The 56,478-nt window shown below is 64.9% G+C and carries 50 protein-coding genes and 7 tRNA genes (3 of these 57 only partly in view); 31 read left to right on the forward strand and 26 right to left on the reverse strand.

The window, feature by feature from the left end:
- A protein-coding gene (locus H0193_RS03280) for an ATP adenylyltransferase (RefSeq protein WP_236883403.1) crosses the window boundary here: on the reverse strand, nucleotides 1-16 show its start. Its footprint begins 593 nt before the window's first position; 16 of the gene's 609 nt are visible here — the first part of the coding sequence; its start codon is at nucleotides 14-16; its stop codon lies beyond the left edge, outside the window.
- Nucleotides 1-2,054, reverse strand: partial view of a threonine--tRNA ligase gene (gene thrS / locus H0193_RS03285; RefSeq protein WP_181888541.1) — the 5' portion only. The gene continues 1 nt to the left of window position 1, outside the view; only the first 2,054 of its 2,055 coding nucleotides appear in the window; it begins with the start codon at nucleotides 2,052-2,054; its stop codon straddles the left edge of the window (only 2 of its three bases are visible, at nucleotides 1-2). The genes H0193_RS03280 and thrS overlap by 17 nt, the downstream gene beginning before the upstream one ends.
- Before the next feature lie 109 nt (nucleotides 2,055-2,163).
- Nucleotides 2,164-3,381: a Dyp-type peroxidase gene (locus tag H0193_RS03290; RefSeq protein ID WP_181888542.1), complete on the reverse strand. Its 1,218-nt coding sequence runs from the start codon at nucleotides 3,379-3,381 to the stop codon at nucleotides 2,164-2,166.
- 13 nt (nucleotides 3,382-3,394) lie between these two features.
- Entirely contained in the window at nucleotides 3,395-3,979 is a 585-nt protein-coding gene (locus H0193_RS03295) for a copper chaperone PCu(A)C (protein ID WP_269509625.1), read from the reverse strand.
- Between the two features lie 9 nt (nucleotides 3,980-3,988).
- The gene (locus H0193_RS03300) at nucleotides 3,989-4,561 is read right to left on the reverse strand and encodes a copper resistance CopC family protein (RefSeq protein WP_181888544.1); all 573 of its coding nucleotides are present in this window, start codon (nucleotides 4,559-4,561) and stop codon (nucleotides 3,989-3,991) included.
- Between the two features lie 258 nt (nucleotides 4,562-4,819).
- Nucleotides 4,820-4,891 (reverse strand) — tRNA-Val (locus H0193_RS03305).
- A 236-nt stretch (nucleotides 4,892-5,127) separates the two neighbouring features.
- Here H0193_RS03305 and H0193_RS03310 point away from each other — a divergent pair.
- The 6 genes from H0193_RS03310 (at nucleotide 5,128) to H0193_RS03335 (ending at nucleotide 5,721) form a co-directional block, all read left to right on the forward strand.
- Nucleotides 5,128-5,203: transfer RNA gene (locus H0193_RS03310), tRNA-Gly, on the forward strand.
- Nucleotides 5,204-5,222: 19 nt separating this feature from the next.
- Nucleotides 5,223-5,294: transfer RNA gene (locus H0193_RS03315), tRNA-Val, on the forward strand.
- Between the two features lie 35 nt (nucleotides 5,295-5,329).
- Nucleotides 5,330-5,405, forward strand: a tRNA-Gly gene (locus H0193_RS03320).
- Between the two features lie 44 nt (nucleotides 5,406-5,449).
- Nucleotides 5,450-5,523 (forward strand) — tRNA-Cys (locus H0193_RS03325).
- Nucleotides 5,524-5,538: 15 nt separating this feature from the next.
- A tRNA-Val gene (locus H0193_RS03330) sits at nucleotides 5,539-5,610 on the forward strand.
- 35 nt (nucleotides 5,611-5,645) lie between these two features.
- Nucleotides 5,646-5,721: transfer RNA gene (locus H0193_RS03335), tRNA-Gly, on the forward strand.
- A gap of 43 nt (nucleotides 5,722-5,764) precedes the next feature.
- On the opposite strand, the gene H0193_RS03340 is transcribed toward H0193_RS03335, so the two are convergent.
- A complete protein-coding gene (locus H0193_RS03340) occupies nucleotides 5,765-6,739 on the reverse strand; it encodes an asparagine synthase C-terminal domain-containing protein (RefSeq protein ID WP_181888545.1) in 975 nt (324 codons plus the stop codon).
- 2 nt (nucleotides 6,740-6,741) lie between these two features.
- Nucleotides 6,742-8,202 (reverse strand): hypothetical protein, encoded by a 1,461-nt coding sequence (locus H0193_RS03345; RefSeq protein WP_181888546.1) that lies wholly within the window; start codon nucleotides 8,200-8,202, stop codon nucleotides 6,742-6,744.
- A gap of 33 nt (nucleotides 8,203-8,235) precedes the next feature.
- Between H0193_RS03345 and H0193_RS03350 the strand changes: the two genes are divergently transcribed.
- The 3 genes from H0193_RS03350 to msrB are packed head-to-tail and all read left to right on the forward strand — an operon-like array spanning nucleotide 8,236 to nucleotide 10,653.
- Nucleotides 8,236-8,979, forward strand: coding sequence for a pyrimidine reductase family protein (locus tag H0193_RS03350; RefSeq protein WP_181888547.1), 744 nt, complete (start codon nucleotides 8,236-8,238; stop codon nucleotides 8,977-8,979).
- A 28-nt stretch (nucleotides 8,980-9,007) separates the two neighbouring features.
- Nucleotides 9,008-10,255, forward strand: a complete 1,248-nt coding sequence (locus H0193_RS03355; protein ID WP_338026581.1) for a glycosyltransferase family 87 protein — start codon at nucleotides 9,008-9,010, stop codon at nucleotides 10,253-10,255.
- Entirely contained in the window at nucleotides 10,252-10,653 is a 402-nt protein-coding gene (gene msrB / locus H0193_RS03360) for a peptide-methionine (R)-S-oxide reductase MsrB (protein ID WP_181888548.1), read from the forward strand. The genes H0193_RS03355 and msrB overlap by 4 nt, the downstream gene beginning before the upstream one ends.
- Before the next feature lie 54 nt (nucleotides 10,654-10,707).
- On the opposite strand, the gene hemQ is transcribed toward msrB, so the two are convergent.
- On the reverse strand, nucleotides 10,708-11,409 hold the full coding sequence (gene hemQ, locus H0193_RS03365; RefSeq protein WP_181888549.1) for a hydrogen peroxide-dependent heme synthase: 702 nt from the start codon (nucleotides 11,407-11,409) through the stop codon (nucleotides 10,708-10,710).
- Between the two features lie 150 nt (nucleotides 11,410-11,559).
- Here hemQ and H0193_RS03370 point away from each other — a divergent pair, with 150 nt between their 5' ends.
- Complete coding sequence (locus H0193_RS03370; protein ID WP_236883496.1) at nucleotides 11,560-12,174, forward strand: DUF3000 domain-containing protein; 615 nt, start codon at nucleotides 11,560-11,562, stop codon at nucleotides 12,172-12,174.
- A 12-nt stretch (nucleotides 12,175-12,186) separates the two neighbouring features.
- Nucleotides 12,187-13,392: an HRDC domain-containing protein gene (locus tag H0193_RS03375; protein ID WP_181888550.1), complete on the forward strand. Its 1,206-nt coding sequence runs from the start codon at nucleotides 12,187-12,189 to the stop codon at nucleotides 13,390-13,392.
- Between the two features lie 7 nt (nucleotides 13,393-13,399).
- Here H0193_RS03375 and dxs read toward each other — a convergent pair whose 3' ends face one another.
- The 4 genes from dxs to dut all read right to left on the reverse strand — a co-directional run bounded on the left by dxs (nucleotide 13,400) and on the right by dut (nucleotide 18,254).
- Nucleotides 13,400-15,325, reverse strand: a complete 1,926-nt coding sequence (gene dxs, locus H0193_RS03380) for a 1-deoxy-D-xylulose-5-phosphate synthase (RefSeq protein ID WP_181888551.1) — start codon at nucleotides 15,323-15,325, stop codon at nucleotides 13,400-13,402.
- Nucleotides 15,326-15,431: 106 nt separating this feature from the next.
- Nucleotides 15,432-16,694 carry a class I SAM-dependent RNA methyltransferase gene (locus H0193_RS03385; protein WP_338026582.1) on the reverse strand — a complete coding sequence of 421 codons (1,263 nt, stop codon included), beginning with the start codon at nucleotides 16,692-16,694 and terminating at the stop codon, nucleotides 15,432-15,434.
- Nucleotides 16,695-17,696, reverse strand: a complete 1,002-nt coding sequence (locus H0193_RS03390; RefSeq protein WP_181888552.1) for a DUF3710 domain-containing protein — start codon at nucleotides 17,694-17,696, stop codon at nucleotides 16,695-16,697.
- 75 nt (nucleotides 17,697-17,771) lie between these two features.
- Nucleotides 17,772-18,254, reverse strand: a complete 483-nt coding sequence (gene dut, locus H0193_RS03395; protein WP_338026583.1) for a dUTP diphosphatase — start codon at nucleotides 18,252-18,254, stop codon at nucleotides 17,772-17,774.
- Between the two features lie 120 nt (nucleotides 18,255-18,374).
- Here dut and H0193_RS12290 point away from each other — a divergent pair, with 120 nt between their 5' ends.
- Entirely contained in the window at nucleotides 18,375-18,917 is a 543-nt protein-coding gene (locus H0193_RS12290; protein WP_239306938.1) for a DUF3093 domain-containing protein, read from the forward strand.
- Between the two features lie 81 nt (nucleotides 18,918-18,998).
- Here the strand turns inward: H0193_RS12290 and H0193_RS03405 are convergent, their stop codons facing one another.
- Nucleotides 18,999-19,292 (reverse strand): DUF4193 domain-containing protein, encoded by a 294-nt coding sequence (locus tag H0193_RS03405; protein ID WP_181888555.1) that lies wholly within the window; start codon nucleotides 19,290-19,292, stop codon nucleotides 18,999-19,001.
- A 177-nt stretch (nucleotides 19,293-19,469) separates the two neighbouring features.
- Here H0193_RS03405 and ppgK point away from each other — a divergent pair, with 177 nt between their 5' ends.
- Nucleotides 19,470-20,228 carry a polyphosphate--glucose phosphotransferase gene (gene ppgK / locus H0193_RS03410; RefSeq protein ID WP_181888556.1) on the forward strand — a complete coding sequence of 253 codons (759 nt, stop codon included), beginning with the start codon at nucleotides 19,470-19,472 and terminating at the stop codon, nucleotides 20,226-20,228.
- A 165-nt stretch (nucleotides 20,229-20,393) separates the two neighbouring features.
- Nucleotides 20,394-21,905, forward strand: a complete 1,512-nt coding sequence (locus tag H0193_RS12295) for an RNA polymerase sigma factor (RefSeq protein WP_181888557.1) — start codon at nucleotides 20,394-20,396, stop codon at nucleotides 21,903-21,905.
- A 78-nt stretch (nucleotides 21,906-21,983) separates the two neighbouring features.
- Here H0193_RS12295 and H0193_RS03420 read toward each other — a convergent pair whose 3' ends face one another.
- From H0193_RS03420 to H0193_RS03430, 3 genes are read right to left on the reverse strand one after another with little or no spacing between them, the layout of a single operon-like run.
- Nucleotides 21,984-22,613 carry a DUF4190 domain-containing protein gene (locus H0193_RS03420; RefSeq protein ID WP_181888558.1) on the reverse strand — a complete coding sequence of 210 codons (630 nt, stop codon included), beginning with the start codon at nucleotides 22,611-22,613 and terminating at the stop codon, nucleotides 21,984-21,986.
- Nucleotides 22,614-22,661: 48 nt separating this feature from the next.
- Nucleotides 22,662-24,428, reverse strand: coding sequence for a DEAD/DEAH box helicase family protein (locus H0193_RS03425; RefSeq protein WP_181888559.1), 1,767 nt, complete (start codon nucleotides 24,426-24,428; stop codon nucleotides 22,662-22,664).
- Complete coding sequence (locus tag H0193_RS03430; protein WP_063936916.1) at nucleotides 24,425-24,679, reverse strand: DUF3039 domain-containing protein; 255 nt, start codon at nucleotides 24,677-24,679, stop codon at nucleotides 24,425-24,427. The genes H0193_RS03425 and H0193_RS03430 overlap by 4 nt, the downstream gene beginning before the upstream one ends.
- 51 nt (nucleotides 24,680-24,730) lie before the next feature.
- Here H0193_RS03430 and H0193_RS03435 point away from each other — a divergent pair, with 51 nt between their 5' ends.
- The 6 genes from H0193_RS03435 (at nucleotide 24,731) to galE (ending at nucleotide 30,133) form a co-directional block, all read left to right on the forward strand.
- On the forward strand, nucleotides 24,731-25,156 hold the full coding sequence (locus tag H0193_RS03435; RefSeq protein WP_181888560.1) for a DUF3099 domain-containing protein: 426 nt from the start codon (nucleotides 24,731-24,733) through the stop codon (nucleotides 25,154-25,156).
- Between the two features lie 26 nt (nucleotides 25,157-25,182).
- Entirely contained in the window at nucleotides 25,183-26,742 is a 1,560-nt protein-coding gene (locus H0193_RS03440; protein WP_181888561.1) for a DUF7782 domain-containing protein, read from the forward strand.
- A gap of 16 nt (nucleotides 26,743-26,758) precedes the next feature.
- Nucleotides 26,759-27,193: a D-aminoacyl-tRNA deacylase gene (gene dtd, locus H0193_RS03445; protein WP_181888562.1), complete on the forward strand. Its 435-nt coding sequence runs from the start codon at nucleotides 26,759-26,761 to the stop codon at nucleotides 27,191-27,193.
- A gap of 113 nt (nucleotides 27,194-27,306) precedes the next feature.
- Nucleotides 27,307-28,308: a sigma-70 family RNA polymerase sigma factor gene (locus tag H0193_RS03450; protein ID WP_181888563.1), complete on the forward strand. Its 1,002-nt coding sequence runs from the start codon at nucleotides 27,307-27,309 to the stop codon at nucleotides 28,306-28,308.
- Nucleotides 28,309-28,445: 137 nt separating this feature from the next.
- A complete protein-coding gene (locus H0193_RS03455; RefSeq protein WP_181888564.1) occupies nucleotides 28,446-29,123 on the forward strand; it encodes an iron dependent repressor, metal binding and dimerization domain protein in 678 nt (225 codons plus the stop codon).
- A gap of 20 nt (nucleotides 29,124-29,143) precedes the next feature.
- Complete coding sequence (gene galE / locus H0193_RS03460; RefSeq protein ID WP_181888565.1) at nucleotides 29,144-30,133, forward strand: UDP-glucose 4-epimerase GalE; 990 nt, start codon at nucleotides 29,144-29,146, stop codon at nucleotides 30,131-30,133.
- Between the two features lie 7 nt (nucleotides 30,134-30,140).
- Here galE and H0193_RS03465 read toward each other — a convergent pair whose 3' ends face one another.
- Nucleotides 30,141-31,292, reverse strand: a complete 1,152-nt coding sequence (locus H0193_RS03465) for a DUF4192 domain-containing protein (RefSeq protein WP_181888566.1) — start codon at nucleotides 31,290-31,292, stop codon at nucleotides 30,141-30,143.
- Nucleotides 31,293-31,511: 219 nt separating this feature from the next.
- Here H0193_RS03465 and H0193_RS03470 point away from each other — a divergent pair, with 219 nt between their 5' ends.
- From H0193_RS03470 to H0193_RS03485, 4 genes are all read left to right on the forward strand, one after another.
- Entirely contained in the window at nucleotides 31,512-32,567 is a 1,056-nt protein-coding gene (locus H0193_RS03470; RefSeq protein ID WP_236883405.1) for a PAC2 family protein, read from the forward strand.
- Nucleotides 32,568-32,600: 33 nt separating this feature from the next.
- Entirely contained in the window at nucleotides 32,601-35,141 is a 2,541-nt protein-coding gene (locus H0193_RS03475) for a DEAD/DEAH box helicase (RefSeq protein ID WP_181889597.1), read from the forward strand.
- Nucleotides 35,142-35,239: 98 nt separating this feature from the next.
- Entirely contained in the window at nucleotides 35,240-36,487 is a 1,248-nt protein-coding gene (locus tag H0193_RS03480; protein WP_181888568.1) for an NAD(P)/FAD-dependent oxidoreductase, read from the forward strand.
- Between the two features lie 147 nt (nucleotides 36,488-36,634).
- The gene (locus H0193_RS03485; RefSeq protein WP_181888569.1) at nucleotides 36,635-40,066 is read left to right on the forward strand and encodes a bifunctional proline dehydrogenase/L-glutamate gamma-semialdehyde dehydrogenase; all 3,432 of its coding nucleotides are present in this window, start codon (nucleotides 36,635-36,637) and stop codon (nucleotides 40,064-40,066) included.
- 210 nt (nucleotides 40,067-40,276) lie between these two features.
- Here H0193_RS03485 and H0193_RS03495 read toward each other — a convergent pair whose 3' ends face one another.
- From H0193_RS03495 to H0193_RS03510, 4 genes are all read right to left on the reverse strand, one after another.
- Nucleotides 40,277-42,019, reverse strand: coding sequence for an FtsX-like permease family protein (locus H0193_RS03495; RefSeq protein ID WP_181888570.1), 1,743 nt, complete (start codon nucleotides 42,017-42,019; stop codon nucleotides 40,277-40,279).
- Between the two features lie 3 nt (nucleotides 42,020-42,022).
- Entirely contained in the window at nucleotides 42,023-42,691 is a 669-nt protein-coding gene (locus H0193_RS03500; protein WP_181888571.1) for an ATP-binding cassette domain-containing protein, read from the reverse strand.
- 231 nt (nucleotides 42,692-42,922) lie between these two features.
- Nucleotides 42,923-43,447, reverse strand: coding sequence for an alkylhydroperoxidase, AhpD family (ahpD, locus tag H0193_RS03505; RefSeq protein ID WP_181888572.1), 525 nt, complete (start codon nucleotides 43,445-43,447; stop codon nucleotides 42,923-42,925).
- A 40-nt stretch (nucleotides 43,448-43,487) separates the two neighbouring features.
- Nucleotides 43,488-44,084: a peroxiredoxin gene (locus H0193_RS03510; protein ID WP_181888573.1), complete on the reverse strand. Its 597-nt coding sequence runs from the start codon at nucleotides 44,082-44,084 to the stop codon at nucleotides 43,488-43,490.
- A 117-nt stretch (nucleotides 44,085-44,201) separates the two neighbouring features.
- Between H0193_RS03510 and H0193_RS03515 the strand changes: the two genes are divergently transcribed.
- Together H0193_RS03515 and hrpA are read left to right on the forward strand one after the other, a co-directional pair.
- Nucleotides 44,202-45,158 (forward strand): hydrogen peroxide-inducible genes activator, encoded by a 957-nt coding sequence (locus H0193_RS03515; protein WP_181888574.1) that lies wholly within the window; start codon nucleotides 44,202-44,204, stop codon nucleotides 45,156-45,158.
- Nucleotides 45,159-45,173: 15 nt separating this feature from the next.
- Entirely contained in the window at nucleotides 45,174-49,139 is a 3,966-nt protein-coding gene (gene hrpA / locus H0193_RS03520; protein WP_181888575.1) for an ATP-dependent RNA helicase HrpA, read from the forward strand.
- A gap of 15 nt (nucleotides 49,140-49,154) precedes the next feature.
- Here the strand turns inward: hrpA and nrdR are convergent, their stop codons facing one another.
- Both nrdR and H0193_RS03530 read right to left on the reverse strand, forming a co-directional pair.
- The gene (nrdR, locus tag H0193_RS03525; RefSeq protein ID WP_034998765.1) at nucleotides 49,155-49,613 is read right to left on the reverse strand and encodes a transcriptional regulator NrdR; all 459 of its coding nucleotides are present in this window, start codon (nucleotides 49,611-49,613) and stop codon (nucleotides 49,155-49,157) included.
- A 56-nt stretch (nucleotides 49,614-49,669) separates the two neighbouring features.
- The gene (locus tag H0193_RS03530) at nucleotides 49,670-50,050 is read right to left on the reverse strand and encodes a hypothetical protein (RefSeq protein ID WP_181888576.1); all 381 of its coding nucleotides are present in this window, start codon (nucleotides 50,048-50,050) and stop codon (nucleotides 49,670-49,672) included.
- A 210-nt stretch (nucleotides 50,051-50,260) separates the two neighbouring features.
- Between H0193_RS03530 and lexA the strand changes: the two genes are divergently transcribed.
- The 3 genes from lexA (at nucleotide 50,261) to H0193_RS03545 (ending at nucleotide 52,204) form a co-directional block, all read left to right on the forward strand.
- Nucleotides 50,261-50,941, forward strand: a complete 681-nt coding sequence (lexA, locus tag H0193_RS03535; RefSeq protein WP_181888577.1) for a transcriptional repressor LexA — start codon at nucleotides 50,261-50,263, stop codon at nucleotides 50,939-50,941.
- Nucleotides 50,942-51,012: 71 nt separating this feature from the next.
- Nucleotides 51,013-51,801, forward strand: a complete 789-nt coding sequence (locus H0193_RS03540; RefSeq protein WP_181888578.1) for a DeoR/GlpR family DNA-binding transcription regulator — start codon at nucleotides 51,013-51,015, stop codon at nucleotides 51,799-51,801.
- A gap of 133 nt (nucleotides 51,802-51,934) precedes the next feature.
- On the forward strand, nucleotides 51,935-52,204 hold the full coding sequence (locus H0193_RS03545; protein ID WP_181888579.1) for an HPr family phosphocarrier protein: 270 nt from the start codon (nucleotides 51,935-51,937) through the stop codon (nucleotides 52,202-52,204).
- A 77-nt stretch (nucleotides 52,205-52,281) separates the two neighbouring features.
- On the opposite strand, the gene H0193_RS03550 is transcribed toward H0193_RS03545, so the two are convergent.
- On the reverse strand, nucleotides 52,282-53,592 hold the full coding sequence (locus H0193_RS03550) for a solute carrier family 23 protein (RefSeq protein ID WP_181888580.1): 1,311 nt from the start codon (nucleotides 53,590-53,592) through the stop codon (nucleotides 52,282-52,284).
- A gap of 99 nt (nucleotides 53,593-53,691) precedes the next feature.
- Here H0193_RS03550 and nagB point away from each other — a divergent pair, with 99 nt between their 5' ends.
- Nucleotides 53,692-54,417 carry a glucosamine-6-phosphate deaminase gene (gene nagB / locus H0193_RS03555; protein WP_181888581.1) on the forward strand — a complete coding sequence of 242 codons (726 nt, stop codon included), beginning with the start codon at nucleotides 53,692-53,694 and terminating at the stop codon, nucleotides 54,415-54,417.
- Here nagB and hflX read toward each other — a convergent pair whose 3' ends face one another.
- The gene (gene hflX / locus H0193_RS03560) at nucleotides 54,418-55,953 is read right to left on the reverse strand and encodes a GTPase HflX (protein WP_181888582.1); all 1,536 of its coding nucleotides are present in this window, start codon (nucleotides 55,951-55,953) and stop codon (nucleotides 54,418-54,420) included. It lies immediately after the preceding gene.
- Between the two features lie 70 nt (nucleotides 55,954-56,023).
- On the opposite strand from hflX, the gene H0193_RS03565 reads away from it, so the two are divergent.
- Nucleotides 56,024-56,478, forward strand: partial view of a hypothetical protein gene (locus H0193_RS03565; RefSeq protein WP_181888583.1) — the 5' portion only. 298 nt of this gene lie beyond the right edge of the window; the window shows 455 of its 753 coding nt (coding positions 1-455); its start codon is at nucleotides 56,024-56,026; its stop codon lies beyond the right edge, outside the window.

A 56,478-nucleotide genomic window follows, 5' to 3' on the forward strand; every position in this document is an offset into this window, starting at 1 on the left:
TAGTTGCCGGCTGCAACGGTGTCCTCGCTCGGTTGGTCGTTGCGCTTGGCGGTGATCCAGTCCGTGATCAGCTCGACCGCGCGATCGACCGGCACGCCGTTGATCTGGCTGCCGTCGAGGAAGCGGAAGCTCACCGCGTTCGCCTCCACGTCGCGCTCGCCGGCGAGGAGCATGAACGGCACCTTGGAGGTGGTGTGGGTGCGGATCTTCTTCTGCATGCGGTCGTCCGAGTGGTCCACCTCGGCGCGGATGCCGCGCTCGCGCAGAGCACCGATGACACCGTCGAGGTGGTCCGCAAACGCGTCGGCCACCGGAATGCCCACCACCTGGTGCGGCGCCAGCCAGGCCGGGAAAGCGCCGGCGTAGTGCTCGAGCAGCACGCCGAAGAATCGCTCGATGGAGCCGAAGAGTGCGCGGTGGATCATCACCGGGCGCTTCTTCGAGCCGTCCGAGGCGGTGTACGTCAGGTCGAAGCGCTCGGGCAGGTTGAAGTCCAGCTGCACCGTGGACATCTGCCAGGTGCGGCCGATGGCGTCGCGCGCCTGCACGGAAATCTTCGGGCCGTAGAACGCGGCGCCCGCCGGGTCCGGAACGAGCTCCAGGCCGGACTTCTTCGCCACGGATTCCAGGATGCTGGTGGAGCGCTCCCAGATCTCGTCGTCGCCGATGTACTTGTTCGGGTCCTTGGTGGAAAGCTCCAGGTAGAAGTCGTCCAGTCCGTAGTCCTGCAGCAGGGAGATGATGAACTCCAGCACGCTGGTCAGCTCTTCTTCGAGCTGCTCCTCGGTGCAGTAAATGTGGGCGTCGTCCTGCGTGAAGCCGCGGGCGCGGGTCAGGCCGTGGACCACACCGGACTTCTCGTAGCGGTAGACGGTGCCGAACTCGAACAGGCGCAGCGGCAGCTCGCGGTAAGAACGCCCGCGCGAGTCGAAGATGAGGTTGTGCATCGGGCAGTTCATCGGCTTGGTGTAGTAGTCCACCGGCTGCTTGGTCACGTTGCCGTCTTCGTCGACCTCGCCATCGAGCTTCATCGGCGGGAACATGCCGTCGGCGTACCAGTCCAGGTGGCCCGACTTCTTAAACAGGTCGCCCTTGGTCACGTGGGGGGTGTTGACAAAGGAGTAGCCGGCGGCGACGTGGCGCTCGCGCGAGTGCTGCTCCATGGTCATGCGCACGATGCCGCCGTCCGGGTGGAACACCGGCAGGCCGGAACCGACCTCGTCCGGGAAGGAGAACAGGTCCAGCTCGTTGCCCAGGCGGCGGTGGTCGCGCTTTTCCGCCTCCTCGAGCATGGTCATGTACTCTTCGAGCTTTTCCTTGGACTCCCAAGCGGTGCCGTAGACGCGCTGCAGGCCGGCGTTGTTCTGGTCGCCGCGCCAATAGGCGGCGGACGAGCGGGTCAGCGCGAACGCCGGGATGTACTTCGTGGTGGGCACGTGCGGGCCGCGGCACAGGTCGTGCCACTCCACCTCGTTCGTACGCGGGTTGACGTTGTCGTAGTGCGTCAGCTCTCCGGCGCCGACCTCGGTGGCCTCGTCGGAGTCAGGGTCGACGTTGCCCTTGTCGTTGATCAGCTCGAGCTTGTACGGCTCGTCCTTGAGGTCTTCCGCGGCCTCCTCCGCGGAGGCGTAGACGCCGCGGACGAACTTCTGGCCCTGCTTGATGATCTTCTTCATGCGCTTTTCCAGCGTCTTCAGATCGTCGGGCGTGAACGGCTCCGCAACGTCGAAGTCGTAGTAGAAGCCGTCGTTGATGGCCGGACCGATGCCCAGCTTGGTGCCGGGAAACTCGGCCTGCACGGCCTGGGCGAGCACGTGGGCGCAGGAGTGGCGGATCACGGAGCGGCCGAGCTCAGTGTTTGCCGGCACCGGTGTGAACGTCGCGGTGGCCTCGGGGACGTGCGAGAGGTCTTTCAGCTCGCCCGCTTCGTCCTGGACGCACACGACGGCGTCCTCCCCTTTGTTCGGCAGGTTCAGCTCCCGCATGGCGGCGCCGACGGCGGTGCCGGCGGGAACCTCGAACGGTGCGAACTCGACTGCTGCTTCGGTAGACATATCTGTCGTGCGCTCCTTTGCGCGTCACTGGGCTGCGTCATACCTGGACGCCGCCCATCTTCTACGTTCTCTCCCGACGGCGCAGGTGGCGCGCCGGACGCCAGGGATTCTACCCCCGGGTGCCCGAAAGTACTGTTTCGCCCCAGTACGCGTCGCCGCGTGCCTCCCCACCGGGCTCCCGTGTGCCCGGCGGGATCCAGTACACAGCGGACCCGATGTGCGTGGTCCACTCGTTGAGCCGGTCCACCTCCAACAGTCGTTGCAGCACAGGCGTGAACTGCACGTCCGGGTCCTGTTGGTAGGCCAAGAAGATCAGGCCTGCGTCAGACAGCTCGCCGGGCGCCGGCGGCAGCGAGTAGTTGTACGGTCTGCGCAAGAACTTCTGCTCCGGGTGGTCCGCAGGCGGCATGGCGCGCGCCATGTGGGAGTTCTTGTCGATGACGGGCAGCCCGTATTCGTCCAACGCCTCCATGTCCGGCGCATCGAACTCGTCTTCGCCGGTCAGCGGAGCGCCGTCGGAAAGCTTTCGCCCCACTGCAACCTCGCGGGAGGTGCGGTCCAGCCGCTCCCAGTCGTCGAGGTCCATCGCGATGCGGCGCACCACGAGCGACGACGAGCCGTCGTCCGCGAAGACCTGCTCGGCGTACTCCTCGTCCGTGCGCGGGTTGACCGTGCCGTCCACCTGGCCGAAGAGGTTGCGCGGCGTCTGGCCTTTGGGGATGGAGCCGAACGCGTGCATGAACCCCTGCTGCAGCCAGGCGGTTTCCACGTAGTCCATGCCGGCGCGTGACATGTGGCGCAGCGCCCAGGCGCACATCACCGGGTCGTCGGAGCAGATCTGCAGCACCAGATCGGTCTGGCCCCATTCCGGCCGCAGCTCTTCGCGCGGCATCGCGGGGATGTCGTGCAGCCACTTCGGCTTGGCTTCCGGCGCCGCAAGATCAAAGATGCGCTCGCCGAACCCGCAGGTGATGGTGAGGTTGGCGGGCCACTGCACCATCTCCGGCTCCAAGCTGGACAGAGGGTTGCGGCCGACGGTCAGCTCGCGGGCGTCCTCCGTCCACAGGCGCATCAGCCTGACGACGCCCGCAGCGTCCACCCCATCCCTGAGGTTGAACCCGACCAGGTTGAGCGACGCCTGCGTCGGCGTCTGGATGCCAGCCTGGTGCGCGCCGTCGAAGGCGACGGATGCCTCCGTCAGCGGTTCGGTGTTCGGATCGGAGTTGCTCGGCTCGTTGTCGCACCCTGCAAGCAGCATGCCTGTCGACGCCACCCCGGCCACACCAGCCGTCCCCGCCAAAAACCCCCGCCGGCTCACACCCGGCATGACGCATCCTCCTCTAGTGCTTGTGTTCAGCGTGGTCGGCATGCTCGGCGTGGTCGGCGTGCTCGCCGAGGTCGCCGTAGCTTTCGTCGCCAGACAGCATGGTGCGCACGGCAACATCGGACACGGTCGCGGTCGCGCCGCCTTCCAGCAGCAGGGTCACATCGATGGTGTCGCCTGCCTCGATGGCCGGCGCGTAGCCCATCACCATGAAGTGGTCGCCGCCCGGTGCCAGCTCGTGGGTGCCGCCCGCGGGGATGTCGAAACCGCCGTCCTTTTGACGCATCATCCCGTCGACAACCTCGTGGATCTGGTAGTCCGCCTCGCCGAGCGAGGTGGTGAATCCCACCACAGTGATGTCTTTGTCAGTGTTGTTGTGCAGGGTGCCGAAGATAGAGGTCATGTCGCTGCCATCTGCGGCATCCTTCGCGGCTTTAGCCCGGACAGCTCCGCTTTCCAACGTGACCGCGTTACCCGTCAGGTCCGCGGCCGGGGCAGTGCTCGCGGAATTGCCGGTGGGATCCTCCGAGGCAGCTTCGTCGCTGCAGCCGGCAAGCACCAGAGCGGCCGCCGCGGTGAGGGCGGCAATTCGCTTGTTCACGGGCATCGCCTACTTCTGCGTATCCGGGTCGGCTTCGGAGATTCGGCGGCTCTTGGCCAGCGCACCGAAGCCGGCACCGGCGACGACCAGCACGCCCGCCAGCGCGAGCAGCACCTTCATGGTGGTGCTCATGCCGTCTGCCGCGTCAACGACCGGATCCTTGCTCGCGTCCGCGGTCGCCTCGCCAGACGGGTTGAAGCTGAACGAGGTCATCCCCTTCGTCGAGTGACCGTCGGAGGACACGATCTGGTAGCCGACCTTGTAGTCGCCCGCCTGCGCATCCAGGTCTGCCGGAAGGTCGAGGGTGACAAACCGGCCGTCGATCTCTGGCTCGCCCGAGTAGACAACCTCGGACTGCCCGTTGACCTCGCGGGAAAGCGCCACAGTGTTGAAGCCGTCCTGGATCTCCCCGGAAAACTCGAGCGTCACAGCATCGGGGAACTCGCTGACCACACTTTTGTCCTCAGGGTCCGAGCCAATCACGGAATCGTGTGCGAAAGCCGGAGCTGCCGCAACCAACGTCGCAGTGGCCGCTGCGGCAGCGACCGCGCCACCTCGTGTGAATGCTGCCGGGATGAGCATGGTGCCTCCTCAAATAGAACCAACGCGCCGACTGGCGCTAAGAGCACTAGTCGTATCCAGATCCACGTTAGTTCCCGTCACACCCGCCCCAAAACTATGAACCGGGCAACCCAACCCAAACGACGATATCGGCGATTACCGTCGAGGCCGAGACGCGACCTGGGCTTTTCCACGGGCCGGACCCGCAAATGCCGATATCGTCGTTTAGTGGGCAAACGCAAAGCGCCCCAGGCTGTTTCCAACCTGGGGCTTTCTCTGTGGTCCTAGCTGGGATCGAACCAGCGACCTTTCCGGTGTGAACGGAACGCTCTTCCACTGAGCCATAGGACCGAACGAGGAATGAGATTACACGCCGCACCCGAAAGTACCGAATCGGCTGGTCATTGGCGGTAACAGGGATTGCCGACAGCGGGGGCGTCGACAAGCGAATGCACCGCGGGCCAAATTGCACCAACGTAATTCACGCTTATCCCCCTCAAAATGGCCGTGACATGGCGATTTGTAACAGCGGGCGGTATGCGGATAAGGTTTGTTCTCGCGTTCAACGCGGACAGCGCGGAACGCATGCGGATGTAGCGCAGTTGGTAGCGCATCACCTTGCCAAGGTGAGGGTCGCGAGTTCGAGTCTCGTCATCCGCTCCAGTTCCCCAGAGGAACATGGGCGCGATTAGCTCAGCGGTAGAGCACTACCTCGACACGGTAGGGGTCACTGGTTCGATCCCAGTATCGCGCACAGAGGGTTTACGCCCTCGTCAACTGAATAGCAATGCGGATGTAGCGCAGTTGGTAGCGCATCACCTTGCCAAGGTGAGGGTCGCGAGTTCGAGTCTCGTCATCCGCTCCAAGTACTTCGGGGTTTAAAGCCGAATACTTCGGAGGTAACTCCACGGTGGATTGGTCGAGTGGTTAGGCAACGGTCTGCAAAACCGTGTACACGGGTTCGATTCCCGTATCCACCTCCAAGCTGCAATAGCCTTGCGCGATTAGCTCAGCGGTAGAGCACTACCTCGACACGGTAGGGGTCACTGGTTCGATCCCAGTATCGCGCACAGAGGGTTTACGCCCTCGTCAACTGAATAGCAATGCGGATGTAGCGCAGTTGGTAGCGCATCACCTTGCCAAGGTGAGGGTCGCGAGTTCGAGTCTCGTCATCCGCTCCATTTCAACAAAAAGGGGTCCACCCTCTCGGTGGGCCCCTTTTTGCTATTCGCGCTCCCCTGCCTCCAAGCGTTGCAGATACAGCCGGGCAACGGTGAAACCCAGCGGCTCGTCCAGCGGCGACGAGTACGTGCGCTGCCCGAAGTCGCGCGCAAGCTGGCGGCGGGCGGCATCCACAATGGCGCCAACGAGCCCGGAGGACACCTGCATCGGGTTCTTCGGCGCGAACGCCACTTCTTCCGGCACTCCCCGATCCACCGCGAGCTTGCGGAAGATGTACTTGTCGTGGCCACTATCATCGGGCTGCACCAGCGACGGGTGGATGCGCTGTGCGAGCTCAACCGCCGCGTGGGTCTGCCAGATCTGGACGTGCCGCTCGGGATCCTCCAAGAGCCGCTCGTAGAAGTCCGGCACAAAACGTTCGCGCTTGAAGCTCTTAGCGACGTTTGCCCGCAGCGCCGCATCCCACGCGTCCACGAGGCTCTCCCCCGCCGCGGGAGCCACCGTGTGCCCGCCCATGAACAGCGCGTCGGCCCCGGCTCCGGAAAGCAGTACGCCTTCGGCGCCGTGGTCGTGCGAAGCGCCGTCGATAGCCTTCAGCACGGCACCCGCCGAGATCTCCCACGGCTCCGGGAACTCGAGAGCCCGCACGACCCGCGCGAGAAGCCGCTCAAACTCTTCGTCGGTGGGGCGAACAATCACGTGCTCGAGGCCGCATTGCTTTGCGACGGCTGCCGCCCTCCCCACTTCCTGGTCCTCCGTGTGCTGGCTGTAGGTCACGGCCAACGTGCCCGGCGCGACCTCGGCCACGTAGGTGGCCAGCAGGATGGAATCGATGCCGCCGGAGAGTTGGAGCACGGGCCGCCCCGCGTTGCGGGCGACGGCGGCGGTGACGCGTGCGCGGAGGTAGTGGTCAATCGCGGCGGACGCTTCGCCGGCGTCCGAGATGTCGTAGGGCCCCTTCTTGAGCTGCTGTTCGTCTGCAACGTATTCGAGCGCTGCCCCAGTGATGTCGTGCATAGCTACGGTGTCCTTTCGCGGTAGCCGTCGGAAAGCTGCGTACCGGTGCGTCGTTGCTCGCCGGAGGCGCTATCTAGGAACGGTGCCAGCTGATAGTTGGTGTTTCTCATCCGCTCGATGTCGCGCTCAAGCTCGCTGATCCGCTGCTGGAGCTCGGCTGTCTTTCGTGGGCGCCGTAGCGAGAATTTCTGGGGCTTCGTGCGGACCTCTTTGGGTCCCTCGCGGCCTTCGCGCACCCGGAATACGGTGTTGCGCACCAAGAGGAAGAAACCGACCATGATGAACGCCATCATGCCGATCAATCCGATGCGTTCGAAAGTGGAGATGCTGTCGATGCCCAGCACGCTGATGTTGGTGATCAATAACCCCATCAGTGCAGCGAACAAGGACAGCACTTCCACGGATTTCCACACCAGCTGGTTCGACTCTGACTCGAGCTGGCGAGACAGTGCCTGTACTTTCTCGTCCACGGAAGCTACCTGCCGCTCGACGGCACTGCGGATGGCCGTTTGCACCTGCCACTCGGTGGAGACCAGCAGCCGGTAGTTCTTGTACTCCTCGTGCCGGGCAAGCTGTTGCGGGTCCAGTACCCGGATTGCCATGTCGAGGGATTCCACGGCGCGCCGGTAGCAGTAGTTCTGGTCTTCCAACAGCGTCGGGTCGGCTCTGAGTGTCTGCTCCAGTTCGAGCGCTTGGGTCGCGGTCGGCCCAGTTTCGAAATCCCACTGCGTTGCCGCGGCGATTCTGCGGTAGGCCTCCCCCATCCGGTAGTACGCGTTGCCGTCCTTGGGGTCCGACTTGACCAGGGATTCAGCCAGAATCAGCATCTCCACCCCGTAGAAGCGGAACGGAAACAGCCACAGGCCGTGCAGCAGGAGGTGGCGAAGCTTGACCGGCACACGGTCCAGGTGCCGCGAGAGGTTCGTCGGACTTTCCGGGTCTAGGCCGATGGAGGAAAAGAGCTCGGACGGGACAATCCGCTTGCCGGCGCTAAGTTGCGCAAACGTGAGGTAGATGCCGTTGAGGTCGTACGGACCGACCTGCAGTGGAGCGTCGTCTGCGCGGCTGAGCACTTCAAAAATGCCGTCGTAGTTGAAGTCGAACCTGTACAGCTGCAGCTCAATCAGCGCAGTTGCCAAATACAGCAGGCGCGGTTGCTCCACACTGCGGTGTCGACGTACGCGCTGCGGCTCGTGCGCCCCAAGTCCCCGCTCCCGGGCTTGCCAACAAACGTCGGTGACCATATTCAAGAACGGCTCGAACCAGACCATCTCAGTTGCTCTGTCCGCAGTCGACGCGAACGCGGCCTGCGCGGATGCCGCGAGGTTGTCTTTCCAGTGGCTTGTATCCGAGCGGTCGAACAGGAGCGAATAGAACTCGGATGCTTCCGAGTCCGCAATCCAGCCATTCCGTGCAGCGACGGCTGCCGCGTCGAGGTCAAAATGGTTTCCGGTAGGTTGCACAACATCCCCTTCAACAGACTGGAAGCAAGTGTAATGAACGAGCGACCTCAATCCCTTGATCCGGAACTTCTCATCGGTCCGGTTAAGCCGCCCGGAACGCGAGAGACTCGCCTTATGGGAATCGCGGCGCTGACCGGAGCTGCCGCAAGCAAGGGAACTTCTTCCGGCTTGGGCAACGACACCGATTTCGCGCTGCTGAACGCACTGCGCATCTGGTCAGATGCGGTGCTCGTCGGTGCCGAGACCGCGCGCAAAGAGAACTACTTCGGCGTGCGTACCACCGCACAGCAGCGCGAGGCTCGGCGCGGACGGGGACAAGCGGAAGTTCCGCCGATTGTCGTGGTGACCAAGAGCCTGAAGTTCGACACTGCAACGCAGCTGTTTACGGACACACGTACGCCGCCGTTGTTCGCTGTACCCGCAAGCGTTCTGGGCGATACGGAGGTGTCTGAACGCGCGCGGGAGATCGAGCAGGCGGGTGGCGTGATTGTGCCCGTGGAGGGCGAAGACGTCTCCGCAGTCGTGGCCGCACTGCACGCTCGGGGGTTCGCCCGCATCGTCTGCGAGGGCGGCCCCAGCTTAAACACCCAACTCATCGGTGCCAGCGAAGTAGATGTATTCCACTACACCGTCAGCCCGCGCGCGGTGCAGCCGTCTGAACTACGCCTGTTCGGTGAAGCAGACACACCTTCAGACCACGCTTTCATCCTCGAGGCGGCGCACGCCACAAGCGACTCCGTGCTCTTCCTGCGCTACCGGAGCGTGCGCGAAGGGTAGCCGCACCGTGGCAGGTACGGTTAGGCGCGTGATTGCTACCCCACCGCCTCGAAGCGCCCCCGAAGAGCCTGCACCGGGTTCGACTGCAGTGCAGGCCCAGCCCGCCGACGAGCGCGCGGGCCTCGCGCCCGCGATCGCCGCTGCCGCCTGGCCTGTCGCGGTGCTTCTGGTGCTCCACCGGCTGTTCATCCTCGCGCGCGCGGGCTCGGTGACGGACGACTTCACCACCGTGTGGTCCGCAGCGCGCCGTTTTGTGGAACGCGTCCCCGTGTACAACGAGGTCTACAGCCACGTCAATCCGCACTACCTGTACAACCCGGGCGCGACCCTGCTGCTGTCGCCGCTGGGGCTGATTTCCGACATAAACCTGGCCCGTCCGCTGTTCATCGCCGTCAACGCCGCGTGCATCATCGCCGCTTTAGCGTGGCTGACCAAGCTTGCAGGCCGCCCGCTTTCCGGGCCGACGTTTCCCGTCGCCGTTGCGCTGGCGTTTTGCACCGAAGCCGTGACCAACACGCTGGTGTTTTCCAACATCAACGGCATACTCCTGCTCGCGCTGGTGGCCTTTATCGCGCTCTTGCTTGCCCGCCGCGACATCGCCGCCGGTGTGGTACTGGGGTTGGCTATCTTGGTCAAGCCGATGTTCGCTCCGCTGCTGGTGCTGCCGCTGCTGCAGCTGCGCTGGCGCCCCGCGCTCGGCGCTATCGGCGTCCCGGTGGTGATGAACCTCATCGCGTGGCCGTTCACGCCCGGCGCCCGCGACTACCTCGACGTGGTGGTGCCGTATCTGAAGGTCACGCGCGACTATGCCAACTCTTCCCTGTCCGGTTTCGCCGTCTATTTCGGCATGCCCCGCTGGGCCCATGCGCTGCTGTTCCTCCTCCTCGCCGCTGCGGTCGCCGGAGCGGTGCTCGGTCTTGTGCGTGTGCGCCACAGCCAGGAGCTGCTGTATCTGGCCGTTGGCTCCGGGGTGCTGCTCGCGGGAGTGTGCCTGTTGTCCTCCCTGGGCCAGGCGTACTACTCCATGATGCTGTTTCCCGCCCTGTTTACGGTCTTCCACCCGGACAGCCCGCTGCGCAGCTGGCCCGCTTGGCTCGGCGCCGCGCTGTGCCTGTCCCCCTTGAATTGGTCCAGCCCACTGCACCCGTTGACCGGCAGCTGGCTCAACACCTTCTTGCCCACTGCCGGGTGGGCCGTGTTTATTGTCGCGTGTGCGGCGTGGGTATTGTTGAGGCCAACCTTGCGGCGCACTCCGACGGAAAGGATTCGGCGATGACGGATTTCAAGGACTTTACCGACGCGCAGTGGCGCGAGAAGCTCACGGCCGAGGAGTACCACGTCCTGCGGGAGGCTGGCACCGAGCGTCCGGGCATCGGCGAGTACACGGACACCACCACCGAGGGTGTGTACCGCTGCCGCGCGTGCGGCGCTGAGCTGTTCCGCTCCACTGAGAAGTTTGACGCCCACTGCGGCTGGCCCGCGTTCTTCTCCCCGCTGGCGGGCGACGCCATCATCGAGCGCGAGGACACCTCCCTCGGCATGGTGCGCACTGAGGTGCTGTGCGCGAACTGTCACTCCCACCTGGGCCACGTGTTCGCCGGCGAGGGTTTCGACACCCCCACCGACCTGCGCTACTGCATCAACTCGATCTCGCTGACGCTCGACGAAGCATAGAAAAGGCGCCGTCAAAGCAATTGCTTTACGACGCCACCTTCGGTCTACCCACGCCTAGGGCAGCACCGAAATAATTTCGCCGATGTCGCCGACACGGCGGCCCGTCTGGAACGGGATCTCCTCGCGGACGTGCAGGCGGGCCTCGGTGTAGCGCATGGTCTTCATCAACGCCTCGATGCGCTCGAGCGTCGGCGCCTCGAAGGCGAGCATCCACTCGTAATCGCCGAGCGTGAAGGCCTCGACGGTGTTGGCGCGCACATCCGCGAAATCGCGGGCCGCCATGCCGTGCTCCGCGAGGATGCGGCGGCGCTCCTGCGGGTCCATCACGTACCAGTCGTATGAGCGCACGAACGGGTAGACCGTGATCCAGTCCCCCGGCTCCTCGCCCATGATGAAGCTGGGGAGGTGGGACTTGTTGAACTCCGCAGGGCGGTGCAGACCGTTGCCGATCCAGCTCAGCTCCACCTTCTGCCCGAACGCGGTTTCGCGGCGGAAGTCCGCGAGCGCCTTCTGCAGGTGCTCGAACTCCTCGGCGTGCCACCAAATCATGAAGTCGGCGTCGGCGCGGATCCCGGTGTTGTCGTAGATGCCGCGGACAGTGACCACGCCTTCCTGCTCAAGGTTGGTGAAAAAGGCGCGAGCTTCGTCGATAAGCTCGCTGCGCTCGGCGCCAAGAGCACCAGGAACTGCGCGGAACACCGCAAACTGCAAAAACCGCTGCGTGGCGTTGAGTTTGTCAAAGTCGAGCTTGGCCATGTCTTGCCCCTTTCCTGCCGCAAGGCAGATCAAACAAAAGTCGGAGAACATTCTACGCCGTAGGTTCTGCCGCTCACGGCGCGCCTCCCCCAACGGCGCCGGTTGCTGGATACGTTTGACCCTGTGATGAAACCGGACACCACCTCCCCCATGTCCGCCGGCGGCGCGGGCAGCAACAGGGACGACCACGGCAACAGCGATTCCTGGCCCGCAGAGTTCAGCGCGGCCGTCGAATCCATGCACGCGGCGCGCCTGCGCCCAGAGATCACCCTGGGCACCATCCGCCCGCCACAGCGCCCCGCGCCGTTCAGCCACGCCGTTGGCCTCGAAGTCGCGCACGCTGACGAGGAAAACGTCCCGGTGGACTCTGAAGGCGACGCGTTCGGACGCCTAATCCTGCTGCACTCCCCCGCCGCTGAAGAGGCGTGGGAAGGCACCATGCGTCTGGTGGCCTACATTCAGGCCGACATGGACGACGCCGTGGCCTCCGACCCGCTTCTGCCTGACGTGGCCTGGCAGTGGCTCAACGAGTCGCTCGCAGAAACCGGTGCACGCCACACCAACCTCGGTGGCACGGTGACCTCGACCGCTTCGGTGCGGTTCGGCGAGATCGGCGGGCCGCCGCGCGCCTACCAGCTGGAGATGCGCGCCTCCTGGACCGCGGAGGGCACCGACCTCCAGCACCACGTGGAAGCTTTTTCCAAGGTGCTCGCCCACGTGGCAGGTTTACCGCCGGAAGGTGTGGCCCAGCTCAGCTCGCGCTAATATCTTTTCTTGATGAGTGCCCGGCTGGACTACCGCCTTGTAGACACGCCCGCCGCCTTCCATGAGGCGGCGGGCGCACTCGCGCACGGTCGCGGCCCGTTCGCCGTGGATACCGAACGCGCCTCCTCATTCCGCTACGGCGACCGCGCATTTCTCGTGCAAGTAGCGCGCCGAGGCGCGGGAACGTTCCTCATCGCCCCCGAAGGCCACCGAGACGAGGTCCGCGAGATCTTCGCCCCTGTGCTCGGCGGCCAGGAGTGGATCATCCACGCCGCGAGCGAAGACCTGCGCAGCCTGGCGCTGCTCGGGCTCCACCCCGGCGTGCTTTTCGATACTGAGCTCGCGTCGCGCCTAGTCGGCTACGACCGGCCGAACCTCGCCGCGATGGTCGAGCGTTTCGTCGGAGTTGAACTGGAGAAAGGCCACGGGCACGAGGATTGGTCCCGCACGCCGCTTCCCAAATCGTGGCAGGACTACGCCGCGCTGGATGTGGAGTACCTCAACGAGCTCGCTGAGGCCCTCACCGAGGTGCTGGACGCCGAAGGCAAACTCCGCTGGGCCTTCGAGGAGTTCGCGCACCTCATCTCCGTCTACTCGCTTACCCCGCGCCCTGTGAAGTCATGGCGCGACATGAAGGGCATCTCCTCCCTGCGCGACCAATCCGGCCTCCAAGTGGCGCGCGAACTATGGCACGCACGCGAGGAAATCAGCGAACAGCGGGACATCGCTCCAGGGCGCCTGCTGCCCAACCGGGCGCTGCTCGATATCGCCCTCGCTGAGCCGGATTCACCCCGCGGCCTGGCACGGGCCGTCGGAGGGAAGGGAATGCCCTCCCGGGAGGTTCGGCGCTGGCTCGGCGTGGTGGAACGCGCACTGGCGGCTGACCCCGCCACGTGGCCGCGTCGCAAAGACCCGCGCGCAAACGGCACGCCATCGAAGTCCGGGTGGGAGCGCCACTACCCAGAATCGTGGCAAATGCTGCAGCTGTGCCGCGAAGACATCGCCGCCAGCGCAGAAGACTTGGACATTCGCCCCGACATTTTGCTCACACCGGCAATTTTGCGCGAGACGGTGTGGAACGCACCTGACAACGGGCCGGCTTGGGACACCCACCAAGCAGCCTCGGCCCTAAAGAAGGCGGGGGCACGGCCGTGGCAGGTGGAACTTACGGCGCCAATTTTGGCCGCAGCCCACGCAGAGATGCTCGAACTGGTCTAGCGCTGACCTAATTTTCGGGATCCGCCAGGCTGGCCGCCCACTCGCGCACCTGCGCTGCAGCGGAGGCGGGATCAAGGCCGTACTCCTGCAGGATCTCGCCACGCGAAGCGTGCAACGGGAAGATGTCCGGGAATGCGAGCTGCCGCACCGGGGTATCCACTTCCGCAGCCGCGAGCGCCTCGGCAACAGCGGATCCCACGCCGCCGCGGACCACGCCGTCTTCGTACACCACCACCAGGTCAGCTTCCGCAGCCAATTCCAGCACGTCCGAGGAGACGGGGATGACCCAGCGCGGGTCAACCACGGTTGCCCGGATGCCGTCGGCAAGCACCGCTTCTGCGACCTCGAGGCCGTACTTCGCAAACGCACCGACAGCGACGATGAGCACGTCGATGTCGTCCTCGGTGCCCTCTCCGTCGAGGCGCGACAGCACGTCCGTGCCGCCGGAAAGTCGCTCCAACGCGTCAATATCTGCGCCGACAGCGCCCTTTGGGAAGCGGACGACCGTCGGGCCGTCATCGACAGCGATTGCCTCGGAGAACTCCTCCCGCAATCGGGCGGCGTCGCGCGGCGCCGCGATGCGGATGCCCGGCACAATGGAGGCGATTGCCATATCCCAGACACCGTTGTGGCTGGCGCCGTCAGACCCGGTCACACCCGCGCGGTCGAGCACCAGCGTCACAGGCTGGTTAATCAGCCCCACATCCATCAGCAGCTGGTCGAACGCCCGGTTCAAAAACGTCGAGTACACCGCAACGACTGGGTGCAGGCCGCCGAGGGCCATGCCGGAGGCGGATGCGACGGCGTGCTGCTCCGCGATACCGACGTCGAAGAAGCGGTCCGGGAACTGCTCCGCAAAAGGCTGCAGGCCGGTCGGGCCCGCCATCGCCGCGGTAATGGCCACAATGTCGTCTCGCTCATGGCCGGCGCGCAGCAACTCCTTGGTGAACACGGAGGTCCAGCCCGGCTCAGAGGAGGCGAGAGACCGTCCAGTCACCGGGTCAATCACACCCGTGGAGTGCATCTGGTCCGCCACGTTGTTCACGGCCGGCGCGAACCCGTGGCCCTTCTCAGTGACAACGTGCACGATCAGCGGGCCCTCGTAGCGCTTGGCGTACTTGAACGCGTTGAGCAGGCTCTTAATGTCGTGCCCTTCCACCGGGCCGACGTACTTCATGCCCAGCTCCGGGAACATTTCGGTGGGCAGCACCTGGTACTTCACGCCCTCTTTGAGCGCGTGCAGCGCGTCAAAGGTGCGCTCGCCCACCCAGCCCATGGACTTCAGCGTCTTCTTGCCGGACTCCATCACTTCGTCGTACGCCGGCTGCATGCGAAGCGCCGCAAGCTGGTCGCGCAGCTTGGTCAGGTTGTTGGCGAACCCGCCGATGGTCGGCGAGTAGGACCGGCCGTTGTCGTTGACCACGATGACGACATTGCGGTTGGCCGCCGCGATGTTGTTCAGCGCCTCCCAGCACATGCCGCCGGTCAGCGCGCCGTCACCCACAACGGCGACAACGTTGTCGCCGTCCCGTCCCATCAACGCCTTCGCCTTTGCAAGGCCGTCCGCGTAGGACAGCGACGCGCTGGCGTGCGAAGACTCGGTCCAATCGTGCTCCGACTCCGCGCGCGCGGTGTAGCCGGAAAGCCCGCCCTTCTTGCGCAGCGTGTCGAACTGCCCGCCGCGCCCAGTGAGGATCTTGTGCACGTACGACTGGTGGGACGTGTCCCAAATAATCGGGTCGTTCGGTGAATCGAAGATGTAGTGCAGCGCAATGGTCATCTCCACAACACCCAGGTTTGGGCCGAGGTGCCCGCCGGTGGCGGAGACCTTCTGGATCAGCATCTGACGGATCTCATCCGCAAGATCATCGAGCTGCGCAGGAGAAAGCTTGCGGACATCCGCTGGCGTCGCAATATGCTCGAGCAGTGCCACAGTCCTGTCGTACTCCTTCGCCGTATCGGGCGCGCCCCGAATGGGCGCAGCTGCCGTTTCGTTCACGCTAGTTTACACGCTGGCTTTTAGACGAATTCTCGTCCCGCTACACCGCTTCAAGCACCGCGATCACTTCGAAGTGGTGGGTGTTCGGGAATGCGTCGATAAGCTTCATCTGCTTCACCGCGTAGCCGTGTTCGCCAAAACCCGCCAGGTCGCGAGCGAATGTGGCCGGGTCGCAGCCGACGTGGATGATGCGCTCGGGTGCCGCCAGCGCAATTGCACGGACCACCTCCGCGCCCGCGCCTGCGCGCGGCGGGTCCAGCACAACCAAACCCGGCGGTCGCTCCAGCTCGCCCACGACCGCCGCCGCCTCGCCGTGGTGGACGCGCACATCGCAGGCGTCCGCGACCTGCTGGCGGCGGGAGGTTGCTGCGCTGGAGTAGTCCACCGACTCGATTCGGCCGCCGCCGAGCGCCTCGCTCATCGACGGCACGAACGCGCCGACACCGCCATAGAGGTCCCAGCCCACGCGGTTGGTGTACTCCCCCGCACCCCACTGCGCGATCACGTCCGAGTACGCCTCAGGGGCGCGCAGGTGCGCCTGCCAAAACGCAGTTGGTGGAAAGACGAAGTCGAACCCGCGCACGCGCTCCACCAGCTCACCTGGACCTTCAAGCACGCGCTCGACGCGCTCCACGCGGCGGCCGCGTTGCGCAGCCTGGGTCTCCACTACGTGGCGGGTGCCGTCGGCATCAACCGCAACGACAAGCTCGGCGCCGGGGGTGAACTTCTCGGCCTGTTCGCCCACGATGCCGTCAAGCAAGCCCGGCACCGGCTGGGTGCACGTCACTCCTGCGACAACGTCGGTGGAACGCGCCCGCCGCATGCCGGCGTTGCCCTGGCTGTCCACGCCAAGCCGGACGCGGGTGCGCCACCCGGTGACCGGCTGGAGCTGGACCGCCTCCACTGCACCAAGGTCGAGCGCGTCAAGCACCCCGAAGCGGGAAGAAAGCGCTCCAAGTTGTCCAAGCAGCACCTCGCGCTTGAACTCCAGCTGCGCATCTGCCTCGATATGGGAAAAGTCGCAGCACCCCGCGCCTGCGGCCGCCGCGGGGCAGGTGGGATCGACTCGGTGCGGCGACGGCTCAAGTACAGCGGTGGTCTCCGCGCGGGCCCAACGCTTCTTCACCTTCGTCAGCGTCGCCTCCACCGTGTCGTCGGGGATTGCGCCGCGGACGAACACCACGCGGCCGTCGGGCGCGTCGGCAATGCCTTCACCGCCGTGAGCCATGGCCCGGACATGCAAGCGCACCGGCTCCCCGACCGCGAGAGCGGGCGAGCCGGTGCCGTGCTGAAGCTCCGCCACTTACTCGGCAGCAGACGGGGTGTCGCCGCCTGCCTTCGTGCTGCCGCCGGCTGCGCGGCGCTCGCGCAGCTCCTGCAGCTGCTTCTGGTTCTCCGCGTTTTGGGCGATGATTTGCTTCAGCGCGTCGCTCAGGGCGTTCGGGTTACCCTCCGCCGGAGCCTGCGCGGACGCCTGACCCTGACGCGCCTTGGCCTCAGCCGCTGCCTGCACCTGCTGCGCCAGCTGCGCAGGAAGGACTACCTGCAGGGAGTTGCCGGCCAAAATCGGGTCCTCGCCGCGGTAGACGAAGGAGCGCGCGATGGTCTCGCGGCCGATCTCAGCGAGCTGGTCTTCAGACCCGGTCGGTGCTGCCAAGGTCACGCGGTAGAGCCAGCGCGGGCCCTCCACACCGATAATGCGGATGACGCCGTTTGTGCCGGTGCCCACGATCTCCTGGCCCCACGGGCCCTGCTGGATCTCCACCGGCATGCCTTCGGCGCGCATGCCCGCGATGATCTCCTCCGAGGATTCCTCCCACAGGCCGCCGGTGCGCGGCGCGGCGAATGCCACCGGGGTGATGCGGCCGTAGCGGGTGACTACGTGGACCATCTTGGGGCCCTGTTCGCCCATCTCCACCTGCACCTGGGATTCCTTCGGCAGCGGGACGCGGATGGAACCGAGGTTCAGGGTGACGTTGGAAAAGTCCGAGAAGTCGAAGTCCTCGATGTCCACGTTGTCGCCGTCGAACGGGCCGGTGGAGCCGCCGACCGGGTCGTAGTCCGTCAGCGCCTCCACACCAGCTGCGGCGGAAGCGACAGGTGCGGACGCGGGGGCAGCTTCCGGCTTTTCAACGGGCTTGTCGACGGGCTGTTCAGCGGGCGCAGCTTCCTCAGCCGCCTCGATCTTCGGCGCCGCCTCAGGCTCGGCCGCGGGCTGGTCCTGCTTCGGCTCGAGCGGCGAGGACGCTACAGGATTCTCCTGCTTCTGCTTCTTCTTTTTCTTGCCAAACGGCCAAAATGCCATCGGTGGTCACTCCCTAAATTGGTGGTCGCAGTTGAGTGTAATTCTTGTGTTTGCGGTTACTGACTGTAGCCCGTGCTAGTGCGTGCCGGTCGAGCCGTACCCGCCCGCGCCGCGCTGTGTTTCGTCCAGCGCCTCAACCTCGGTGAAATCCACCAATTCCACGCGCTGAATCACCAGCTGCGCGATCCGCATGCCGCGGGTGATCTCGATCGGCTGGGATCGGTCGGTGTTGAGCAGGCAGACCTTCAACTCTCCGCGGTAGCCCGCGTCGATCGTGCCGGGCGTGTTGACGATGCTCAACCCGTGCTTGGCGGCCATGCCGGAGCGCGGGTGGATCAGGCCGACCGTTCCCACCGGCAGCGCGATTGCCACACCGGTGGCCACCAGCGCCCGCTCCCCCGGCTGCAACACCAGATCTTCTGTGGAATACAGGTCCGCGCCGGCGTCCTCCGGATGTGCCCGCATCGGCATTGGCAGCTCCGGATCAAGGCGCTTGACTGGAATCGGCGGGAGCGGATCGCCACCGTAGGTGCTGTACGTGCTGTTTTGATTCTCCACCCGCCCCACACTACGTCAGTGCCGCTCCGGCAGCGCTACTTCGTCGGGGCACTGCGCCGGGCTCCCCCGTTGCTGCCGCGCAAGTATGTCCCTGCGTTTGCCCCGCCTATTGTGGAATGCGTGAGTGAGACCGCTTCGACCCCTTCAAACCCCGGCTCCGAGAATGCAGCACCGGCTGCGACGGCACCTCAGGCAAAGGTGTTGTACACGGAGCGCCAGTGGGTGCCTTGGTATTGGTGGGCTGCCCTCGCCGGGCTCGCTCTGCTGCTCGCCGGGCAGTTGGGCCTCAACCGCAACGTGTGGTGGTTCGCAGTTCCGCTAGTGCTGTTCACTGCCCTGTTCGCGTGGTTTTTGTTCTGGCTGTCGCGCACCACAGTCTCCGTTGAACAGGATCCGGACGGCACGCGCTGGCTGCTCGTCGACGACGCGAACCTGCCCAACACAGTAGTTTCACGCTCGATGGTGGTGCCGGGTTCCGCCCGCCAGAATGCGTTGGGGCGCCAGCTGGATCCGGCGGCGTATTTGGTCTCGCGCCCCTGGGTCAGCGAACACGTGCTGATCGTCTTGGACGACCCGGAGGACCCCACCCCGTACTGGCTGGTCTCCTCGAAGAACCCCGAAGCGGTGCTGGCGGCCTTCGCGCCAGGCACTACCGCCGGGTAGCCCGGAGCGTCACAGCAGACAACAAAGGGCGGCGCCATCTGTCGGGATGGGGCCGCCCTTTAGCCGTCGATAAGCAGCTGCCTACTCGCAGTCGAGGCAGATCTTGGAACCGTCTTCCTCGGTGTAGGCGAGGCGCTTGTTCTTCTGTACGAGGAAGCAGGACGCGCAGGTGAACTCGTCGTCCTGGCGCGGCTTGACCTCGACGTTGAGTTCTTCGCCGGAGAGGTCCTGGGTCGGAGGCTCCACCGGTTCCACGATCTCGCCATCGTCGTCCATGCTGCTGCCAGCTACTTCAGCAGCCTTGAGACCTTCCAAGGAATCGGTCTCAATCTCGTCGTCCATGCGGCGGCGAGGCGCGTCGTAATCGGTGGCCATGGTGTGTGTCCTCCAGCTCAGCGTGGTCGCCCCGGGAGGGGCCTGAATGTCGTTATTTGAGCGGAATACTAGGTCAAACACATAGCCCTGTCATCTTTCCTGCTCAGAAGCAGAAAACTTCAGTCGCGATGCGCAGTAGCAAGGCGGAACTGCCGTGACGTTTGTACACTTCACTGCATGACAGAACAGGCCCTAGGTTTCGGCGTTGATGTGGGCGGCTCCGGCGTGAAGGGGGCCGTAGTGGATCTGCGCACCGGCGAATTCGTGAGCGAACGCGTGAAGATTGCTACGCCGCAGCCGGCAACGCCGGAAGCGGTGGCCGAAGTGGTCGCGCAAATTGTCCGGCAGTGCGATTGGGACGGCCCCGTCGGGGTCACCCTCCCCTCCGTGGTGACGCAGCAGGTCGCGCGCACCGCTGCCAACATCGATGAATCGTGGGTGGGCACCAATGTGCACGACCTGTTCACCCAAGCGCTGGGCCGCGATGCCGTCTCTGTGCTCAACGACGCGGACGCGGCCGGCATCGCCGAGGTGGCCTTCGGCGATGAGGCCGCCCGCAAGGGGGCAGTCATCTTCCTCACCTTCGGCACCGGCATCGGGTCGGCGTTTCTCATGGACGGCACGGTGTTCCCCAACACCGAACTCGGGCACATGCTTATCGACGGCACCGAGGCAGAGCACCTCGCCTCCTCCGCGGCAAAAGACCGGGAGGAGTTGAGCTACAAGAAGTGGGCCAAACGTGTGGATAAGGTGCTCCACGAGTACGACCGGTTGTTCAACCCGGCCGCGTTCATCGTCGGCGGCGGGATTTCCCGCCATTCCGAAAAGTGGGTCCCATTGCTCACGGTGGACACCCCGGTTGTTCCAGCAGCGTTGCGCAACCGTGCAGGAATCGTGGGGGCAGCGATGGCCGCCCAGAACCATGTCGCACCGTAGACCAGCCTGAAGGTTGTTGTACGGTGGTTGCCGTTAAACGGTCAGTCCGCGGGGGAAGGAATACTCCGCTCGGACGACTGTTAATATTGGCGTTCTGAAAATTTCGGGACGCATACGTACCCTGGATTGCCAGTGGTAAGGTCCGATTGACTCGAAAGGGCGTACGTGGTAGCCAGCCAAGCTTCAAGCAACAGTGCCGACGACGTGACTGCGGTTTCGTCCGACGGCGGCGCAGGCAGCGTTGCCAAGTCCAGCGCGAAAAAGACAGCCAAGAAAGCTGCGAAGAAAACCGCGAAGAAGACCGCCAAAAAGACGGTGAAGAAGGCAGCTAAGAAGACTGCGAAGAAGACCGCAAAAAAGTCTGCCAAGAAAACTGCCAAGAAGACGACGGCGAAGAAAGCCACAGCAAAGAAGGCGACCAAGGCCGCGAAAAGCGCCGCGGGCGATGCCGACGAGCTGGACGACGAGCTTCAGTCCGTCACCGGCGGCGCGGACGAATTGGACGATCAGGATTCCGACCGCGATGACGCGGATTACGATGCGGAGATCGGCGACGATGACGATGCCTTCGACGAGGATATCGACGGTGCTCTCGGCGACGACAGCGAGGATGACGACGACCTCGGCGAAGACGGCGACGATGACGAGGACGAAGAAGACGAGGACGAGGGCTCCTCTGTCTGGGACATCGAGGAATCTGCCGCGCTGCGCCAGGCGCGCAAGGATGCGCAGCTGACCGCCTCGGCCGACTCGGTGCGCGCCTACCTCAAGCAGATCGGCAAGGTTGCCCTGCTCGATGCTGAGCAGGAGGTGTCCCTGGCCAAGCGCATCGAGGCTGGGCTGTACGCGCAGTACCGCCTCGACGAGATGGCGCGCGCCGCCGCGGAGGGCGACAAGGACGCCAAGCTCACCCCGGCGGTGAAGCGCGATCTGCGCGCAGTGGCGCGCGACGGCCGGAAGGCGAAGAACCACCTGCTGGAGGCGAACCTTCGTCTGGTGGTCTCCCTTGCGAAGCGCTACACCGGCCGCGGCATGGCTTTCTTGGACCTGATCCAGGAGGGCAACCTGGGTCTGATCCGTGCCGTAGAGAAGTTCGACTACTCCAAGGGCTACAAGTTCTCCACCTACGCCACCTGGTGGATCCGCCAGGCCATCACCCGTGCGATGGCGGACCAGGCGCGCACCATCCGTATCCCGGTGCACATGGTCGAGGTCATCAACAAGCTCGGCCGTATCCAGCGCGAGCTGCTGCAGGATCTCGGACGCGAGCCCACGCCGCTTGAGCTGGCGAAGGAAATGGACATTACCGAGGAGAAGGTCCTCGAGATCCAGCAGTACGCCCGCGAGCCGATCTCCCTCGACCAGACCATCGGCGACGAGGGCGACAGCCAGCTCGGCGACTTCATCGAGGACTCCGAGGCTGTCGTGGCGGTGGACGCGGTGTCCTTCACCCTGCTGCAGGACCAATTGCAGGACGTGCTGCACACCCTGTCCGAGCGCGAGGCAGGCGTTGTGCGCCTGCGCTTCGGGCTTACCGACGGCATGCCGCGCACCCTCGACGAGATCGGCCAGGTTTACGGCGTGACTCGAGAGCGCATCCGCCAGATCGAGTCCAAGACCATGTCGAAGCTGCGCCACCCGTCCCGTTCGCAGGTGCTGCGCGACTACCTGGACTAACAGCCTGGTTTTGGCCCGAAACGCGTAAACGCCCCGACCGCTCGTGGTCGGGGCGTTAGCCGTCGAAAAGCAAAGTGCTTAGTTGTTCAGGCTCTTTTCAATCTCGTCCTCGATGCAGGACTGGTACTGCTCGTTATCGCCCTGGAACTGCTCGCACGCCTCCATGACTCCGTCGTCCAGCAGCTGCTTCGCCACAGAGATGCCGAAGATGAGCATCAGCGCGGACAGGATGGTGGCGATGGCACCCATGACGATGCCGGAGATCGCCATGCCCTTGCGGGAGCCCGGGCCGATGATGGAGTTGGCCTTCTTCACGCCGACGATGCCCAGGATCAGCGCAATCACGCCGAGGATGAGGCCCGGGAAAAGGAAGAGCAGGCCCAGCAAGGACAGGATGCCCAGGATCATCGCTGCGAGGGCGACACCGTTGTTCTGCTGGGGCGGTGCTGCCTCGTAGCCGTACGACGTCGGCGGCTGGTTGTAGTTGCTGCCGGCCATGCCGTAACCGGCGTGGCCAGGCTCGCCGCGGGTGTAGTCCGGCTGCAGCTGCTCGGGGGCGGTGTAGTCGCCATAGTTGGAAACGCCCTCCGGGTGGCCGCCAGCAGGGTTGGTGCCGTACTGGCCGCCACCGTAGGGGTTTTCACCGTACGGGTTCTGGCCGTTCGGATTTTGACCGTTCGGGTTCTGGCCGTTGTAAGGGGTGCTCATCACAATTCCTTTCGTTTCATTGCGGTGCACGCCACCCTACCGGTGGGGCTACCAGTCTCGCAGGAAGGCGATGCGCTCGCGCAGCTGCTCGGCGTTGCACAGCGCGGTGGGCGGCCCGCCGCAGGCTTTGCGCACCTCCGTGTGGATCGCGCCGTGGGGCCGGCCGGTCTTCCCGGCGGCGATGGCCACACGGGCGTTGAGCTCCTTGCGCAGCGCGGGGATTTCGTCCGCGGCGGTTGTGGCGTTAGAGGCAGCTGCCGCTTCCTCTGCCGGGACGGGCTTCTTCACCGGCTCGCCAAGCACCTCCGCACGCTCGCGGGCCTTGCGCTCCTCTGCCCTGCGCGCCCGCTCCTCGGCGTCGCGGGCATCCAGTTGGTCGCTTTGCCGCTTGGCCAACAACGTTCGCACCTGGTCGGCGTCGAGCAGGCCGGGCAGGCCGAGGAAGTCCTGCTCTTCGGCGGAGCCTGCTTGGGTGGGCGTGCCGTAAGTCGAGCCGTCGAAAATCAGCGAGTCCAGCTCGGCGGACGCGCCGATGGATTCGTAGGACGGCATGTCGTCCGGCTCGGTCTGCGTGCGGTTTGCTTGATCCAGCAGCTCGTCGGACCAGCCGGATTCTCGGTGAGGTTTGCCCAGGACGTGGTCGCGCGAGACCTCCATCTCCTCCGCCAGTCGCAGCAGCACCGGCACGGAGGGCAGGAAGACCGAGGCGGACTCGCCCGGCATGCGCGAGCGCACAAAACGGCCGATCGCCTGCGCGAAGAACAGCGGAGTGGACGCTGAGGTGGCGTAGACGCCAACTGACAGGCGCGGCACGTCCACGCCCTCGGAGACCATGCGCACCGCCACCATCCACTCGTCGCGGGAGGCGGAGAACTCGTCGATACGCTCCGACGCTCCCGGCTCGTCGGACAGCACCACAGTGACCGGGGTGTTGGACAATGTCCCCAGGATCTTCGCGTAGGCGCGGGCGGTGGTCTTGTTCGTGGCAATGACCAACCCGCCGGCGTCCGGCATGTTGGCGCGGATCTTCATCAACCTGGTGTGCGCCGCGGAGAGCACAGCCGCGATCCAGTCGCCCTTCGGGTCCAACGCGGTGCGCCAGGCGCGGGTGGTTTGCTCGGCGTTGAGCGGCTCGCCAAGGCGGGCGGAATACTCCTCGCCCGCCGAGTCCTTCCATTGCGCCTCACCCGAGTACGCGAGGAAGACCACGGGGCGCACCACGCCGTCGGCAAGCGCATGCGAGTAGCCGTAGGTGTAATCGGCCTCCGAGACCAAGTGCCCTTCGCCGTCTTCGACGTAGCGCACGAACGGGATCTGCGAGTCGTCGGAACGAAACGGTGTGCCGGTCAGCGCAAGTCGGTGCTCCACATCGTTGTACGCCTCGTAGACGCCGTCGCCCCAACTCTTGGAATCGCCGGCGTGGTGGATCTCGTCCAAGATCACCAGCGTGCGGCGGGCAGAAGCCACAGCGTGGTGCTTGAAGGGGTGCATGCCCACCTGCGCGTAGGTGACCACGATGCCGTCGTAGGAGGCGTTGACCGCGGACGAGTTGGTGAAGTTCGGGTCCAACGACAGCCCGAAGCGCTTCGCCGCGTCGGACCACTGGTGCTTCAGGTGCTCCGTGGGCACCACCACGATGATACGCTGGACAGTCTTGTCCTCTTTCAGGCGAGAGGCCAGGGTGAGCGCGAAGGTGGTTTTGCCCGCGCCAGGGGTTGCCACGGCCATGAAGTCGCGCGGCTTGTCGCGGAGAAACGAATCAAGGGCCTCCTGCTGCCATTTGCGCAGCTGGGGCCCAGAAGTCGCGGCGGTCACTTGCGGCGCAGCCCCTTGTAGATCCGCTCGCAGTCAGGGCAAACCGGGGACCCGGGCTTGGCCTGCTTTTTCACCGGGAAGGTCTCGCCGCACAGCGCCACCACCATTTTTCCGGAGATGGCGGAATCGACGATCTGGTCCTTCTTCACGTAGTGGAAGAACTTGGGGGTGCCGTCGTCCGTGGTCGACGAGGTGTCTTCCCTGAGGTCCGGGCGCTCGAGCGTCTTCGTCGTCGTATTCACGGCAACCATCATGCCCCAATTTGGGCGAGAGGTTAAGCCGGAGGGCTAACCTCAGAGTTCATGAGCGCCAACGACCACACATCCACCGGGCGCGCCTCCCGCCACTCACGCCGGGGCAGGAGATCCCGCGCGCTGATCACGGACGCTTCCTACACCCCGGAGCAAAACAGGCAGTCGCGCGAGAAGCAGTACGCCGTCTTGCAGGGGTTGCGCCTGCCGTTCATCGTCGCGGCGGTGGCCGCGGCGTGGGCGAACTGGTGGGTGCTCGCCGGCATTTTGTTCGTGGTGTCTGTCCCGCTGCCGTGGATCGCCGTCGTGCGCGGCAACGCGCAGGGCGAGGTCCGGGATACCCGTCAGAAGAATGTGTACAAGCCGGCGGTGGCGCGCCAGGAGCAGCAGATGCTGGCGCAGCAGCAACGCACGGCGCTGGATTCGGCGGAGAAGGACCGGTCTAGCTCCCCCGCTATCATCGACCACGACGAATAGCCCCCTCGCACCGCAGGAGTTTTTGCGTGACTGCCCCAGATGATCTCTCCCCTCACCTTCCCGCAGTTGCCCAGGCGCTTGCCGCAGAACTCGACGCGGCGGGTTTCAGCGCCGACGGCGTCGCGGCCCACCTCGGCCCGGAGGCGACCGAGGCGCTCTACCGCCGTGAGCCGGGTGTCGTTCTGGCGGCGTGTTCCGACGACGCGCGCTTGTCGCGCCTGATCCGGTTCTTCCTGCTGCGCCGCCCCGCCACAGCGGAGGCGTTGAGCGACATGCTCACCCCGAAACTTGCGCTTTCGCTTATCGACGACCACCTGGTCCTGCCCGTCGCCGACTCGTCCACGTACCGCATCGCCGTTGACGTGCGCCCCCACGTGGTGGCCGGCAAGCCGAGGCTGGTGCTCTCCGACCTCGACGCGTCCATGACGGACCACGTCCCGGGCCGCGACCACGTCCTCGGCGTCGGCTCGGCGTCGCTGTCGCTGCTGTCCGCGACACCGTGCACTCCGGTGGATTCGGTGCTGGATTTGGGCACCGGCTCCGGCATCCAGGCGCTCGCGCAGGCGGACGCCGCCACGCGCGTGGTGGCCACGGACGTCCACGCCCGCGCGCTGCAGTTCGCCGAGGCGACCATGCGGGCGAACGGGGTGGACAACGTGGAGTTGCGCGAGGGCGCATGGTTCGAGCCGGTGCAAGGCGAGAGATTCGACCGCATCGTGGCCAACCCGCCGTTTGTGGTGGGGCTACCGGAGGTGGGGCATGTCTACCGCGATTCTGGTTTGGACCTCGACGGCGCAACTGAGCTGGTGCTCGGCCAGGCGCCGGAGCACCTCGCCGAGGGCGGCCGCGCGTTCATCCTTGGTTCGTGGGTGCATGTGCTCGACCAGTCCTGGCAGGCCAGGGTCGCGTCCTGGCTGCCGTCCCACGGCGTGAGCGCCTGGGTGCTGCAGCGCGATGTGGTCGATCCCGGCATGTACGTCTCCACGTGGCTGCGCGACGAATCCATCGATCCGCGCTCTGACGAGGGCGTCGCGCGCACCGTGCAGTGGCTGGACCACTTTGCCGACAACGACGTCCACGCAGTGGGCTTCGGCTGGATCCTCCTGGAAGACATCGGCGACGCTCCCAGCGAGATCACCTGCGAGGAACTGTCCCAGCCGTTCACAGACCCGCTCGGCCCGGAAGCGGAAGAGTACTTCACCCGCACCGCCTGGCTGCGCGGCAAGGACCGCGACGACGTCCTCGACGCGAACTATGTGGTCCGGCCGACGGTAGCGCTGGAAGACATCAAGCTCGCCGACACCGAGCTCGGGATGGGGTTCGCCGATGAAACACTGCGCATCACCCGCACCGACGGGCCGCGGTTTTCCCACACCATCGACGCTGGCATCCTCTCGCTGATCTCGGGACTGCACCCGAACGGACTGCCGTTACGGGACGTTGTCAGCCTGTACGCGGCATCGCGCGGGCTGGGGCAACCGGAGGACGTCGACAAACTTGAAGCGGATGCGGCGGGCGCTGTGGTTGACCTTGTGCGCCACGGGCTGATCCTTCCCGCTGAAATTGCGCAATTGACTCACCTTTAAACAGAACGGAGCAGCAATGAAAGCAGTACTCACGCGTGTGACAAGCGCGTCCGTGACCGTGGACGGCGAGACCGTCGGTGCGATCGACTGTCCCGACACCGGCGGGATCCTCGCTCTCGTCGGCGCGGGCCGCGAGGACGCGGACGATGCGTGGGAGACGGTTGCGCGCAAGATCGCGGAACTGCGCATTCTCGACGGCGAACGGTCGGTGGAGGATGCTGACGCTCCGGTGCTGCTGGTCAGCCAGTTCACGTTGATGGGCCGCACGGCGAAAGGACGGCGCCCGTCCTGGAGCGACGCTGCACCTGGCGACGTCGCGGAACCGGTGATCGGCAATATTGCCGAGGCACTGCGCTCGCGCGGCATCCACGTCGAGGAAGGCCGATTTGGTGCGCATATGCAGGTCGAAAGCGTCAACGACGGTCCCTTCACCGTGATCGTCGAAGCGTGACCTGAATATATTTCCCGCGGGCGGGAACACTGGGCGACAGCTGAACGTTGCCCATCTAGACTGCCCAGCTGTCCCACCCAGCTTTTCCACCTAGTCCGAGGAGGCGTTGCCACATGACCCAACCGGATCACGCTGCACAGGGAACCAAGGAATCCGAAGAGACCGTCGACCGCGGTAGCCGGAGGAACCAGACAAACGACAACCCTTCTGCGGACCTTGTTCGCGTCTACCTCAACGGCATCGGCAAGACTGCCCTCCTCAACGCTGAGGAGGAGGTCGAACTCGCCCAGCAGATCGAGGTCGGCTTGTACGCGCAGCGCCTTTTGGACGATCCGGAGGTGAAGCTCACCCGCGCGAAGAAGCGCGACCTGAAGATTCTGGCGAAGGAAGGCCGCAAGGCGCGCGCCCACCTGCTGGAAGCCAACCTGCGCCTCGTGGTGTCGCTGGCGAAGCGCTACACCGGCCGCGGCATGCCGCTTCTGGACCTGATCCAGGAAGGCAACCTGGGCCTGATCCGCGCGATGGAGAAGTTCGACTACTCCAAGGGCTTCAAATTCTCCACCTACGCCACGTGGTGGATCCGCCAGGCGATCACGCGAGGCATGGCGGACCAGTCCCGCACGATCCGCCTCCCAGTCCATCTGGTGGAGCAGGTGAACAAGCTGTCCCGCATCCGCCGTGAGATGTACCAGTCCCTGGGCCGCGAGCCCACGAACGAGGAGCTGGCGGAGGAATCCGGCATCGAGGAATCCAAGATTGAGATGCTGCTGCGCCAGTCGCGTGACCCGGTGAGCTTGGACATGCCGGTCGGTGCCGACGAGGAGGCGCCGCTGGGCGACTTCATCGAAGACGCCGAGGCCACCGATGCCGAGGACGCGGTGGTGACCACCCTGCGCCACGACGATATCGAGGACATCATTAACGGCCTCGAGCAGCGCGAGCAGGACGTCATCCGCATGCGCTACGGCTTGACCGACGGCGTGCCGCGCACCCTGGACCAGATCGGCCGCCAGTTCGGCCTGTCGCGCGAGCGCGTCCGCCAGATCGAACGCGAAGTGATGGCGAAGCTGCGCGCCGGCGAGCGTGCCGACCGCCTGCGCGATTACGCGCTCTAAGCTGCCGCAGTCAGCACACGTTTACAGCCCAGCGCCCCGCATGAGGTTCACCGGTACCGCCGCGGGTGCTGGGCTACAGTGTTGCCACATGGTTTTTGGACCCCGAGCCAGCACCGCGATTGGAAGGGAGCATCACAGTGCGTGACCTCGTTGACACCACAGAGATGTATCTGCGCACCGTCTACGAACTGGAAGAGGAAGGCATTACGCCGCTGCGCGCGCGAATCGCGGAACGCCTCGAGCAATCCGGCCCCACCGTCTCGCAGACGGTGGCTCGCATGGAGCGCGACGGACTGATCGTGGTCGAGCACGACCGCTCCCTGTCGCTGACCGATGAGGGGCGCCGGCGCGCCACCGCCGTGATGCGCAAGCACCGTCTTGCAGAGCGCCTGCTTACGGACGTGCTGAAGCTGGACCTCGCCCAGGTCCACGAGGAGGCGTGCCGGTGGGAGCACGTCATGAGCGAAGATGTGGAGCGCCGCGTCGTCGCGGTGCTGGACAACGCGGACCGCTCCCCCTTCGGCAACCCAATCCCCGCACTCGACGAGCTCGGCGCAGCCGCCAGCACCGCCGACCAAGCGGGCACCCGCGCCAGCGACCTCCGGCTCAAGGAACCTGTGCGCGCAAAGGTGGTGCAGATCAGCGAGATCCTGCAGGACGGCGCACTGCCAAGGGCCGCCGGCCAATTGGTGGGCCAGACGGTGGAACTGCAGCCGCTGGAAGACGGCGCACTGGAGGTGTCCACAGATAAGGGTGAGACTTTCGTTCTCACCGCGGATGTCTCGCATGCCCTTCGCGTGGAGCGCGAAGACTAGCCAGCACGGAAAGGACTGCCATGAAGCTTGTTGTCACCGGCGGCGCCGGCTACGTGGGCAGCGTATGCGCTGCCACCCTGCTCGAAGCGGGACACGAAGTGATCGTCGTGGACGATCTGTCCACCGGCAACCGTTACGCCGTTCCGGAAGGCGCCACGTTTGTCGAAGGTGAGATCCGCGACGTCATCGACGATGTGCTCGCCGCAGACGGCGCCGCACCGGTGGACGGCGTGCTGCATTTTGCGGCGAGGTCCCTTGTCGGCGAGTCCATGGAGGACCCCGCCAAGTACTGGCACGGCAACCTCGACGTTTCGCTGGCTCTGCTCGATGCGATGCGCCGCCACGGTGCGAATTCGCTGGTCTTTTCCTCCACTGCCGCCACCTACGGAGAACCTGACGTGGTGCCGATTACGGAGGACGCTCCCACCCGGCCGACCAACCCGTACGGCGCGACGAAGTTGGCCATCGATGACGCCATCACCTCTTACTGCAACGCCTACGGCCTTGGCGCAACCAGCCTGCGCTACTTCAACGTCGCCGGCGCGTACAACGGCATCGGCGAAAACCACATCACGGAGACGCACCTGATCCCCATCGTGCTGCAGGTGGCAATGGGCTACCGCGACAAGATCATGATGTACGGCGACGACTGGCCCACGAAGGATGGCACGTGCGTGCGCGATTACATCCATATCCGGGACCTCGCAGACGCGCACGTGCTCGCGCTTGAAGCCAACTCCCCCGGCACGCACCAGATCTACAACTTGGGCTCCGGCGACGGGTACTCCGTTCGCGAGGTGGTCGAGGTTTGCCGCGAGGTCACCGGCCACCCAATCCCGGCGGAGGTGGCGCCGCGCCGTGCAGGCGACCCGGCGACGCTGATCGCGTCCTCGGAGAAGATCCGCGACGCCCTCGGATGGAACCCGACGCGGACGCAGCTGCGCACCATCGTCGAAGACGCCTGGGAGTTCACCCGCCAGCTCGGGGACCGGTCGCATTCCGCACGCTAGACGCGCATTACCCCTCGAGCTCGCTCCAGGTGTCTAGGCACCCCTGGCGACACAGCTCGAGTAGTGAATGGCCCTGCCCGATGTCCAACACGCCGCCCAACAACGCGGTCAAGTTGTGCCCCGGCAGCTCCCCCTCTGCACACTCCAGCGCCGCGCTGGCCCAACCGATGAGTCCCTGCGACAAGGCGATCATGGCCCACAGGCACAGCGCGTTCGCCCTGATTTCCCCGCGGAAATTGCGCGCGATGGTCAACAGCACCGCTCCGGCCGCCCGCGGGCGTTCCAGCGCGTCGAGAATGAGGAAGTCGCGCAATCTACTTCCAGACAGCATGGCGGCGAACAGCTCGACGTCGTCCTGGCTGGTAAACACGTCGTCGATAATGAGGCTGCCGTCGATGTCGATCAGCCCCGCGTTCGGTGCGGCGGCGTAGACGCTACATGCTCTTTTGATCTGGACCCGCGCGGCTTTCGGAGCCATCTTCACCAGTTGGAACAATTCAGCGCCGCGCGTGTACGCGGCGGGCGCGAGAGCCTCCCCTGTCTCCACATCAGGCTCGAAGACCGGGGCAAAGTGGGAGAACACTTCGCCCTTGTGCAGCTCCGGCAGCACTCCGTGGTCGATCAACGGGCGCATCGGTTCTGCCGCTGCCACCGAGGTCACCGTGCCTTGTTCGTAGCCCGCGCTCCATTCCCAGACTGCACTGGCGGTGTCCGGGTCGGGTCCGAACACCAACTGGTAGTGCGTGCCGTCGGCGATTTCGGAGACGATCCAGCAGGCTTCGACGATCTCGCCGAATGCGTCCGCCGCCATTCGCAACCCTTCCGCAGCCACCGCAACCATTTGGGACTCCGGCACCCGAGTGACAATTACGGCAAAGGTGGCCACATGTCGGGCGAGAGGGATGCGTTGCAGTGCGCGTTGAATACTCTCGGTGCTTCCCACGTCGGCGTCGAGGTAGGCCCCGATTTCCAAGGTCGGTGAAGCTCCCGGTGGGCTGTACGCGTTGATGAGCACCACTGCCTCGTTTGGGAAGTAGCCGAGCGCGGCCGGGATGGAGGCGATGAGTTGTGCCGGCGAGCGGAGCAACTGCGCGCTCGGGTACGGCGAGATCGGGCTGGTCGGATGGTTTGTTTCGTGCGGTTGTGGCTGAATATCCATAACTGTTAGACGCTCGAAGGGGCGCACCGGTTCCATGCGGGAGCGAAGTTTTCTTCACACCTCTTCGTACGCAACCCTTAAGGCCGTGGGTGCCAACTTCCGGTTGCGGGTCGGGCACAATGGAATACTCCGCGACGCCAACCGTTGTGTGGGTGGAGCACGAAAGCCGGGAAGGCGAGCAATTTCAGGAGGCCGAAGACCATGACGCAGGAACGTCGTATGTACGAACTTGAGTACCCCGCGCCGCAGGTGAGCGGGGAGGCAAACAACGGCCCTGCCCTTATTGTCGCGATGCACGGCTACGCCGATGCGGGCCACGCCATTGAGTCCGCGGCCGACCACTTGAAGGCCGCGCTGGAGTCGCGCACAGTGGCGACGTTTAGCAACGACGAGCTGATCGATTACCGCTCCCGCCGGCCGACGGTGACGTTGTCGCACGCCGAAATCACCGATGTTGCGGACCTGCAACTAGATATGCGCGTCGTTCGCGACGAGAAGGGCCAGTCCTTCCTTCTCCTCTCCGGCCCGGAGCCGGACCTGCGCTGGGAGGCTTTTAGTAGTGCGGTGGCGGATCTCGCGGACCGGTTTGGCGTAAGCAAGACCATCTGCCTTTATGCGGCTCCGATGGGTGCTCCGCACACCCGCCCGCTGGTGGTTTCCGCCCACGGCAACGACCGCGAGTTGGTCGGCTCCATGTTCACATTCGACGGCATGGTCAGCGTGCCTGGTTCCGCTTCGGTCTTTATCGAGCGGGAACTGCACAAGCGCGGCCGCCCGGTCGCCGGCTACACCGCGCACGTGCCGCACTACGTAGCGGCTTCGCCGTACCCTCACGCGACGTTCCAGCTGCTGCAGTCCGTGGAGGATTCCACCAAGCTGCAGTTCCCGCTGCGTTCCCTGGAGGCGGATATGCGCCGGGTGTCGCAGCAGCTGGCGGAGCAGACGCATAACTCGGACGAGATCACGAATGTGGTGCAGGCCCTGGAGGAGCACTACGACCGGGAGATGCAGGAGTACCGCGACCGCCACCCGCAGGCGATGATGCCGGGCGAGGCACAGATGCCTAGCGGCGAGGAGATCAGCGAGGCGTTTGAGAACTACCTCACCGCCATCGAGGACCGGGACCGCAACGAGCAGCGCAGCCTCCCCCACAGCGAGGAGACGGATCAGCGCCTGCGCGACCATTTCTTCATCGATCCTTCGGCTCCCGAGCGTTCGCTTGACGACGACCAAGGGGATTCCGACGGGGACGGCTACGGCGACGACCCCCGTTAGCGTGTCGGCCGGTCGGCTACGGTGAATGCTGTGATGCTGACCGATTTGCTTGAAGACATTGCGCAGGCCCCCGAATCGCTGTTCGAGGACGCCGTGTGGGACTCGTTCAATTCGTGGACGACATCCCGCGGCATCTCGCTGTATCCGGCGCAGGAGGAGGCGTCGCTCGCGCTGCTTGCGGGCGACAACGTCATCTTGGCCACCCCGACCGGCTCGGGGAAGTCGATGGTAGCCAACGCCGCGCACTTCATCGCGATGGCGCGCGGCCAGCGCACGTTTTACACCGCACCGATTAAGGCGCTGGTGAGCGAGAAGTTTTTCGCGCTGTGCGAGATTTTCGGCGCGGAGAACGTCGGCATGATGACGGGTGACGCGTCCGTGAACTCGAACGCTCCGATCATCGCTGCCACCGCCGAGATCGTGGCCAACATCGCGCTGCGCGAAGGCAAGGACGCCCGGATCGACCAGGTGGTGATGGACGAGTTCCACTACTACTCGGAGCCGGAGCGCGGCTGGGCGTGGCAAGTACCGCTGCTGGAGCTGCCGAAGGCGCAGTTCCTTCTCATGTCCGCCACGTTGGGCGACACCGCCTGGCTGGAGAAGGACCTCACTGAGCGCACGGGCCGCAAGACCACGTACGTCGGCGGCGCGGAGCGCCCGGTGCCTTTGGACTTCCACTACGTGTTCTCCCCGGTGCACGAGACCATCGAGGGGCTGCTCGAAGACAACAAGGCGCCAATTTACGTGGTGCACTTTTCCCAGCGCGAGGCCACGGAGCGGGCGCAGGCGCTGACGAGCATGAACATCATCACGCCTGAGGAGAAGCAGCGCATCGCGGACGAGATCGGGGACTTCCGCTTTACGACGACCTTCGGCAAAACCCTGTCCAAACTGGTGCGCCGCGGCATCGGTGTGCACCACGCGGGCATGCTGCCGAAGTACCGCCGTCTGGTGGAGCGGCTCTCCCAGACCGGACTGCTAAAAGTCATCTGCGGCACCGACACCCTGGGCGTAGGCATTAACGTGCCGATCCGCACGGTGCTGATCACCGGCCTGGCCAAGTTCGACGGCACCCGCCAGCGCATCTTGAAGTCCCGCGAGTTCCACCAGATCGCCGGGCGTGCCGGACGTGCGGGCTACGACACCGAGGGCACAGTCGTGGTCGAGGCCCCGGAGCACGAGATCGAGAACGTGAAGCTGCGTCGCAAGGCAGGCGACGACCCGAAGAAGCTGAAGAAGATCCGCAAAAAGGCGGCACGCGACGGCGAGGTCAGCTGGTCCGAGAACACCTTCGAGCGTCTTAAGGTGGCCGAGCCGGAGGAGCTGACCAGCCAGTTCAAGGTGTCTAACTCGATGCTGCTCAATGTCGTCGCCCGCCCAGGCGACGGTTACGAGCACATGCGCCATCTGCTGCGCACGAACCACGACCCGCGGGCGAAACAGAACCGCGACATCATCCAGGCGGTCAACCTGTTCCGCGGGCTGATCAACGCCGGGGTCGTCGAGCGCACGCCGGATTCTCCCGCGTACCGGCCATACACCCTGACCCAGGAGCTGGACCGCGATTTCGCGCTGAACCAGCCGCTGTCCCCTTTCGCGCTGGCGTTTCTCACGTTGCTGGACCCGGAGTCGGAGACCTACACGCTGGACGTGATTTCCGCGTTCGAGGCGATTTTGGACGACCCGCGCCAGCTGCTGCAGGCCCAGCAAACCGCCGCCCGCGGCGAGGAGATCGCGGCGCTGAAAGCCGAGGGCGTGGACTACACCGAGCGCATGGCGATCATCGAGGACGTGACCTACCCCAAACCGCTCGCCGACGAGCTGGACGAGGCCTTCGACACGTTTACCCAGGGCAACCCCTGGGCCAAAGAATTCGAACTGTCGCCGAAGTCCGTGGTGCGCGACATGATCGAACACGCGATGACGTTCTCGGACCTCATTGCCACCTACGGGCTGGCCCGCTCCGAGGGCGTGGTGCTGCGCTACCTCACCGACGCGTGGCGCACCCTGTCCTACTCCATCCCGGACGCGTACATGAACGAGGAGCTGGAGGACATCGTCGTCTGGCTCGGCGAGTTGATCAGGCAGGTGGATTCCTCGCTCATCGACGAGTGGGCGCACATGACTGGAGACGACCAGCCGGTGAGCCAGGACACCATCGACCGCGAGCTCGCCTTCGGCGTGGAGGACCCCACGGCGCTTACTGCGAACCGCCGTGCCTTCACCATCATGGTGCGCAACTACTTCTTCCGCCTAGTGGAGCTGTTCGCCTACGAGAAGGAGGACCAGCTAGCGGAGATGCTGGACTACCTGGAACCGGATGCGCGTGTGGACTGGCCGGCGGCGATGGACGACTACTTCGACGAGTACGCCGATGTGGACTTGGGCCCCGACGCGCGCGGGCCGGAGTTTTTCCGCCTTGCGGACACCACGGGCCGGTTCTGGGAGGTCTCGCAGATCATCAAGGACCCGGAGGGCGACAACGCCTTCCAGTTACACGGCACTGTCGATCTGGATGCCTCCGATGAGGCCGGTGAAGTGCGGCTTTCCGCCTTGGTGGTCAAAGGGGGGTAACCGAAGGGACGTCGATAGGCGAAATGCGGGGCGGCGACGGATGCGCTGCGGTACATTGCCCTCAACACAATCGATTTTATTTGTGAGGAGGACCATAAATGACCCGCACGATCGTCGTGGGCGCCGGCATGACCGGCCTTTCCACCGCGTGGCATCTTCAGGAGTACGGCCATGAGGTGGAGGTGCTCGAGCGCATCGACGTCGCCGCCGGTTCGTCTTGGGGCAACGCCGGCTGGCTGGCGCCGGGCAAGACCATTCCCCTGTCGAACTCGAGCCTGTGGGCGTACGGTCCGACCGCACTGTTTGATAAGCACGCCGCGCTCGATGTGCCGGTGCGCATCGACCCGAAGCTGTGGCGTTTCTGCGCCAACTTCATGGCGCACGCCACCGGCCGCGCCTGGGACAAGACGATGGCGGGCCTGACCAAGGCCGATCTCGGCGCGCTCGCGGCCTTCGACGAGCTCGAGGCCGGCGGCGTGAAGGCGACCACCCACGAAGGCCCGTTCATCATCGGTTTCGAAAACGAGAAGAAGGCCAGCGGCTTCCTCAAGGAGGTCGAGGGCGCCCAGCGCCACGGCCAGGAGATCCCGTTCGAGCAGATCACGCTTGACGACGCCCGCACGGACGCCCCGATGCTCACCGACAAGGTGGGTGCGACGTACCGCATGGGCGGCCAGCGCTTCATCGAGCCGGGCCCGTACTGCCAGGCAATCGCGAACTCCATCGTGGAGCGCGGCGGCAAGGTCACCACCGGCGTGGAGGTCGTGGAGGTCAGCTCCACCCGCAAGCCGGCCGTGAAGCTGGCCACCGGCGAGTGGCTGCACGCTGACAACGTCGTGTTGGCCACCGGCGCGTGGCTGCCGAAACTGGCCAAGGACCTCGGCGTGACCACGCTGATTCAGGCGGGCCGCGGCTACTCCTTCTCCGTGGAGACCGCAGAGCCGGCAACTTGCCCGGTGTACCTTCCGGACCCGAAGATCGCCTGCACCCCGTACCAGGGCCGCTTCCGCATCGCCGGCACGATGGAGTTCCGTGGCCCGGACGAGCCGTTCCAGCCTGGCCGAATCGCGTCCATGATCCACACCACCAAGCCGTTCTTCCGTGGCATCGATTGGGAGGACCGCCAAGACGAGTGGGTCGGCTCCCGCCCGGTGACCCCGGACGGCCTGCCGCTGGTGGGCGCGACCAAGGTACCGAACGTGTACACCAACGGCGGCCACGGCATGTGGGGCATCATCCTCGGCCCGCTGTCCGGCAAGATGCTGGCCAAGCAGATCGAGACCGGCGAGGTGGACGAGACCATCGCGCCGTTTGACCCGTTGCGCGGCCCCTTCGGCGGCCTTTAACCCCGCCTCCCCTAGCCCCGGAAACCGGTGTTTTCCGGGGCTTTTTCATGCCCGCAGAGAATCTTTGACAAATCAGTGGCCTGCGTCGTACATATGCATTAGTTTGAGGGTTGTCACATAGGACTGTTTTAGTGGTAAGGAACACATATGCCGAACTTGCTCACCAACCAGCTTCCGCCCGAGAACACCGCTGACCTCGATCATGTGGTCGACGCGGCCGTGACCCGCGCGTACCACTGGATGGAAGCGACCGCCGACGCCGATGCGGACGACGCCCAGACACAGCAGCTCGCCGAGATGCTTCGCGACGACAACGGTGTCCGCTTCACCATGGACTTCGTCGACCGCGTGATGCGCCCCGAAGACAACCGCGTGGCCGCGAACGCGTTGCGCGCAATCACCAGGGGCGTCGACGCGTCCTTCCTCGGCCGCATCAACGCCCTGCTCGTCGGTGCCGGTGCTTTCGTCGGCCCGTTCTTGCCGTTTGTGGTTGTCCCGGCGGCGCGCATGCGTCTGCGTCAGCTGGTCGGCCACCTCGTGCTCGACGCGGAGTCGGACGCGCTGAACAACCTGCTCGACAATGCGGAAAAGCGCGGCGAGCAGCTCAACCTCAACTTGCTGGGCGAGGCCGTGCTCGGCGAGAAGGAGGCGACGGACCGCGCCGAGCGCACCCTGAACCTGATCAAGAACCCTCGCGTGACCTACGTGTCCGTCAAGGCCTCATCCATGGTTTCCCAGCTCAACCATTGGGACTACAACGAGTGCGTCCGCCTGGTCAAAGACCGCATCCGCCCGCTCTACCGCGCCGCGCGCGACCGCAGCCCCCAGGTGTTCATCAACATGGACATGGAGGAGTACCACGACCTCCACCTCACGCTCGACGTGTTCACCCAGCTGCTCAGCGAGGACGAGTTCAAGGACTACCAGGGCGGCATCGTGCTGCAGGCGTACCTGCCCGACACGCTCGGCGCGCTGGAGTACCTCGCAGACTTTGCAAAAATGCGCGTGGCCGACGGCGGCTCCAAGATCAAGATCCGCCTGGTCAAGGGCGCGAACCTGTCCATGGAGCGCCACCACGCAGAGGTCAAGGGTTGGGCGCAGGCACCGTACCTGACCAAAGACGAGGTGGACGCGAACTACTACCGCCTGCTCGACTTCATCGTGCGCCCCGAGTACGCCGACAGCGTCGCCATCGGCATCGCTTCCCACAACTTGTTCACCTCCGCGCTCGCCTACGAGCTGGCGCAGCGCCGCGGTGTCGCCGGCATGCTCGACTCGGAGATGCTGCAGGGCATGTCGCCGGCGCAGCAGCAGATCGTGCGCGAGGCTTACGGCCGCCAGATCCTCTACACCCCCGTCGTGCGCAAGGACGACTTCGACGTTGCGGTGAGCTATCTCGTGCGCCGCCTCGAGGAGAACGCGGCGCCGCAGAACTTCCTGCACGCCCTCTTCGCCCCCAAGACCGCAAAGCGCGACCCGATCAGGGAGCAGGAGGGCGTCTTCCGCTGGGCGGTGGACAACCGCTGGGGCGTGCACAACGGGCCGAACCGGGACCAGGACCGCACCAACGAGACCGGACGCCAGGTCGCCACGGACGCTGGGACCACCGGCCGTTTCTTCAACGAACCGGACACGGACCCGGCGCTCGAAGCCAACCGCGCGTGGGCAATCGAGCACCTGACAAACCCGCCAGCTGTGGACACCGGTGAGGAACTCACGGACCCAACCGTCATCGCCGACCACATCTCCCGCGCCCAGGAAGCCCAGAAGGCTTGGGGCGCGCTCTCCGCGCACGAGCGCGCCGACGTCCTCGACGCGATCGGCGACGAGATTGCGCGACGACGCGGCGACTTTGTCGCGGTCGCCGCGCACGAGGCCGGCAAGACGGTGGACCAGTCTGACCCGGAGATCTCCGAGGCGATCGATTTCTGCACCTACTACGCCGACAGCGCCCGCCACCTCGACGAGATTGCCGCGGACTTCGAGCCGAACACACTCACCGTGGTCGTCCCGCCGTGGAACTTCCCGGTAGCCATCCCCACCGGTGGCGTGATGGCGTCGCTGGCCGCAGGCTCCGCCGTGATCCTCAAGCCGGCACCGCAGGTGACGCAGTGCGCCAAGCTCATCACGGATTGCATCCAGGCGGTCTTCGCCGACAAGGGCATTAACGCCGACACCGTGCAGTACGTGCGCGCGGACGAGGGCGAAGCCGGCAAGGCCCTGCTTACCGACGATGCCGTGGACGCCATCATCCTCACCGGCGCATCCGAAACCGCGCAGCTGTTCAAGTCCTGGAACCCGAAGCTCAACGTCATGGCGGAAACCTCCGGCAAAAACGCCATCATCATCACCCCGTCCGCCGACCCGGACCTCGCGGTCAACGACCTGTACCTGTCGGCGTTCGGCCACTCAGGCCAGAAGTGTTCCGCGGCCTCGCTGGCCATCCTCGTCGGCTCCGCCGGCGAGTCCGACCGGTTGATCAACCAGCTGCTCGACGCAGCCTCCACCCTCGTGGTGGGCCCGGGCACCGACCTGTCCACCACCATGAACGGGCTGATAGAAGCCCCAGGCGAGAAGCTGGAGCGCGGCCTGACCACCCTGGAGCCGGGCGAGAAATGGCTGCTGAAACCCCGCAAACTCGACGAGGAGGGCAAGTTCTGGTCCCCCGGCATCCGCGACGGCGTGAAGCCGGGATCCTGGTACCACCAGAACGAGTGCTTCGGTCCGGTGCTGGGCATCATGCACGCCAAGGACTTGGAGGAGGCGATCGAGTGGCAAAACTCCACCGGCTTCGGCCTCACCGCCGGCATCCACACCCTCGACGGCGAGGAAATCACTACGTGGCTCGACCGCGTCGAGGCCGGCAACGTCTACGTCAACCGCGGCATCACCGGCGCGATCGTGCAACGCCAGCCGTTCGGCGGCTGGAAGAAGTCCTCCGTGGGCCCCGGCGCGAAGGCGGGCGGGCCGAACTACGTCGCGCAGATGGGCACGTGGCGGGAGCGGGCGGAGCTGGCGCCGTCGTTAGGCGTGAGCATCTCGGCGAGGGTGCAGGAGCTTCTCGACGCTTTCCGTGCCAACGTCAGCGACGAGGATTTCGGGTGGCTTTCCCGCGCCGCCGAGTACGACCAGCGCGCGTGGGATAGCGAGTTCGGCCGCGGCCACGACCACTCCGGCCTGCGCTCCGAGGCCAACATCTTCCGCTACCGCAGCACCTTGGAGCCGGTGGTGGTCTACGTCGGCGAGGGCTACCAGCTGCGCGAGGTGTACCGCCAGCTGCTCGCCGCCGCGATCACCGGTACTGAGGTGCGTGTGGTCGCCCCGGACGCGATCGCGCGCGAGCTCGAGGCAGCCGATGTCGAAGTCGACGCGCACGCCGTCACCGGCACGCCTGACCGCATCCGCGTGGTGGGACGCGCGCCTGAGGAGCTCTACGGAGATGTCGCCACGGCGGTGTTCGACGGGCCCGTGCTCATCGACGGGCGCCGCGAGCTCCTTCCCTACCTGCTAGAGCAGTCCGTCTCCGCGACGCTGCACCGCTTCGGCGTGATCCACGATCCGGCTGGCATCCGGAACTGAGACCCGCGATTCTGTGGCGGGCTCTGAGTTCGAGGAGTTCATCGACCTGGTCGCTGATCCTGAGGATCCGAAGGATCTGTTCTCGCTGACCACCAACGTGCTCAGCCCGCTCTAAACCGGCCCTTCCGGTTTTAGAGTGCGTTGATGTTGTCCAGTAGTTGCCCGGAGTGGAAACCGGAAGAGCCTCTTTAGGCGCCGGCACGCCAGTGTCTAGGGCGCATCTGCGCCACGCTCGTCCTTGTCTGGAGTTGGCAAGAAGGCAGTCGCACTCGTGCCTAAGAAGACAAGGACAAAGAGCACCCATAGCCCTGGGGGAAGGTAAGGCAGCAGCGCCCCCGGGCACCCCGAGACTGCGACATGGACGGCGACCGTGTACCAGATGCCCACTAGGAGCGCTGTCAGCATGGCAACACAGTACGGAAAGAGGATTGCCCAGAACTCTGCTCGTTGGATCGCGTCTTGGGTACGGCCCAGAAGACGCAGTGGTGAGAAGAACGCATGCAAATTGGCCCGCTTGCCCATCACAGAGACCGCGAGGACCAGGCAGATCGCCAGCAAAGTGTAGGCCGCGGTGGGGACGAAGCCGGCGGTTCCGTCGCCGTGAGGCCCGTACATGATCTGGCTATCCATATCCACATGCCGTACCCAATCCTGCGCGGACTCCACCCGGAGATGATCCGGTGCGCTAGCCGATTCTGCGACCACGGGAAGCCCCCATTCCGGTTTGACCGGAGACTCGCTAGAAATACCGGAGAACGGGACCATGAAGTCTGGGTAGAAGGGGCTGTGAGCCTTCACCGGCGCCGCGGGCGAGAGTAGCTGCCCTATCACGTGGTCATTCGATCCGGCCAGAGAATAGTCATTCGCCTTCTCCATCGGTACGGAGGTCTCCCCCGCGGATTCGAAGTCCGAAGGCTGCCAGTAGACCACCCCACGGCAGTCGTCGCCGATCTCCTCACATACACCGTCTGCTTCCTGCGCTTCCAGTAGGCGAAGATCTTGGCCAACGACGACTGGGACCGGTTGGAAATTCTGGGAGCCTACGTAATTTGCCGCCCATAACGCGGTCTGTGCACCTGTGAAGCCTGCCAGCGGAATGGCTACGAGCGCGGTAGCAAGCCCCACCCTCGAGGTCGTCCCGACGGTTTCGGAGGAGCGGATGCCTAGCGCGGGTGCCGACCATCCGCTCACCTTTTTGATCGCCGCGGCTGCCCAGCGAGCTAGCACCCGGGCGAAGGTGGCGGCAAGTGTAACAGCGAGGAACGGCAAGGTGAAGACGAAAATCAACACGACAGGCCCTGGCGGAGTCGTCACCATGCACCAGATACCCGCGGCAACATTGACCACTGCGAGCACTAAGCCAACCAGCCCCACCAAGGATTTGGACTTACCTACTGTCGCCGCTCCCCGATCCCCGGTTTTGGCTAGCACCTTGTCGACGTTGAGAATCCCCACGCCGAGGAGGTACAGGGGGACTAAGACCAGCAGTGACGACCAGGCAACGTCAATGGGCGAGCCCCAGTGATCTGGCAGCTGCTTGTTGAGCCCTAGCAGAATCACCTTGAAAAGCGGCGTCGCTAACAACCGTCCCAACACGACCGCCGAAGCGCTTGCCAGAAGCGCCAGGCACGCCCCTTGCAGGAGCAGGTGCCTGGTGAAAAACGCCCTGCCTATGCCGAGAATCCGCAGCGCTTGCACGGTATTTCGGTGGTCCGCGATAGAATTCTTATGCGCCAACCGGATCCCGGCGAATGCCGGGATGATCGCAATCAGGCTCATATTCGTCACGCCGGCCTTGAAGTCGCTGCTTCCGCCAGTCGAGAATGCGACGTAAAGGATGGTGCCGACGAGCATGCCTATTACTACCGCAGCCAGTACGATTGCCCCGATGAAGGGGCGCGCCGTCACCGACAGCTCTCTCCGGTAGGCGGCGGTGGGAGTCATGGTCTTCATGGGCTATGCCCCCATCTGCAGCAGCGTTTTTGCCTGCCCGTCGAAAAGCTCACGGTGGGAGCAATAGACCACTATCGCTCCCCGCTTCGCCGACTGGCGCAACAAGTCCTCGACCACGGCGACATTCGCTCCATCAAGCGCGCTGACGGGCTCATCCATGAGCACCAAGTCCGGTTGGGAAGCTAGTGCCTGGGCCACCGCAACGCGCTGGCGTTGACCCCCGGATAGCTCCTCCGGCAGGGCTTCTGCGAAAGGCTGCATGCCCAACGTGCCAAGCAGCTCTTCCCTGCCCTGGGCGTCGAGGCCCCGTCCGGCGACGTGAACTGCCAGCTCGAGGTTCTCCCGGCAGCTGAGGCTAGGCAGGAGGGTCGGTGCCTGTGGTGCGTACCCGACGTGCTTGGCCCGCCACGAGGTTAGCTTCTTGGCCGCGCCCTTTCCGAACCGTTTACCGTCGATGGTTACCCTGCCTTCACTGGGTGAGCGCAGACCGGCTAACAGATCCAGAACCGTGGATTTACCGCTTCCCGATGGGCCCCGGACTTCGTAGATGCCAGGCCGTGACAACGACAGCGCGGCATCCCGCAGAATATATGGCCCATATTTCGAGTATCGAAAAGAGATTTTATTCCAAACTATTGCGACCATCACAGTTCCCATCTTGTTAGAGGGCATACGTTATCCGAGCACCAAGACACTATCGGCAATTGCACGAACACGTTTATCGTGAGTGACAATTACCCAAGTACTGGTGCTGCGATCCACTCCGGACAACTACAGGACAACATCAACGCACTCTAAAACCGGAAGGGTCTCTAAACCGCCCCGCTAAACGACGAAACCTCCGGCAGCCCCCGCTTCGTGCGGGTTCTTGCCGGAGGTCGTGCCGTCATCAAGCGTAAATGCTTAGCGGGCGTCCTCGATGGTGATTGCCTGGGCCACAGCCTGGACAACGCCGGCGACCTTGACGGCCTCCCAGACCTGCTCCTTGGTCACACCCTCCTCGCGGACGGTGTTGGCGTGCGCCACGGCGCAGTGCTCGCAGCCGTTGATGGTGGAAACAGCGAGCGACCACAGCTCGAAATCGGCCTTTTCCACGCCCGGCTTCGAGATGATGTTCATGCGCAGGCCGAACTTCACGTTGGCGTAATCGTCGCCGAGCCAGCCCTTGGCGCGGTAGGCGACGTTGTTCATCGCCATGACGGTGGCGGCGCCGTACGCGGCCTCCACAGCCTCCTCGGAGAGGTGCTCCTTGGCTTCCTCAGCGATCTCTGCGATGACCTTCGCGTTGCGGGTCGCTGCCGCGGAGGCGAGCAGGGTACCCCAGAGCTGCTGCTCGCTGAGCTCGGTGGAGCGGGTCAGCGAACCGAGGTTGAGCTTCTGGTCCTTCGCGTACTCGGGCAGTGCGCCGCGCAGGTTCTCAATCGACATCATGTTCTCCTTTGCCGGACGGGTTTGACTGAAAAAGGGTTTACTTCAGGGACTCCTGGACCACGGCCATCTTGTCGATGTTCTTGGTCGGGTCGTTCTTCTGCCAATCGCAGGCGCAGACCTCTTCGGACTGCAGCGCGTCGAGCACGCGCAGAACCTCGTCGACGTTGCGGCCGACAGCGTCCGGGGTGACGGAGACGAACTGGATGATGCCGTCCGGGTCGATGATGAAGGTTGCGCGGTCGCACACGCCGTCAGCGTTCTCGACGCCGAGCGCGCGGATCAGGTCGTGGCGGACGTCAGCGAACATCGGGAACGGGATGTCCAGCAGGTCCTCGTGGGTCGCGCGCCAGTTGAAGTGGGAGTACTCGTTGTCGGTGGAGCCGCCGAGCACCTGGGTGTCGCGGTCCTCGAACTCCTCGTTGAGCTTGCCGAATGCGGCGATCTCGGTCGGGCAGACGAAGGTGAAGTCCTTCGGGTAGAAGAAGACGATCTTCCACTTGCCCTCGTACTTGTCCAGCGACACGTTCTCGAAGTAGTCGTCCGGGGAAGACGCGTTAGCGTCCTTCAGGTTGCCGCCCTTCAGCGCGACAAGGTCGAACTCCGGGAAACGCTCTCCAACGGTCATGATCGGCATAGAAATTCCTCCAAAGAAACTGGTCATAGGTGTTTTTCAACGGACAGCAACCAGTATGACACAGAACGCGCCCGCTTTCAACGTAAAAACCTATGAACTTCGTGTAGGTTCATAGGCATGGCTAATCGAGAGTATAAACCGACGCTCGCTCAGCTCCGGACGTTTGTCACCGTCGCCGAGCAAAAGCACTTCGTCTCCGCGGCGAACAAGCTCGGCATCTCACAGCCGTCCCTCTCACAGGCGCTCGCCGCCTTGGAGGCCGGCCTGGGCATCCAACTCATCGAGCGCTCCACCCGGCGCGTCATCGTCACCCCCACCGGCGAGGAGCTCCTCCCCTATGCGAAGGCGACACTGGAAGCTGCCGACGCGTTCGTGGCGCAATCCCGCGGCGCACTCGGAGCACTGGCCGGGCCGCTGAACCTCGGCGTGATCCCCACTATCGCCCCGTACATCCTGCCGACGCTGCTGAAGCTCATCGAGGAGGAGTACCCGGACTTGGAGCCGCGCATTGTGGAAAACCAGACCGAGGAGCTGCTGCAGCGGCTTCGCGACGGGCAGATCGACGTCGCAGTGCTCGCCACCCCAACCGGCGCCACCGGGGTGTCGGAAATCCCGCTCTACGACGAAACCTTCGCGGTGATCACTTCCCCCGACCATCCCGTGGCCGGCAGAGGAGACCTCGATCTGAACGCGCTGCACGACCTCGATCTGCTGTTGCTGGACGACGGGCACTGCCTGCGCGATCAAATCGTGGAGCTGTGCAAGATCGCGGAGGTCAACCGCTCCCCCGGCGCACAGTCAGCCACCCGCGCGGCGTCGCTGACCACGGTGGTGCAGCTGGTGGTGGCCGGACTCGGCTCCACGCTGGTACCCGTCTCCGCCTTGTCCACCGAGTGCGCGCGCCCCGGCATCGCCGTTTCCGCCTTCGGCCCGGGCGTGGACGCGAAACGCACCGTCGGGCTCGCAATGCGGGCGTCGTCTCGTCGCCGTCCGGAGTTCGAGCAGCTCGGCGAGTTAGTCTCCCGCGCCTTCAAGGAAGCGACGGAATCGAGCCGTAAGCTGCTGCCGCGCTAGACTCACGCTCTGGTTATGAATGAGCACGCATCCCCTACCTCACCTCCCACGAAGCCGCAGCTGTATAAGGCGCTCGACGGCGTCCCGATCGCTGACGTGCGCAGGTTCCGCCGGCGCCTGAAGAAGGCCAACTCGCCCGAAGCCCTGGCGGCGATTGGCGCGGACGTGGACAAGGCGGCAGCTGCCGTCGCTAAGCGTGATGCCCTCATCCCCGAGATCACCTACCCGGAGCACCTGCCGGTGTCCGCGCGGCGCGAGGACATCATGGAGCTGGTGCGCGACAACCAGGTCGTGGTGATCGCGGGCGAGACCGGCTCCGGCAAAACCACCCAGATCCCGAAGATGCTGCTGGAGCTGGGCCGCGGCCGCCGAGGCCTGATCGGGCACACACAGCCGCGCAGGCTCGCCGCACGCACCGTGGCGGAGCGCATCGCCGACGAGCTGGGCCAGGACATCGGCGAGTCCGTCGGCTACGCTATCCGCTTCGACGACCGGGTCTCCGAATCCACGGCGGTGAAGCTGATGACGGACGGCATCCTGCTCGCGGAGATGCAGCGCGACCGGTTCCTGAACGCCTACGACACGATCATCATCGACGAGGCGCACGAGCGCTCGCTGAACATCGACTTCCTTCTCGGATATTTGAAGCGGCTGCTGCCGAAGCGTCCGGATCTGAAGGTGATCGTCACCTCCGCAACCATCGACCCGGAAGCGTTTGCGAAGCACTTTGCCGACGCCGAGGGCAACCCCGCCCCCATCATCGAGGTATCTGGCCGCACCTACCCGGTGGAGATCCGCTACCGCCCGCTGGTGGAGCAGGTGCAGGCAAAAGACGGCTCCGTCAAGGAGATCGACACCGACATGATCGACGGTGTGGTCGACGCCTGCAAGGAGCTCATGGGCGAAGGCAAAGGCGACATCTTGTGCTTTTTCGCCTCCGAGCGCGACATCCGCGACTGCATGGAGGCCATTGAGAAGCAGCACTGGCGCGGCGTGGAGGTCGTGCCTTTGTTCGGCCGCCTATCGAATGCGGAGCAGCACCGGGTGTTCTCCCCGCACTCCGGCCGGCGCATCGTGTTGTCCACCAACATCGCGGAGACCTCGCTGACGGTGCCGGGGATCCACTACGTGGTGGACACCGGCCTGGCGCGCATTTCGCGCTATTCCACGCGCACCAAGGTGCAGCGCCTGCCCATCGAGGAGATCTCCCAGGCCTCCGCCAACCAGCGCTCCGGACGCTCCGGCCGTATCGCCGACGGTGTGGCCATCCGCCTGTACTCCGAGGACAACTTCGAGGCGCGCCCCGAGTTCACCGACCCGGAGATCCTGCGCACCAACCTGGCCTCCGTGGTGCTGCAGATGATCTCCCTGCGCCTCGGCGACATCAACGACTTCCCCTTCATCCAGCCGCCGGATAAGAAGGCCGTGCGCGACGGCCTGCTGCTCCTGCACGAGCTCGGCGCGATCTCGGACAAGGAACGCGACGGCGCACCCGTGCTCACCGCGGTGGGGCGCGACATCGCGCGCATCCCGGTGGACCCGAAGATGGCGCGCATGCTGGTGGAGGCCAACCGACTCGGCGTGCTCGACGACGTCACCGTGATCGTGGCCAGCATGACCATCCAGGACGTGCGCGAGCGCCCTCTGGAATACCAGGCCCAGGCCGACCAGGCCCACGCCCGGTTCAAGGACGCGACATCGGACTTCCTGTCCTCGCTCAAGCTGTGGGACTACATCGGCGACTCGCGCGACGAGCTATCCGGCAACGCCTTCCGCAAGCGCATGAAGCGCGAGTTTTTGCACTACATGCGCATCCGCGAATGGTTCGACCTGGTGCGCCAGCTTCGCGACGTGGAGCGCCAGCTGGGCTGGTCCCGAGCCGAGAACGTCGCCGGCGAGCGCGACGCCGACGCGATCCACAAGTCGCTGCTCACGGGCCTGTTGTCCAACATCGGCGCCCGAGACGGCAACTCGAAGGAGTTCCAGGGTGCGCGCGGGACGCGGTTCTTGGTCTTCCCCGGGTCGTCGCTAAGCAAAAAGCCCCCGGAGTTCCTCATGGCCGCCGAGCTGGTGGAGACCTCGCGCCTGTGGGCGCGCGACGTGGCAAAGATCGAGCCCGCCTGGGTGGAGGCTGCCGCGGGCGAGCTGATGAAGCACAGCTACTCCGAGCCTGTGTGGTCGCGGAAGCGCTCGGCCGCGATGGTGCACCAAAAGTCCATGCTCTACGGCGTGACCATCGTGCGCGACCGGCTTGTGCCTTACCACCGCGTGGATGCCGAGGGCGCGCGCAACATGTTCATCCGCCACGCCCTGCTCGAGGGCGATTGGAACCGCCACCACCACTTCATCGACCACAACGAAGCCCTGCTCGCCGAAGCCGCTGAGGTAGAGGAAAAGGTGCGCCGCCGCGGATTGGTGGTGGACGAGGACACCCTGTTCGAGTTCTACGACTCACGGCTTCCCCAGAGCGTGACCACCGCCCGCCACTTCGACTCCTGGTGGAAAAAGAAGCGGGCCGAGGACAAGCACTACTTGGACTTCGACCCCGCGGCACTTCTCGACGACGAAGGCGTGGATTCCTCCTCCGCCGCCTTCCCCGAGATCTGGCGCCAGGGCTCCATCGACTACGCGCTGCGCTACAAGTTCGAGCCGGGCGATCCTTTCGACGGCGTCACCGTGCACGTGCCGGTGCCGCTTCTGGCCAACCTGCGGCCCGACGGCTTTGACTGGCTGGTGCCGGGACTGCGTTCGGAGCTTGCCGCGGAGTACATCCGTACGCTGCCGAAGGCGCTGCGCAAGACCGTGGTGCCGGCACCAGACTTCGCCGAGCGCGCCCTCGACGCGATCCGCGCGCAGCAGGACGCCGGCGGCGTCAGCGAGCGCGAGCTGCGGGAAACACAGTTTGCCGAGGCACTTGCGGAGGCGCTTAGAAGCGTCGGCGGGCGCGGCATCAACGGTGCCGACTTCACCCCTTCTGCGCTGCCCGAGCATCTGAAAGTGACCTTCGCCGCGATTGACCGCCGCGGCAAAGTGGTCGACCACGACACGGACCTCGGTGCGTTGAAGCGCCGCCAGGCCGGCAAGATCAAGTCCTCCGTGTCCAAGGCCGGCCGCACATCTGAATCGGATGCGGTGGCGAAGTGGACTTCCGACTCCCTCGGCGCGGTGCCGGAGACGGTAACCACCACTATCGACGGCAACGAGGTCGACGCCTACCCGGCACTCGAAGCCACCAAGGACGGCGTGAAGGTCACCGTGCATCCGACGAAGGCCGCCGCGGACGCCTCGATGGTCACGGCGACGCTGACGCTGCTGCTGCGGGAGATCACGGTCAACGCGGGGCAGATGACCAAGGGGCTGCCGCTGCGGCAGAAGGTGGCGGTGGACCGCTACCCGCACGGCGGCGCCGATGGGCTTGTGGAGGACGCCCGCGTCGCTGTGATCCGCGACCTGATGTTCTCCTCCGGCGGGCCGGTGCGCTCCCCCGAGGAGTTCGACGCGCTGGTGGGCGAAATCCGGCCCCAGGTCGCAGGAGGTGTGCGCCGTGTGGTGGTCACGTTGGCGCCGGCACTCGCGGAGTACGCGAACATTGCAGCGGAGCTGCGGCAGTGGGAAGGCCCAGCTATCGACGACATGACGTCGCAGCTGCAGTTCTTCCTGCCGAAGCACGCGGTGACTGTCCACGGCATCGGCCACTTGCAGCATTTGCCCCGCTACATCGACGCGATGCGGATCCGGTTGGAGGACATGCGCCTAGATCCGGACCGCGACGCCGACCGGCAGTCCGTGATTGATTCGGTGAAGGCTTACTTGGCGCAGCGTATGAAGTCCTTGCCTGCGGGCCGGACAAAGACCAAGGCCTACAAGGACATCTTGTGGCTGATTGAGGAGCTGCGGGTGAGCCTGTTTGCGCAGCGGCTGGGCACGCCGAGACCGGTGAGCCAGCGTCGCATTGAGAAGAAGATTGACGCGCTGCGTTAGCGCCGTGGCCGCAGGCTAGAAGTCTTCGCGGTCGCGGCGGCGCATGAGCCGGATTTCGGATTCGAAGTCGTCCGCACTCTCGAACGACTTGTACACGGACGCGAAGCGCAGGTACGCCACCTCGTCGAGGGCACGCAGCGGTTCGAGGACGGCCAGACCGATCTCGTGGGCGGGCACCTGCGAGCTGCCCTGCGCGCGCACAGTCTCTTCCACTTCTTGGGCCAGACGCTTCAATGCGTCGTCGGTGACATCGCGGCCCTGGCATGCTCTGCGCACGCCGACGATGAGTTTGTCGCGGTCGAACGGTTCGCTCACGCCGTTGCGTTTCACAACAGTGAGGACGGCCTTTTCCACTGTGGTGAAACGCCCCCCGCACTCGGTGCACTCTCTGCGGCGGCGAATTGCTGAGCCGGCTTCGACCAGCCGCGAGTCAGTCACACGAGATTGCTCGTTGTGGCAAAAAGGACAAAACATGGTCTTCCACCCCCAGAGTTTTCAAGGCTTGGCGTAGCCGTGAGTCTACGCCCTGCCTAGCGCGCAGTTGCCGCCACAGCCGAATGAGCCGCCTGGCCGCTGGACATGGACGAAGGATCCTCTGTTTGCGCCGAGAAAACACCGCCGAATGCCGAACCGATAAGCAGCGCCGCAGTCATGCACACGCCGAGCAGGAGCGTATCGCGCGTCTCGTGCCGTGTTTCGAACGCGTTCACATTGGAGGAACCGTCAAGACTCCCCTTGGCAGATGAGCGAGCATCCGTTCGATGAGAGCCGGAAATCGCTCGAACACCGGCGCCGCCTGTTCGACGCTTCGGCGCGGAATCAACATCCCAGACTTCTGCCGGAGGGACCACAGATGCGGCTCCGGTGCGTCCAACTAATGTGTTGTGTACTGGATTGATTGCAACTGACATGGTGTGTCTCCCTTCTTTCTGCGGCACACTCTACGTTCGGCACCGACACGCTCGAACGTTCTAACGTTCATTTGTTCGAATACGCTTACGTGTTCGATTTATAGCATCACGTTCGATACGTGTCCACCCAATGCTTGCGCCCATCGAACATGAGTGCCCTATCTGGTAGGTTCGTAGGCGCACAACGCCACCGAGTCCAAGGAGAACGTCATGGCACGAAAGAAGTCCGATCCAGGCAACCCGGATTACAACGCGCTGTCAGACCGCCAGCGCCGGATCCTCCAGGTCATCCAAGACGCTGTGGTCCTGCGTGGCTACCCGCCGAGCATCCGCGAGATCGGTGACGCGGCCGGGCTGCAGTCCACCTCATCTGTCGCATACCAGCTCAAAGAGCTGGAGAAGAAGGGATTCCTCCGCCGCGACCCGAACAAGCCCCGCGCCGTGGACTTGCGCCAAATGCCGGAAGCCGGCCGAAAGAAGCGCAAGCCGCAAGAGGCGAAGCCGGAAGATTCTGGCAATGCCCGCTACGTGCCGGTAGTCGGACAGATTGCCGCGGGTGCCCCGATCCTCGCCGAGGAAAACGTGGACACCTACTACCCCCTGCCCGAGGAGCTGCTCGGTGACGGCGATGTGTTCATGCTCAAGGTCGTCGGCGAATCCATGCGCGACGCCGGCATCCTCGACGGCGACTGGGTGGTTGTCCGCTCCCAGCCGAACGCCGAGGAGGGCGAGTTCGTCGCGGCGTTGCTCGACGGTGAGGCGACGGTCAAGGAGTTCCATCGCGACTCCACCGGTGTGTGGCTGTTGCCCCACAACGATGCCTTCGAGCCGATTAAGGGCGACGAAGCGGAGATCATGGGGCGTGTCATCTCGGTGTTCCGTACGCTGTAGTCGGTGCGTTTGCATCGAGCAGCCGCAGCCCCACAGACCGGAAATCACATAGCGACAAGCGCAGGAGATCGATGTACGCCGAGGAGCGTAGACGCCAAATCGCGTCTTTGACCGCAGTTGAAGGCCGCGTCAACGTCACTGAGTTGGCGCAGCGCTTCGACGTCACCGCGGAGACCATCCGCCGTGACCTTTCGGCATTGCACGACGAAGGCGCTGTGCACCGCGTCCACGGCGGCGCGGTGGCGAGCCAGTCTTACCGCTCGACGGAAATTCCGCTGGATACGCGTCAGCGCGCCTCCCTTGCCGCTAAAGCCGCGATTGCGGAAACCGCGCTGCAGTTCGTGCCGGATGCGCAAAGTTGCACCATCTTTTTGGACTCGGGCACGACGATCAGCAGCCTGGGCAAGCGTCTGGCGGAGACCCGCGGGGACCGGGAGTACTCGGTGGTGACCAACTCCATCCCCACTGCATTGGAGCTGAGCGATTCCGGATTGCACGATGTGCAGCTTCTCGGCGGCTCAGTCCGGCCGATCAGTCAGGCAGTCGTCGGCAGTACCGCGCTTCGCACCCTCGCTCTGTTGCGCGCCGACGTGGCGTTCGTGGGCACCAACGCGTTGTCCATCGGCCACGGCCTGTCCACTGTGGACGCCAAGGAGGCGGCGGTGAAGGCCGCGATGGTCACCAACGCCCGCAGGGTTGTCGTGTTGTGCGACTCCACGAAGCTGGGCAACGACTATGTGGTCAGCTTCGCGCCGCTTACGGACGTCGACGTGGTGATCACCGACGCCGAAGCGCCCTCCGCGTTCGTGGACGAACTGCGCTCGCACGGTATCGAGGTCGTGCTCGCGCAACCCCAGTAACCCTCGGGGCGCCACCCGACGTCTTCCACAGGGGCGTTCTTTGACTTTCTGCGCGAAAATGGTGGCACCTTCGCATGCATGCGACCTACACTCGTTGCAGACCTGAATGAAAAACAACGGAAAGGACACCCGAATGGCTTCCAAGACTGTGAAGGTCGGTTCCACCGTCGGGCTGCACGCTCGCCCGGCCACGGTGATCGCAGATGCTGCCGGCGAGTACGACGACGAGATCCTGCTGACGCTTGTCGGCGGCGACGAGGACGACGAGACCGATGCCGCATCCTCGCTGATGATCATGGCGATGGGCGCGGAGCACGGCGACGAGGTCACTGTCACTTCCGACAACGCCGATGCCGTGGAGAAGATTGCGGCGCTGATCGAGCAGAACCTCGACGAGGAGTAAGCGCTTTTCGCTTTACGACGAGCTAACGCCCGGGCACACGTCGCCCGGGCGTTTTCGCGTGCAGCAAGTACCGGACGCTAGAACGTCGACGGCTTCGGCACCTCGAAGTCCTTGCGGTACTGCCCCTCCCCCAAGGTGTCGTACGCCCAACGCATCAGCGGGTAGATCACGATGATGCCGACGGAGCCCAGCGCGATGCCTTCCAGCGTTACAGCGCCCACATCGAGAGTGAGGTTGCCGATGCCCACAATCAGCGCGACCGCGGCCGCGGTGAGGTTCGCGGGATCGGTGAAGTCCACCTTGTTGTCCTGCCAGATACGCACGCCCAGCATGCCGATGAGCCCGTAGAGCACCAGGCACGCGCCGCCGAGCACGCCGGCGGGGATGGTGAAGATCACGGCACCGAACTTCGGGATGAACGCCAGCACAATCGCAAACGCGGCGGCGACCCAATACGCTGCGGTGGAGTACACCTTCGTCGCCGCCATCACGCCAATGTTCTCGGCGTAGGTGGTGGTGCCGGACCCGCCGAAGCCGCCGGCGAGCGTGGTGGCGATACCGTCGCCGATCAGCGCGCGACCCTGCATGTCGTCGAGGTTGCGTCCAGTCATCTCGGATACGGCCTTGACGTGGCCGACGTTCTCCGCGATCAGCACGACCAGCACCGGCAGGGTCACCAGCACGGCGGAGACGTGGAACTCCGGGCGGTGGAACTGCGGCAGGCCGATCCACGGGGCGTCGGCGATCGTTTGCAGTGCGTCCTCACCCAAGCCGCCCGTCAAGGCCGCGAACAGCCAGCCGACGAGCACGCCGATGAGGATGGATAGACGCGAGAGCAGGCCGCGGGTGGCCACGGTGACCACCACAACCGTCAGCAGCGTTACCGCCGCGACCCAGGGTTGGGTTTCCACGTTCGACACCGCGGTCGGCGCCAGGTTGAAGCCGATGAGCGCGACGATGGCGCCGGTGACCACGGGCGGCATCACCGCGTCGATGACGCGTTTGCCCGCCCATTCAACGACGATGCCGACAAGGATGAGCGCCACACCGGTCAGCAGCACCCCGCCCAGCTGCGCGCCGACGCCATACTGCTGCGAAGCCGTCAGCGGAGCGATAAAGGCGAAGGACGAACCCAGGTAGCTGGGCACTTTATTGCGGGTGATCAGCAAGAAGATGATGGTGCCCAGGCCGGAGAACAGCAGCGTGGTGTTCACCGGGAATCCGGTCAGGGTGGGCACCAGCAGTGTGGCTCCGAACATTGCAACCACGTGCTGCATGCCGATGCCGATGGTGCGCGGCCAGCTCAGCCGCTCGTCCGGGGCGACAACAGCCCCGGGGCGCACTGTGCGCCCGTCTCCGTGAATGGTCCAGCCGAAAGTGTTAGTCACGAAATGCCATTATCACCCCTCCACTGATTTTTCCTGTGCCGGGGGTGCCTGGCGGGCAAAGTAGATAGCTCTCAGTGTGGCCTTGCTATTTTGAGCACCATGGAAATCATTGTGCGCCCCACCGCCGAAGAAGTAGGCGTGTCCGCAGCCGACATCATCGAACCGTTCGTGCGAAGCGGCGCGACCCTCGGCCTGGCCACGGGTTCGACCCCGACCCCCACGTACATGGAGTTGATCCGCCGCCACCGCGAGGAAGGCTTGAGCTTCGCGCAGTGCGACGCGTTCCTCCTGGACGAGTACGTCGGCCTGGAACGCTCCGACGAGCAGTCTTACTACGCCACCATCCGCCGAGAATTCACCAGCCATGTCGACATCGACGATGCAAAGGTGCAGTCTCTCGACGGCCTGTCGGCGGACACCGAGGCTGAAACCCGCAGCTACGAGCAGCGCATCGCAGCCGCCGGCGGCGTGGACGTGCAAATCCTCGGTGTGGGCGCCAACGGCCATATCGCGTTCAACGAGCCGCCCAGCGCCCTTGATTCGCGCACGCGCGAAATCAACCTGCACCCCACCACGGTGGCGGACAACGCCCGCTTCTTCGACAACGAGGACCAGGTGCCGCGCAAGGCCCTGACCCAGGGCGTGGGCACCATCATGGAGGCGCACACCATCGTGCTCATCGCCACCGGCCCGAACAAGGCCGACGCGGTCAAGGCGCTGGTGGAGGGACCGGTGTCCCCGGGCTGCCCGGCGTCGGTGCTGCAGAACCACCCGCGCACCACGGTCATCCTCGACGATGATGCCGCGGCGAAGCTCAACCGATAGCTAGCTGACTACGAACTCCGCGTACTGCTCGGCCAGGACGCGGGGCAATCGGACGTCGATACGCGTGCCTGCCTCCTCGTATTCCTCCGAGCGCACCGTGCCCTCGTCGTGGACGCGGCTGACCACGTCGCCGCGGGTGTAGGGCACCACCATGGTCACGTGCGCGTCAACGGAGTTGAGGTGCTGCTCGATGCGCGCCTCAAGCTCCTCAATCCCCTCGCCGGTCAGCGCGGAGACGAACACTGCCGTGCGGCCGGTTTTTTCAAACGCGTGGCGCAGCTCGGCCAGCACCAGCGGGTCGGCCTCGTCGATCTTGTTGACCACCACGATCTCCGGGGGCATTTCCTCGCCGGAATCGCGGGTGACCTCGGCGAGCACCTCGTTGACGGCCTCGATCTGCTTCAGCGGGAACGCATCCGAACCGTCCACGACGTGCAGCAAAAGGTCGGCGCCGGCGACCTCTTCAAGCGTGGACTTGAACGCCTCAACCAACTGCGTGGGCAGGTGGCGCACAAACCCGACAGTGTCGGTGAGCACCACGTTGCGCCCGTCCGCGAGCTTCGCCTTGCGTGTGGACGGGTCCAGGGTGGCAAACAGCGCGTCCTCCACCAGCACGCCGGCACCCGTCATCGCGTTGATCAGCGAGGACTTGCCCGCGTTGGTGTAGCCGGCAATCGCGATCTTCGGGATGGTGGAGCGCTGGCGCTGCGCGCGCTTGACCTCGCGCGCCGTGGTCATGTCGCGCAGCTGGTGGCGCAGCTTCGCCATCTCGGTGCGCAGGCGGCGGCGGTCCGCCTCAATACGCGTCTCACCGGGGCCACGCAAGCCCACGCCGCCGTTGGAGCCGGCGCGGCCGCCAGCCTGGCGCGACAGGTTGCCGCCCCAACCGCGGGTGCGGCTGTACAGGTACTCCATCTGCGCGAGGCTCACCTGGGCTTTGCCCTCTTTGCTCTTCGCGTGCTGGGCGAAGATGTCCAAGATAAGCATGGTGCGGTCGATCACCTTGATCTTTAGCGCTTCCTCAAGCGCGATCATCTGCGACGGCGAGAGCTCGCCGTCGAAAATCACTGTATCCGCGCCGGTGGCCTGCACGATCTCGCGCAGCTCCGCCACCTTGCCTGAGCCGATGTAGGTGCCCGGGTCCGGCTTGTCGCGCTTCTGGTACAGCATGTCCAGCACGTCGGCGCCAGCAGTTTTCGCCAGCGCCGCCAGCTCCCACATGCTCGCCTCCATCTCCGCAGTGGTTCCCTCAGTCCACGCGCCGACGAGGAGCACTTCCTCCAGGCGGAGCTTGCGGTACTCAACCTCGTACCCGTCGGTCTGTTCTTCAGAGCGGAGTTCGGTGGCTCCGGTAACGCTGCGGAACGCGTTGCGGTCGGCGAGGTCCAGCGCACCGACCGTGGGTTCCGCACCGGGCTGTGGCTCGTTGTGGCGAAACGCCTGTCGCAGCAGCTCGTCGTGGGTGCGCTGCTCGGGCGTCAGTTCGTCTTCAAGCAAAAAGCGATCTTTCCTGTGTGTTGAATCTGTCACTGCCATATCTACCCGATTAAACGCGGCAAGGCCCAGGATTCTTCCCGGTTGGGGCGATTGACTAGAATCTACGGCCATGAGCACAGCAGTCAGCACCGATCTTTCCGCACTCGGCTTGAGCTTTAACAAGTGGCAGGACGCGGTCGAAGCCGCGATCGCCACCGACCGCCTCGCCGTCGTCGGCGAAGTCCGGGGAGGCCAGCTGATCCAGTACACCGACCCGTCTGGCGCGCAGCTGAACATCCTGGCTGTGGAGCCGTTCGCCACCTTCGCGGGCTTCGAGTCGGTCACCCGCACTTATGCGCACATCACGCCGCTTAACGACGTCGTCGCGCTTGCCGATGTGGTCGACCCCCGCGGCAACGCCATGGCGTCGCTGACAGTGAACCTCGCGCAGGAGCCGCTGCTTGTGGACGATCCCGCGCTCGAGTGGCAGGAACTGTCCGTCACAGCCCTGGGCCTGGCGGTGGACCGCTACGAATCCACCGAGGCCTACCTGGCCCTGCACCCGGGCGCCGTTGTCGGCACCGT

It is taken from the genome of Corynebacterium haematomassiliense, assembly GCF_013978595.1.
Classification (GTDB): domain Bacteria; phylum Actinomycetota; class Actinomycetes; order Mycobacteriales; family Mycobacteriaceae; genus Corynebacterium; species Corynebacterium lehmanniae.

What these genes read in the sequence shown, in the direction of transcription:
- ahpD (WP_181888572.1), bottom strand. Translation starts at nt 43,447, where the DNA reads ATGTCGATTGAGAACCTGCGCGGCGCACTGCCCGAGTACGCGAAGGAC.
- H0193_RS03300 (WP_181888544.1), bottom strand. Translation starts at nt 4,561, where the DNA reads ATGCTCATCCCGGCAGCATTCACACGAGGTGGCGCGGTCGCTGCCGCA.
- H0193_RS03350 (WP_181888547.1), top strand. Translation starts at nt 8,236, where the DNA reads ATGAACGAGCGACCTCAATCCCTTGATCCGGAACTTCTCATCGGTCCG.
- H0193_RS03510 (WP_181888573.1), bottom strand. Translation starts at nt 44,084, where the DNA reads ATGCCGATCATGACCGTTGGAGAGCGTTTCCCGGAGTTCGACCTTGTC.
- dtd (WP_181888562.1), top strand. Translation starts at nt 26,759, where the DNA reads ATGAAAGCAGTACTCACGCGTGTGACAAGCGCGTCCGTGACCGTGGAC.
- H0193_RS03485 (WP_181888569.1), top strand. Translation starts at nt 36,635, where the DNA reads ATGCCGAACTTGCTCACCAACCAGCTTCCGCCCGAGAACACCGCTGAC.
- H0193_RS03435 (WP_181888560.1), top strand. Translation starts at nt 24,731, where the DNA reads ATGAGCGCCAACGACCACACATCCACCGGGCGCGCCTCCCGCCACTCA.
- H0193_RS03480 (WP_181888568.1), top strand. Translation starts at nt 35,240, where the DNA reads ATGACCCGCACGATCGTCGTGGGCGCCGGCATGACCGGCCTTTCCACC.
- H0193_RS03515 (WP_181888574.1), top strand. Translation starts at nt 44,202, where the DNA reads ATGGCTAATCGAGAGTATAAACCGACGCTCGCTCAGCTCCGGACGTTT.
- nagB (WP_181888581.1), top strand. Translation starts at nt 53,692, where the DNA reads ATGGAAATCATTGTGCGCCCCACCGCCGAAGAAGTAGGCGTGTCCGCA.
- H0193_RS03465 (WP_181888566.1), bottom strand. Translation starts at nt 31,292, where the DNA reads ATGGATATTCAGCCACAACCGCACGAAACAAACCATCCGACCAGCCCG.
- H0193_RS03500 (WP_181888571.1), bottom strand. Translation starts at nt 42,691, where the DNA reads ATGCCCTCTAACAAGATGGGAACTGTGATGGTCGCAATAGTTTGGAAT.
- ppgK (WP_181888556.1), top strand. Translation starts at nt 19,470, where the DNA reads ATGACAGAACAGGCCCTAGGTTTCGGCGTTGATGTGGGCGGCTCCGGC.
- lexA (WP_181888577.1), top strand. Translation starts at nt 50,261, where the DNA reads ATGGCACGAAAGAAGTCCGATCCAGGCAACCCGGATTACAACGCGCTG.
- hemQ (WP_181888549.1), bottom strand. Translation starts at nt 11,409, where the DNA reads ATGGCCAAGCTCGACTTTGACAAACTCAACGCCACGCAGCGGTTTTTG.
- H0193_RS03450 (WP_181888563.1), top strand. Translation starts at nt 27,307, where the DNA reads ATGACCCAACCGGATCACGCTGCACAGGGAACCAAGGAATCCGAAGAG.
- H0193_RS03405 (WP_181888555.1), bottom strand. Translation starts at nt 19,292, where the DNA reads ATGGCCACCGATTACGACGCGCCTCGCCGCCGCATGGACGACGAGATT.
- H0193_RS03390 (WP_181888552.1), bottom strand. Translation starts at nt 17,696, where the DNA reads ATGGCATTTTGGCCGTTTGGCAAGAAAAAGAAGAAGCAGAAGCAGGAG.
- H0193_RS03370 (WP_236883496.1), top strand. Translation starts at nt 11,560, where the DNA reads ATGTCCGCCGGCGGCGCGGGCAGCAACAGGGACGACCACGGCAACAGC.
- H0193_RS03495 (WP_181888570.1), bottom strand. Translation starts at nt 42,019, where the DNA reads ATGAAGACCATGACTCCCACCGCCGCCTACCGGAGAGAGCTGTCGGTG.
- H0193_RS03420 (WP_181888558.1), bottom strand. Translation starts at nt 22,613, where the DNA reads ATGAGCACCCCTTACAACGGCCAGAACCCGAACGGTCAAAATCCGAAC.
- H0193_RS03540 (WP_181888578.1), top strand. Translation starts at nt 51,013, where the DNA reads ATGTACGCCGAGGAGCGTAGACGCCAAATCGCGTCTTTGACCGCAGTT.
- H0193_RS03530 (WP_181888576.1), bottom strand. Translation starts at nt 50,050, where the DNA reads ATGTCAGTTGCAATCAATCCAGTACACAACACATTAGTTGGACGCACC.
- H0193_RS03375 (WP_181888550.1), top strand. Translation starts at nt 12,187, where the DNA reads ATGAGTGCCCGGCTGGACTACCGCCTTGTAGACACGCCCGCCGCCTTC.
- H0193_RS03475 (WP_181889597.1), top strand. Translation starts at nt 32,601, where the DNA reads ATGCTGACCGATTTGCTTGAAGACATTGCGCAGGCCCCCGAATCGCTG.
- H0193_RS03290 (WP_181888542.1), bottom strand. Translation starts at nt 3,381, where the DNA reads ATGCCGGGTGTGAGCCGGCGGGGGTTTTTGGCGGGGACGGCTGGTGTG.
- H0193_RS03430 (WP_063936916.1), bottom strand. Translation starts at nt 24,679, where the DNA reads ATGGTTGCCGTGAATACGACGACGAAGACGCTCGAGCGCCCGGACCTC.
- msrB (WP_181888548.1), top strand. Translation starts at nt 10,252, where the DNA reads ATGACGGATTTCAAGGACTTTACCGACGCGCAGTGGCGCGAGAAGCTC.
- hflX (WP_181888582.1), bottom strand. Translation starts at nt 55,953, where the DNA reads ATGGCAGTGACAGATTCAACACACAGGAAAGATCGCTTTTTGCTTGAA.
- hrpA (WP_181888575.1), top strand. Translation starts at nt 45,174, where the DNA reads ATGAATGAGCACGCATCCCCTACCTCACCTCCCACGAAGCCGCAGCTG.
- H0193_RS03470 (WP_236883405.1), top strand. Translation starts at nt 31,512, where the DNA reads ATGTACGAACTTGAGTACCCCGCGCCGCAGGTGAGCGGGGAGGCAAAC.
- H0193_RS03340 (WP_181888545.1), bottom strand. Translation starts at nt 6,739, where the DNA reads ATGCACGACATCACTGGGGCAGCGCTCGAATACGTTGCAGACGAACAG.
- nrdR (WP_034998765.1), bottom strand. Translation starts at nt 49,613, where the DNA reads ATGTTTTGTCCTTTTTGCCACAACGAGCAATCTCGTGTGACTGACTCG.
- galE (WP_181888565.1), top strand. Translation starts at nt 29,144, where the DNA reads ATGAAGCTTGTTGTCACCGGCGGCGCCGGCTACGTGGGCAGCGTATGC.
- H0193_RS03545 (WP_181888579.1), top strand. Translation starts at nt 51,935, where the DNA reads ATGGCTTCCAAGACTGTGAAGGTCGGTTCCACCGTCGGGCTGCACGCT.